The following is a 57,671-nucleotide window of genomic DNA, read 5'->3' as shown; positions in this document are numbered from 1 at the left end:
CGCCTTCATCAGGCGGCGGGCCATGGCGCCGCCCATCCGCCCCAGTCCAACCATTCCGATCCGCATGAAAACCTCCGGACGGCAAACGCCGGAGGACGCCATGCGGTTCAGCCCGCGTGCGCGGCGCGCTGCTTTTCCAGGGCGGCGAACAGCTTGTCGAAGGCGTCGACAAATTGCTTCACGCCATCGTCGAGCAAGTCGCGCGTGATGTCCTCAAGAGAAATGCCGCGGTCGCGCAGCTCCATGAGCACGGCCCTTTCCCGCCTGACCCCCGAAAACTCCTGCTGGATGGCGTTGCAAACGACTTCGCCGTGGTCGCGAAAGGCGTCCAGGGTTGCGGGCGGCATGGTGTTGACCGTATCCGGGCCGATCAAGGCGTCGACATAGAGCGTGTCCTTGTAATCAGGATTTTTCACGCCCGTGGAGGCCCAGAGCAGGCGCTGCGTCTGCGCCCCCGCGCGGGCCAGCGCATGCCAGCGCCGCCCCTCGAAAATGTCGAGGAAACGCCGGTAAGCCATGCGGGCGTTGACGATCGCCGCGTTGCCGCGCAGGCTTCCGGCCAAGGTTTTGTCGGCAAGCGCGTCGAGCTTCTTGTCCACGGCCGTGTCGATGCGGCTGACGAAAAAGCTGGCGACGCTGGCGACGCGCGAGACATCGCCGCCGCTTTCGCGCAAATCCTCGAGCCCGGCGATATAGGCGCGCGCCACCTGCTCGTAGACATCCACCGAAAACAGCAAGGTGACATTGACGTTCACGCCCGCCGCGATCAGGCGCCGGATCGCCGGCAGGCCGGCAGGCGTCGCCGGAACCTTGACCATCAGATTGGGACGGTCGACCGCCTTCCACAGCCGCTGCGCCTCCGCAACCGTCGCCTCGGTGTCATTGGCGAGATGGGGCGAGCATTCCAGGCTGACATAGCCGTCGCGCCCGCCGGTGTCGCTGTAGACGGGCGCGAGCACATCGGCGGCGGCGCGGATGTCGGCGAATGCGAGATGCTCGTAGATGTCGCCGGCCTCGCGATCGCCGCCGCGCAGGAATTCCTTTATGGCGTCGTCATATTCGTCGGATTGCCCGATGGCTTTTTCGAAAATGGAAGGGTTGGAGGTCACGCCCTTCACGCCATCCCGCGCGACCATTTCCGCAAGATCGCCGCGCGCGACAAAACTGCGCTTGAGATAATCGAGCCAGGGCGCCTGCCCGCACCCCTGCAATTCCTGCAGCGGGTTCACGCGCCGCGGCTGCGATGGGTTCAAGGGATTCATCGCGCTTTCTCCTGCTTTTTAGCGGCTTGCATCTGGCGCCGCGCGGCCTCCGCAACCGCCTCGCGTGTAAATCCGAACCTTAGCATGAGATCGGCGGCGGGCGCAGAGGCGCCGAAATCGCACATCGTGATTTTGGCGCCGGTCGCCCCGACATAGCGGTCCCAACCGAGCGGCGAAGCGGCCTCGACGCAGACCCGCGCAGTCACTTCCGGCGGCAAGACCTCGTCGCGATAGGCGCGGTCCTGCTGCTCGAACAGCTCCCACGAGGGCATGCTGACGACGCGGGCGGCGATGTTCTCGCGGGACAGGTCGTCAAAAGCTTGGAGGCAAAGATGGACCTCGCCGCCTGTGCCGATCAGGATCACCTCCGGCGTCGCGCCTGTTTCCGCCAGCACATAGGCGCCGCGCGCGACGCCCTCGGCGGAGGCGTAGCGTGTGCGGTCGAGCGTCGAGATTTTTTGCCGGCTCAGGATCAGGCACGTCGGCTGGGTCTGGCGCAGCGCCACCCGCCAGGCCGCCAAGACCTCGTTGGCGTCGGCCGGGCGAAGCGTGATCAATCCGGGGATGGCGCGCAACCCGGCCAATTGCTCGATGGGCTGGTGGGTCGGTCCGTCCTCGCCGAGTCCGATGGAATCGTGCGAAAAAATGTAGATCACCGGCAGGCCCATCAGCGCGCTCAGCCGGATCGCCGGCTTTGCATAGTCGGAGAAGATCAAGAAGGTCGAGCCGTAAACCCGCAGTTTTGACAGCGCGAGTCCATTGAGCGCCGCGCCCATGGCGTGTTCGCGAATGCCGAAATGCAGGTTGCGGCCGCCATAGGAGCCGGGTTCAAAATCGCCGGCGCCGTCAAAGCTCAGATTGCTTTTTGTGGACGGCGCGAGATCCGCCGCGCCGCCGACCAGCCAGGGGATTTTGCCGGCAATCGCGTTCAGAACCTTGCCGGAGGATTCGCGCGTGGCGAGGCCCTTCGCATCGGAGGCAAACGCGGGCAAATCGCTGTCCCACCCCTCGGGCAATGCGCCGGACAACATCCGGTCGAGCCGGGCCGCGAGATCAGGGTGCTTGTTGCGATAGGAGTCCATGCGCGCGAGCCACTCCTGGCGCAGGGCGCCGCCGCGCATCCCTTTGGCGAAATGCGCGCGAACGCCGTCGGGAACAAAAAATCTTTCGTCCTCCGGCCAGCCATAGGCGCGCTTGGCGAGCCGCACTTCCTCTTCGCCCAAAGGTTCGCCATGGGCGGCGCTGGTGTCCTGCTTGTGGGGGGCGCCGTAGCCGATATGGCTCTTCACCTGGATCAGCGTGGGCGCGTCCTGCGCCGCGCGAAACCGCGTGAGCGCGGCGGCGACGGCATGAAAATCGTTGGCGTCGGCGACGCGCTCGACGTTCCAGCCCAGACTGCGAAAACGCATGGCCACGTCGTCGCCGAAGGCGAGTTCGGTGTGGCCCTCGATGGTCACCTGGTTGTCGTCGTAGATCCAGCACAGATTGCTCAGGCGCAGATGGCCGGCAAGCGAGGCCGCCTCATTGCTCACCCCCTCCATCATGTCGCCGTCGCTGCACAGGGCGTAAATGTCGTAATCGAACAGGTTTAAGCCCGGCCGATTGAAACTCTGCGCCAGCCAGCGCTCGCCCATCGCCATGCCCACCGACATGCCGCAGCCCTGGCCCAGCGGCCCGGTGGTCGCCTCGACGCCGGTGGTGATGTGGTGCTCGGGATGGCCCGGACAGAGGCTGTCGAGCTGGCGAAAATTCTTGATGTCGTCGAGCGAGACGGCGGGTTCGTCGGCGCCGTGCTTTTTCACGCCGGCGAGATGCAGCGTCGCATAGAGCAGCATGGAGGCGTGGCCGGCCGAAAGCACGAACCTGTCGCGGTTCGGCCAGGCGGCGTCTTCGGGATCGAAGCGCAGCGCGTTGCGCCACAGCGCGTAAATGACCGGCGCCAGCGCCATCGGCGTTCCCGGATGGCCTGATTTCGCCCGCTCCACCGCATCCATCGACAGCGTGCGGATCGTGTCGATGCAGAGCTGGTCGAGATTGGGCGCGGTTCTCGCCTGCGCGCGGCGCGAAGCCGTCGGCCCGGCGCGGGCGGACGGGGCTTGCGGCGTCGCGCTGGGCGCGTGTTTGCGATTGGGCATGAGGATCTCCGCGTTTTCGCCCCCGGCTGCGCAACGCTTTGCCGGCGCCGGCGGTTTCGCTGATCGCGCGGCTTTTTCATCCCGGAGTTTCCATGCCCTCGGCCATTGAAGATTACGGATTGATCGGCGATTGCGAGACCGCGGCGCTGGTGGCGAAGGACGGCTCCATCGACTGGCTGTGCTGGCCGCGCTTCGATTCCGGCGCCTGTTTCGCCGCTTTGCTCGGCGACGCCGACAACGGCCGCTGGCGCCTCGCCCCCGCCGATCCCAAGCCGACGGTCACACGACGCTACCGGCCGGACACGCTGATCCTCGAAACCACTTTCGTCACCCAAGAGGGCGAGGCCACCCTGATCGACTTCTTTCCGCTGCGCGCCGGCGCGTCCTCGCTGGTGCGGCTGGTCCGGGGCGAGCGCGGCGCCGTGCGCATGCGCTGCGACCTCACCCTGCGCTTCGATCACGGCGCCGCAATTCCCTGGGTGCGCCGCACCGCCGACGGCGCCTGGCTGGCCGTGTCCGGACCCGATCAGGTGGCGCTGCACACAGCGGTGGCGCTGCGCGGCGAGGGCATGACGACGGTTGCGGAATTCACGGTTCACGCAGGCCACACCGCGCCCTTCGTCCTGAGCTACGCGCCCTCGCACCTGCCCGTTCCCGACCCGGTCGACGCGTTCCAGGCCTTGCGGGACACCGAAGCGTTCTGGCGCGACTGGGCCTCCGCCCACCACAAGCATGGCCATCCCGACGCCTGGCGCGACGCGCTCGCCCGGTCGCTGATCACGCTCAAGGCGCTGATCTACGCGCCGACCGGCGGCATTGTCGCGGCGCCGACCACCTCCCTGCCGGAAAAAATCGGCGGCCCGCGCAACTGGGACTATCGCATCTGCTGGCTGCGCGACGCCACGCTGGCCCTGCTCGCCTTCATGAACGCCGGCTATTACGAGGAGGCGCGCGAATGGCGCAAATGGCTTTTGCGCGCGGCGGCCGGCAGTCCCAGCCAGATGCAGATCATGTATGGGCTCGCCGGAGAAAAACGGCTCACCGAATGGGAGATTCCCTGGCTGAGCGGCTACGAAGGCTCCAAACCGGTGCGCATCGGCAATGCCGCCTCGGAACAATTGCAGATCGACGTCTATGGCGAGGTGATGGACGCGCTGCACCAGGCGCGCATCGGCTCCTTGCGCAATCCCGGGGAAGGCTGGGATTTTCAATGCGCGCTGGTGGAGCATTTGAGCAAAATCTGGGAGAGCCCGGACGAAGGCATTTGGGAGGTGCGCGGCGGGCGACAAAATTTCACCCATTCCAAGGTGATGGCCTGGGTGGCGATCGACCGCGCCATCCGCAGCGCCGAAAATTTCGGCTTGGACGGCCCGCTCGACCAATGGCGGGCGCTGCGCCAGCATATGCACCGCCAAGTCTGCGAAAAGGGTTTTGATCCCGAAATCGGCGCCTTCGTCCAGACCTATGGCTCGAAAAATCTCGACGCCAGCGCCCTGCTCATCCCGGCCGTCGGCTTTTTGCCGCCGGACGATCCCCGGGTGACCGGCACAATCGCCGCCATCGAGCGGCGGCTGATGCGCGACGGTTTTGTCATGCGCTACCACACGCACGAAACCGATGACGGCCTGCCGCCGGGCGAAGGCGCTTTTCTCGCCTGCAGCTTTTGGCTCGCCGACGCCTATGTGCTGACCGGCCGGCGCGCCGAGGCGAAAAAACTGTTCGAGCGACTGCTGGCGCTGCGCAACGATCTTGGCCTGCTCTCCGAGGAATACGACCCCGGGGCCAAGCGTTTTCTGGGGAATTTTCCCCAGGCCTTTTCCCATATCGCGCTGGTCAATACGGCGCACAACCTGCTCAGCCAGTCGCGCCCACGGCCGCATGGCGCGCGGCCGCCGCCGCATGGGCGGGCATAAGACCTTGCCCCTTGGCGCGCCAATGACTTTATATAGGTCAGCTCGAACTGGAGAAAACGATGAGCGAGGAATGGCAGTTTCAAATCCGCGCCACCCTGACGGACCGCGCGGCCGAATTGATTTGCGAAGGCGGCGCCGCGCCCGAACTCGAGCCGCTCGTCTCCGTCGCCGAACGGCATAACGCGCAGATCCGCAACCAGTACGAGGCCTTCGCCGAGTTCGTCGCGGAGGCCGAGGCCGCCGGCGAGACGCAGAGCCCGCTGTACAAATGGACCAAGGTCACCATCGAGGACCCGGTCAAGGTGGCCAAGCACAAGAAGATCGTCACTTTCTATGTGAACGGCGACGAGGTTTACGCGAAGGACGCCGCGGAGGCGCTCGAAGCCGATTTGAAACCGCTGGTGGGCGGACCGCTGGTCGCCAAAATCAACAAATACGACTCCAACCCGGCCAACAATCCGCAGCCGCCGGCGCATCTGATGTCGTGATGCGCGCTGCGCCCCCGAGAGCCTTTTCGAGCGAAAAAGCTCAGGCGCGGGGGCGCAGCCGCACCTTCATGCCCCCCGGCGACATGACGAAGCCGTAGACTTCCTTGACATCCTCCGGACGCCCGCGACGCTCGACCTCGAAATTCTTGTAGAGCAAGGCGAGAATCGTGTTCATCTCGATCAACGCCAGCGATCGTCCGGGACACATGCGCGGTCCCGAGCCGAACGGGATGAGCGCGCTGAGATCATGCGCCCCGGCTGGCGGCTCCAGCCAGCGCTGCGGCATGAAGGCGCCGGCGTCAGTGAAATGCGCGTCGGAGACGGCAGCCGGCCGGGAAAGAACGGTCACCAGGGTTCCGCGCGGAATTTCGATATCGCCGAGGCTGGTGTCGACATTCGCTTCGATGACGGAAACGGGCGCCACGGGTCGGAGCCGCATCGCCTCATTGGCGACGGCGCCGGCGACCGTCAAGCCATTGGCGGCATCGAGGTCGCCGGGCGTGGGCGCCCCGCCGAGCAGGCTGTCGGCCTCGTCCCTGAGGCGGCGCGCCCATTCCGGGTGATCCGCCAACAGGTGAATCGCCCAGGCGGCGGAATTGGCCGTCGTGTCCTCGCCAGCCAGGACCAGGCCGAACAGGTTCCAGATGATCACCTCGTCGGAAAAGCCGGCGCCGTTCTCGTCGGTCGCATTGACCATCGCATCCAGGAAGGTCGACGCCGCCGCGCCCTTTGCGGCGCGTTCCCGCGCGGCGGCGAGCGATTGGGACAGCCATTCAAGGGTTTCCGCCATGCAGCGGTCGAAGTGGCGGTCGCGCGGCAGCTTCACAAAGCGCCAGGTCGGGAAAAACGTCAGAATCCGCCGCGACCACGTGGGAAAAATCACCGCCAGACGCTTGTTGATGGGGTCGTCGTCCTGCTCGACCGTGTTGGCGTCATGGCCGAAGACAATCAGCGCGGCCACGTCGACGGTGAAGCGCTTGAGTTCGTCGAGAATGTCGAGGTCGCCGCCGTCCGAGGCGAGGCGTCGCCAGCGCCGAATGAGGCGCTCGGCGACGATTTTGATATGCGGATAGACTTGCCGCACCTGGCGTTGGGAGAGCGCCGCGACCGTCAGTTTCCTGTGAAGGCGCCAGGCGTCGCCTTCGGCGTTGAACACGAAGCGCAAGCCGGTCTCGGCCAGGACGCGGTCCATCTTGCTGTAACGCCGAAACGTCTCGGGGCGCTGGCGCAGCGCCTCGTGGATGAGGCCGGGATCGCTGATCGCGACGGCGCGGGCGCCCCCCATTCTGTACGTATACACGGACCCATAGCGGGCCGCCCAGCGCTCGAGAATAAGATGCGCCGAGGTGGGATCGAGTTGATGAATGTTGCCAAGGAAAGGCAGGGGCCTGGGACCCGGCAAGGCGCTCACCTTGCGCAGCGCCGGCTTGTTCTTGACGTCTTTCCTGAGGCTCGAAATGTCAGCATAAATGTCGCCGCGCCGTTCGACGACCGGACAGGACGACAGGCATTCCGGTCCGCCCACCCGATGGCCCGACGCGAGTTCGAAGCGCCAGCGGTGATTACGGCAGACGAGATGATCGCCTTCCAGTTCGCCTTCGCCGAGGAGAGCGCCAAGGTGCGGGCAGCGGCCATCAAAGGCGCGCCACCCGTTGGCGGTGCGAACCACCGCAAGGTCGACCCCCTCCGCCGACAGGGCGAACGGGCCCGGTCCCTCGAGATCGCCAACGCTTGCAATCCGCTTGAACGACGCAATGTCCATGGCTCACCTCCGTCGAGGGCGACCGTGATCGAAAGGACTGACAGGCCCCCGATGAGATAACATGTTCGAGGCGCAAGAGGCGCCATCAACGGCGAACGCTCGCGCCGACGGATTCGCCTCTCATTTTCCTAAGGCGCTGACGAAAATTTTCTTTTTTGCTCCGCAGACCCGCGGCTACGTCGTTCAAATCTTCTTGCGCCGGTCAATGCCCGGCCGGAGCAGCGGCGCCGAGCTTCACCTTTCGCAGCAGCAGGGCGAGCGGAATGGCGGAGAGCGAGATCAGCATCAGCGTCCAGAACACATCGATATAGGCGAGCAGCGACGCCTGCTGTTGCGCCTGGTCGGCGATATAGGCGAAGGCGCGCGCCTTCGCGTCCGCCGCGCCGGCATGGGTGGCGAAATAATGCGTCGCCTCCTGCACCGTCTGCTGATAGCCGATGTCGGAGGGAATGGTCTGTTCCGACAGCCGGCTGAGATGAAATTGCTGGCGATGCGCCAGCACGTTCGACGCCAGCGACACGCCGATGGAGCCGCCGGTGTTGCGCGCCGCATTGAGCAAAGCCGAGGCCATGTCGGTCTTGCCCGCGGGCACGCCGTCATAGGAGGCGGCGGTGATCGGGATGAAAATGAGCGGCAGGCCGATGCTGATCACCATGCGCCAATCGGCGAAGAACCAGAAATCCACATCGCCGGTCAGGCCCGACAGCCCGTACATCGACAAGGCGCAAACCGCCGCCCCCGTCGCGATCAGATATTTGGGTTGAACGCGCCGCGACAATTGCCCGACCATGAACATCATGCCCATGGCGACCACGCCGCCCGGCGACAGAGCGAGGCCGGCCCAGGTGGCGGTATAGCCGAAATCCTCCTGCACCATTTGCGGCATGAACTGCGTCGTCGCCAGCAGGATGGCGCCGGTCGCCATCATGACCACGAAACAGGAGCCGAATTGGCGGCTCGCCAGCATGCGCAGGTCGATCAGCGGGTCTTTCTGCTTGAGCTCCCAAGGGATCAGCGCGATGAAGGCGAGCGCCGAGAGCGCCGTGAAGGTCACGATGAAACGCGAGGCGAACCAGTCCTCGATCTGGCCGCGATCGAGGATGACTTCGAGCGAGCCCAGGAAACAGGCGACCAGCACGAAGCCGACCCAATCGAAACGGATTTTTGTCACCGGCGGCGTCTCGCGGATCAGCGCGTAGATCAGCCCCATGGACAGCAAACCGACGGGTCCGTTGATGAGAAAGCACCAGTGCCAGGACAGATTGTCGGAGAGCCAGCCGCCAAGCGTCGGCCCGACCACCGGCGCCACGACGACTGCGACGCCGAACAAGGCGAAGGCTTGGCCGCGCTTTTGCGGCGGAAAGCTGTCGGCGAGGATGGATTGCGCGACGGGCACCATGCCGCCGCCGGCAAACCCCTGCATCAGCCGGAACAGCAACAAAGATTGCAGATTCCAGGCGAAGCCGCACAGCACCGAGCTGACCGTGAACAGGCCGAGGCAGAACAGAAAAAAGCTCTTGCGGCCGAATCTCTGCGCGAAAAAGCTGGTGGCGGTGACGATGATGGCGTTGGAGACGAGATAAGTGGTGACCACCCAGGAGGATTCATCGGCGCTGACGCCGAGGCTGCCGGCGATATAGCGCAAGGCGACATTGGCGATGGTGGTGTCGAGCACTTCCATGAAGGCCGCGAGCGCCACGACAATGGCGATCAGCCACGGATTCACCCCTTCCGCGAGCACCGGCGCATTGGCGCGCTCGCTCATGACGAATGCGGTCCCCTTCCGCGCAAGCGCTCGTAAAGCGAGGGCGCGGGATCGACGCGCACGCTGGGCACGACCGACATGCCGGGGCCGAGCACGATGTCTTCGGGCGGATCGTCCAGCACGATCTTCACCGGCACGCGCTGCACGATCTTCACGTAATTGCCGGTGGCGTTCTGCGCCGGCAGCAGCGAAAAGGCCGTGCCGGAACCCGGCTGGATGCTGGCGACATGGCCGGTGAATTCCCGGTCCGGATAGGCGTCGACGCTGAGCATGACCTTTTGGCCGGGACGCATGGAATCGAGCTGGTTTTCCTTGAAATTGGCGGTGACCCAGATTTCATCGGGCACGAACATGGTGAGATTGGTTCCGGCGGCGGCGAATTCGCCGGGAAGCGCGGTGAGATTGACAATGCGCCCCGGTTCGGCGGCGGTGACGCGGGTGTAATCGAGATTGAGCCGCGCCTGATCCTCTTGCGCCTGGGCCTGCGCGAGACTGGCCTGGGCGCTCTGGCGCTGCGCCTTGAGCGCATCCACCTGGCGGCGCGCGACCTCGACGCCGGCCTGCGCGGTCTTCACCGCCGCCTCGCTCTGCGCGGATTGCGAGACATATTGCTGCTCGTTCTGCACGGTGCCGGCGCCGCGCTTGGCGAGCTCGGCATAGCGCTTCGACTGCTGCTGCGCGAAGGCGAGCGCGGCCTGCGCCTGCTCCACCTGCGCCACGCTGGCGGCGATTTGCGCCTGCTGCACGTCGATCTGGGCGTCGATATTGCCGATATTGGCCTGGGCCACCCCCACTTGCGCCTTGGCCTGGTCGAGGGCGGCGCGATAATCGCGGTCGTCGATGCGCGCGATCAACGCGCCTTTGGCCACCTTCTGATTGTCGGTGACGGGAACTTCGGCGACATAGCCCCCGACCTTGGGCGCCAGCGGAATGGCGCGCGAGGCGATGAAGGCGTCGTCCGTCGATTCGAAATGCGCGGATTGGTCCCACCAGAGCCCGCCCGCCCCGAAGGCGGCGGCGAGCGCCAATCCGGCCAGAGCGGAGAGGATCGGGCGCCGGCGGATCAGGCCGCGCGTGTCCTGGGGTTTTTCGCCCTTCGGCGGCGGGGAGGCTGGCGCCGCAGGGGCGAGCGACGGGCCGGGCGCTTCAGCTTTTTCCGTCAAGGCGTTCGGACCCGGCGCTTGCAAACCTGCGCCTTTGTCCTCGGCGAAATCCTGGTCCTTGAGCATAAGGCATTCCCATTCTCGACGCGCGGCCTGCGCGGCAATTCTCACGAATCATCGTTTGGTGGTCGTGAGATGGGGCCGCGCGGCGCGCACGTCCAGTTCAACTTGAGCGCTTTAAAGCCTAGGCGCGTTTGCTGGCGCGCCAATGGCCGGAACAGGCGCGCGTCGGCGAGGTCCAGGCGCCGGACCCTGCCGCGCCCGTCAGCTTGCCGCTCGCGGAGACGCGATGGACGCCCTGCGTAACCGTGAGTCTGACGCGACCTTGCGGGTCCACCGCCCCCGAGGTCTGCACGAACATGCCGCCATCCGCGATCCGGTCGGCGGCGACGCCGACATCCCAGGACAGCGAACGGTCGCAATCGCCCTTTTCCGTGACGAGCTGGACGGCCCATTTGCCGTCATAGGCGCCGCCGGCGAGGGCGGGCGAGGACAAGAGGACGGCGAGAGCGAAGGAGACAGACTTCATGCGGCAGGGAGCCTTTGGCGCTGAGAGACAGGGCAGAGAGAAAGGGGAGTCCGGCGCCAGGCGGGAGCTTCGGCAAAACGGGGGCTGCTGCTGGCGCGTGGTGAATAAAAGGTAAATGTGATCAAAAAAAGGTGTGCGTGGAACTTTTCACCACGTTGCGAATCTTATGCGTTCATCTGAATTTGTGGATTGCCATGCCCTCGCTGTTCTTACAAAAAAGTCGCGGTTTTAGCGAAAAGCATGCTTTGACCGTCACCGGCGCCGGCCCCAGCGCGATCGTGCTCGGCAATGGTTTTGGCACCAGGCAGGATTGCTGGGCGCCGCTGCTGCCGCTGCTCGAAGCCCGCCATCGCGTCGTGCGTTTCGACTGGGCGGTGGACGCCAAGCATTATGACACGGCCCGCTATTCCACGCTCGACGGCTATGTCGAGGACCTGCTCGCCGTGGTGCGGATCGGCGCGAAGGGACCGTGCGCGCTGATCGGCCATTCCATGAGTTCGATGATCGGCATGCTCGCCGCCAAGCGCGAGCCGGAGCTGTTCAGACACGTCGTGATGATCGCCCCAGCGCCCTGTTTCATTCGCGACGCCAACTACGACGCCGGCTTTACACAAGAAGAAATCGACGCGCTGTTCGAGTCGATCAGCGACGACTATCTCGCCTGGACCGCCGCCTTCGCGCCGATCGCCGTCGGTCCCTCGCATTCCGCCGCCATCGACGATTTTCGCGAGGAATTGCGGGCGTTGCGTCCGGATATCGCCCTGACCATGGCCCAACTCCTGTTTTCGATGGACCTGCGCCCCGAGCTTGACAGCTATACGACCCCGACCACCATCATCCAGCCGAGCGCCGATCCGGTCGTGCCCGTGGCCATCGGCGAATTTTTGGCGGCGCGCTGGCCGCAAGCCGAACTGGTGGTGATCGACAGCGCAGGCCACCTCCCCCATGTCACGGCGCCCGAAAAAGTCGCGGCGGTGCTGGCGCGCGTGCTCTAGTTTTTCAGGTCGCGTTTGGAACCGCCCTCGTCGCGCGCGGTTCAGCCGTTTCCTGCATTGCGAGGCCCGGCATGCCCACGCGCGTCATTCATCTCATCAATCCGAAAACCGACTCGCTGACGACGCGGCCGATCTATTTCAACCGGGCGCTTTATTCGCCGCTCGCCGGCCTACTTGCCGTCGCCGCCTGCATCCCGCGCGACCAATATGAAGTCGTGCTCACCGACGAAAACATCGAGACCGTGGATTTTGATCTGAAGGCGGACATGGTTGGGATTTCCGCCATGACCTCCTACGTCAACCGCGGCTACGAAATCGCCGACGCCTTCCGCGCCAAGGGCGTGCCGGTAGTGATGGGCGGCGTTCATCCGAGTTTCATGGCGCAGGAGGCGCTTCAACACTGCGACGCCGTGGTGGTGGGCGAGGCGGAGCTGGTGATGGACCGGCTGCTCGACGATTTGCGCGCCGGACGCCTGCGCGGCCTCTATCGCGCACAAAAACTGCATTCCATGGTCGGCATGGCCATGCCGCGCTACGACCTCCTCAAAAAACATCGCTATGTGAACAAGACCTTTGTGCAGACCTCGCGCGGCTGCCACACCGGCTGCACGTTCTGCGCGGAACCGCTGATGAATGGGCTGAAATTCCGCTACCGGCCCGTGAACGAGGTGATCGCCGAAATCGAGGCCTGCGGCTCCAAAAACATTTCCATCAACGACGCCGATTTCTTCGGCACGCCGGAACGCCCCAAGGAAGTGATGCGCGCCTTGCGCGGGCGCGGGATCAAATGGCAGGCCGGCGTCACCTCGAAACTCGCCGAGGATGAGCGCATGCTGGAGCTGGCGGCGGAAAGCGGCTGCACCATGCTCAGCATCGGCTTTGAGTCGATCTCGCGCGACACGCTGAAAAGCGTGCACAAGCTCGTCAACCAGCCCGACCATTTCGCGGCGCTGGTCAAGAAAATCCAGAGCTACGGCATTTCGGTGTTCGGCCTGTTCATGTTCGGCTTCGACGGCGACGATCCCCAGGTGTTCGGCGCGACGACCGGTTTTAACATCGGCGCCGGTTTCGACGCCTGCGCATTTTCGGCGCTGACCCCCTACCCCGGCACGCTCACCTGGTACGAGATGAGAAAGGCGAACCGGATTTTTTCCTACGACTGGACCATGTACGACCAGGGCCATGTGGTGTTTTCGCCGGCGCAGATGCGGCCGGACCAATTGCGCGCCGGGGTCGACGAGTCCTACAAGCAATTCTATTCCGCGAATTCGATTGCGCGCCGGTTTCCGTTCACGGGCAAGCGCAGCCGCGCGCAATGGCTTGTCTACAATCTGTTCATGCGCAAGGCGGCCCGCGCCGAAAACCTGGACCCGGCGCCGATGACGCCGGAACCCGAATGCGCGCCGAATCCACCGATCCTGCCGCTGAAGCGCGAATGGCGCGACGCCGTGCTGGAGGGTTTGCCCGAGCCGCTGCGCCAGTCGGCGGAGTAACCCGTAGCCCTCATGCTGAGGAGCGGCCGAAGGCCGCGTCTCGAAGCACGAGGGCGGTCGACGGATGCGTCAGGACCGAGCTTGTCCCGACCATCCACGCCGACCCGCGGGACCAGGTGACGAGCAGTGACGAGCGCCAAGCCCAACGCCCTGCCGTCATTGCGAGCGAAGCGAAGCAATCCAGGGATCAAGCAAGCGTCGCCTGACCCTCGCGAATGCCCAAAAAGCCATTTTGTGAAAAGTGAAAATGGCCCAAAACGCAAAAACTTGAAATCAGGCAAAATAATGTTCACTTTTTGTTTCACGTGAAACGCAGGGAATCACAGCTATGTAACTGTTTTAAAATGAATTTTTTCAGGCAGCCTCAAACGCCTCCCCACCGACGCCAAGCACAACCAAAAGGTTGTCCCCACGAAATTCGCGCGTTTTCTGCAAAAAATCGCATGTTTTTTCGCATTTTCGCGCGTTTTGAGCGGATTTTGCGCGGATAGATTTCAACCCAAGGTCGAAATTTCCGGAAAATCCGCTCTCAAGCCCCCCAAGGACGGCGCCAAAACAAAGCCAGCACGCTTGCCGACAAATGGCCGCTCTTACCCCATCGCCTTCAACCGCCGCCGTCCCGCGTGCAGCAGCGGTTCGGTATAGCCGTTGGGCTGTTTCGCTCCCTCAAGCACCAGAGCGCAGGCGGTTTGAAACGCGACGGAGGCGCCAAAATCCGGCGCCATCGGCCGATAATTCGGATCGCCCTTGTTCTGCTCGTCCACCACCTTGGCCATGCGCTGAAACGTCGCCAGAACCTGATCGCTGTCGCACACCCCATGCATCAGCCAGTTGGCCATATGTTGCGAGGAAATGCGCAGGGTCGCGCGGTCCTCCATCAGGCCGACATCATGAATGTCCGGCACCTTCGAACAGCCCACCCCCTGGTCGATCCAGCGCACGACATAGCCCAGAATCCCCTGGGCATTATTGTCCAACTCCTGCTGAATTTCCTCGCCCGACCAGTTGGGCCGGTCGGCGAGCGGAATGGTGAGCAGGTCGTCCAGCTTCGCCGGTTCTCTCGCCGAAATTTCTTCCTGGCGTGCGGCGACATTGACGCGGTGATAATGCGTGGCGTGCAGGGTGGCCGCCGTGGGCGACGGCACCCAGGCGGTGTTGGCGCCGGCATTGGGATGGCCGATCTTGGTTTTCAGCATGTCGGCCATCAGGTCGGGCATGGCCCACATGCCTTTTCCGACCTGCGCCTTGCCGCGAAAACCGGCGCGCAAACCGACGTCAACATTGTTGTTCTCGTAAGCCGCGATCCACTTCGTTCCCTTCATGTCGTTCTTGCGAATGAAGGGGCCGGCGACCATGGAGGTGTGCATCTCGTCGCCGGTGCGATCGAGAAAACCGGTGTTGATGAAGAAGACGCGATCCTTCGCGGCGCGAATGGCCTCTTTGAGATTGGTCGAGGTGCGGCGCTCCTCGTCCATAATGCCCATTTTGATCGTGTTGGCCGCGAGCCCGAGCTTTTCCTCGACAAAGGCGAACACGCTGTTCGCGAACGCCACCTCCTCCGGCCCATGCATCTTCGGCTTGACGATATAAATCGAGCCGGCGCGACTGTTGCGCAATGCGCCAGTCCCGCGAAGGTCGTGCAGCGCAATGGTCGAAGTCACCAGCGCATCGATCAATCCCTCGGGCGCCTCGTGGCCGTCGAGGGTCGCGAGGTCTGTGGTCATCAAATGACCGACATTGCGGATCAACAGCAGCGCGCGCCCCGGCAGCGTAAATTTCTGGCCGTCAGGCGCAAAATATTCGCGGTCGGGATGCAAGGTGCGCGTCTCAGTCCCGCCGCGTTTTTCAAAGGTCGCAGACAGCTCGCCCTTCATCAGGCCGAGCCAGTTGCGATAAACCAAAACCTTGTCGTCGGGATCGACGGCGGCGACGGAATCCTCGCAATCCTGGATGGTGGTGAGCGCCGCTTCGAGAATGACATCGCTAATCCCAGCGGGATCGTCGCGGCCGACCAAAGTGCTGCGGTCGATGACGATTTCCGCATGCAGGCCGTTATGCACCAAAAGAATGCGCGACGGATTTTGCGGATCGCCGACATAACCGGCGAAACGGTTGGCGTCGGCAAGCGTGGTCACGCCATCCCTCACATTGACGCGCAAAAAACCGTTTTCGACAGCAAAACCGCGCGCGTCTTTCCAGGCGTCGCCTTGCAGCGGCGCGATCACGTCCAAAAAGTCGCGCGCCCAATGCACCACGGCCGCGCCGCGCGCCGGGTCGTAGCCTTTGGCGTTCGGGTCGAGCGGGCTGATCGCATCGGTGCCGTAGAGCGCGTCATAAAGGCTGCCCCAGCGCGCATTGGCCGCGTTCAACGCATAGCGCGCGTTGCTGATGGGCACGACCAATTGCGGCCCCGCGACGCCAGAAATTTCGGGATCGACGTTGGCGGTCCCGACCTGGAAAGCCGGGCCTTCCGGCACGAGATAGCCGATCTCGTGCAAAAACGCCTTGTAGGCGGCGGCATCCAAATCCTTGCCGCGCCGCTGCGCATGCCATTGGTCGATCTGCGCCTGGAGCGCGTCGCGTTTTTCGAGCAAGCGGCGATTTTCGGGCGCGAAGCGGGTGAGCAGTTCTTCGAACGCGCTCCAAAATTCTTGGGGCGAGAGGCCGGTTCCCAACAACACTTCGTCTTCGACAAAACGTTTGAAGACCGGCGCGACCAAAACCTCTGTCATGTTTTCCCCGCTCATTGCGAAAATGTCGTTTAGCAAGCCTGCGCCGGCTCGACCAGAGCGGCCGGCCTCGGGCCGCCCGTCGCCCAATCCAGCAGTTCGACCGTGTGCACGACCGGAAGTTTTGTCCCGGAGGCGATCTGGGTGATGCAGCCGATATTGCCGGCGGCGATCACATCCGGCGCCAAAACCTCAAGGTTTCTCGCCTTTCGGTCCCGCAGTTTTTCGGCGATCTCCGGCTGCAACAAATTATAAGTTCCGGCCGAGCCGCAGCAGAGATGGCCCTCCGCCGGATCGAGCACGACAAACCCGGATTGCTTCAGCAAATCCCTCGGCAGGCGCGTGATTCTCTGCCCGTGTTGCAGCGAACAGGCGCTGTGATAGGCGACCCGCGTTCCGCTCGGCGTGACATTTTTCAGGCCGATCTCGGCGACGAATTCGGTAATGTCGCGCGCGAGCGCCGACACCGCATTCGCCTTGTCGCGCAGCTCGGGGTCGTCGCGGAACATAAAACCGTAATCCTTCACCGTCGTGCCGCACCCCGAGGCGTTGATGATGATCGCGTCGAGCCCGGCGCCCTCAATCTCGCGGCTCCAAGCCAGGATGTTTTTCCGTGCAAAGGAATAGCCGGCGTCCTGACCGAGATGATGGTTGAGCGCGCCGCAGCAGCCCGCGCTTTCCGGGATAACGACCTCGCAGCCATGCCGCGTCAGCAGCCGCAGCGTGGCGGCGTTGATCTCCGGCGACAGCACTTTTTGCGCGCAGCCGGTGAGCAGCGCCACGCGCCGAATTTTTGGCACAGGCGGCGTGATCACGCCGGGGCGGTCGCTGGAAAAATCGGAACTCGGCTGCGGCGCCATCGCAAGAACGTGGCTCAACTTTCCCGGCACGAGACGCGGGAATTTTTTCCCAATCGCGGCGCCCCTGAGCGCCAAACGAAACAACGCAGGGCGCGGCAGCGTGAGCCCAAGCATCCAGCGAAACAGCCGGTCAAACCAGGGGCGCTGATATGTCTTCTCAATATGATGACGGGCGTGATCGACCAGATGCATGTAGTTGACGCCCGACGGGCAGGTCGTCATGCACGACAGGCACGACAGGCAACGGTCGATGTGCTTGACCACCTGCTTGTCGGCGGGGCGGTCGTTCTCCAGCATGTCCTTGATGAGATAGATGCGCCCGCGCGGACTATCCAGCTCGTCGCCGAGCAGGACATAGGTCGGACAGGTCGCGGTGCAAAAGCCGCAATGGACGCAGGCGCGCAGGATCTGATCCGCCGTGGCGATGCCGGGGTCGGCGAGTTGCGTCAACGAAAAGCTGGTCTGCATGTCACACGCCCTTTCGCATGCGCCCCGGGTTGAACAGTCCAAGCGGATCGAAGTTTTGTTTCACCCGCGCCTCCAGCGCGGCGAGCGCGCGCGGAACGGGCTGGAACACGTCCACAGTTTCGCGCAAAAATTCCGGCGCAACCATCAGCGTGGCGTGGCCGTCCTGCAGGGCGGCGCGGACAAAGCCGGCGCCGGCGTCCGCGCCCGCTTCGGGAAGACTCAGCCAGACGAGGCCGCCGCCCCAATCATAAAACGCCTCAGCGCCAGGAAGGATTTGCTGGATGGTTTCGACAAGGCGCGGCGAAAAACTCGGCGTCGGACACAGACGCCAAACCACGCCCTCCGGCAGCAAGGCGCGCACCTCCGCGACCTCGTCCCAAAAACGCGCTGAAGCTTCCGCATCGAGCCGGTCGCCGGCGCCGAACAATTTTTCAATCTCGCCGACGCGAAACGCGACCGATGGCGCCGGCCCCTCGAGCCTCAGCGCCGTCACCGGACCATCGCCAACACGAGAGCGGCGCGCGGCGGCCTCCGGCAAATGCGCGGCGCCAAAAACGTCGTGCGGCGTGTTGAGCGCGCGCGCCATCACGTCCACCGCCTTGGCGTCGCTGAGGCCGTGCAGCAGCAATGTGCATTCGGTCTCGGGGCGCGGCATCACCTTTAAAGTGACTTCAGTCAGAATCGCCAGAGTGCCGAACGAACCGACCATCAGTTTGCTCAGATCAAAACCGGTGACGTTTTTCACCACCTTGCCGCCGGCCTTGAAAATCTCGCCGCGCCCGTTAACGGCGGAAAAACCGAGAATGAAATCGCGCGCGGCGCCGGCGCGCACGCGGCGCGGCCCCGAAAGATTGCAAGCCAGCGCGCCGCCAAGAGTCGGAACACCGGTCGGCGTCCCATGGCTCCCAAGCAGCTCGCGCCATTTCGGCGGCGCAAAAGCGAGCATCTGCCCCTTCTCGCGCAACACGTCTTCAAGCTCGGCCAGCGGCGTCGAAGGCCGCGCGGTCAACACCAGCTCCGGCGCCTCGTAATTCACAATCCCGGCGAGTTGCGACAGGTCGAGCGTCGCGTCGGCGCGCACCGGCCGGCCAAAACCGCGCTTGCTGCCGCCGGCAACAATTTCGAGCGCGCGTTTGTCGGCGGCTCCCGCCGCAACAATCTCCGCGACCTCCCGGGCGCTCGATGGACGAAAAGTCATCGGCTCACCCTCAAAAGCGCGGGAGATCGGGGAACGGCAGTTTTCCGCCACGCACATGCATGCGGCCGAGTTCGGCGCAACGACACAATTGCGGAAACACTTTGCCGGGATTGAGCAGGCTCTGCTCGTCAAACGCGCATTTCAGCCGCTGCTGCTGCTCCAGATCGACCGCGTCGAACATGGCGTTCATCAAGTCGCGCTTTTCCACGCCCACGCCATGCTCACCGGTGAGCACACCGCCGACCTCCACGCACAGAAGCAGAATGTCTCGACCAAACTCTTCCGCGCGCAAAAGCTCGCCCGGCTTGTTGGCGTCATAAAGGATCAGCGGATGCAGATTGCCGTCGCCGGCATGAAAAACATTGGCGACGCGCAACCCGTACTTTGCCTCCAACTGTTTCATGCGCAGCAGCACCGCGCCGATTTCCTTGCGCGGAATGGTGCCGTCCATGCACAGATAGTCGGGCGAGATGCGGCCCACGGCGGGAAAGGCCGCCTTGCGCCCCGCCCAGAACAGCAGCCGCTCCTCCTCGCTCTGGCTGGCGCGCACCGTGGTCGCGCCATGCGCGGCGGCGATCTTTTCCACCGCCGCGATGAGATGGTCGACCTCGGCGCCGCAACCGTCGAGTTCGACAATAAGCAGCGCTTCGGCGTCGAGCGGATAGCCGGCATGGACAAAAGCTTCCGCCGCCTCGATGGCGAGCCTGTCCATGATCTCCATGCCGCCGGGAATGATCCCAGCGCCAATCACGGCGGCGACGCAATCGCCGGCGCCCTGGACGGAGGGAAAGCCGATCAGCAGCGCGCGGGCGCCGGGCGGGGTCGGCAGCACGCGCACGGTAACTTCGGTGACCACCCCCAAAAGCCCTTCGGAGCCCACCAAAACCCCAAGCAAATCATAGCCGCCGGCATCGAAAAACTTGCCTCCGAGGCGGATCACCTCGCCGTCCATGGTGACGAATTCGACGCCGATGACATTGTTGGTGGTGAGCCCGTATTTCAGGCAATGCACGCCGCCGGAATTTTCGGCGACATTGCCGCCGATGGTGCAGGCGATCTGGCTCGACGGGTCCGGCGCATAATAAAGCCCCTGCCCCTGCACGGCGTGCGAAATCGCCAGATTGGTGACGCCGGGCTGCGCCACGACACAGCGGTTTGGCGCGTCGATGTCGAGGATGCGCTTGAACTTGCCCATGCCCAGCAGCACGCCGTCCTCAAGTGGCAGCGCGCCGCCGGACAGCGACGTCCCCGCCCCGCGCGGAACAACTTTGATTCCGTTCTCCTTGCAATAGCGCAGCACGGCGACGACCTGGCGCGTGTCCTCCGGCAAGACCACGACCATGGGCGTCTGCCGGTAGGCGGTGAGCGCGTCGCATTCATAGGCGCGGCGCTCGCGCTCCGTGTCGATCACGCCTTCGCCGGGCACAATTTCTTGAAGCGCCGCGACGATTTCCGCGCGACGGTCGAGCACCACCCGGTCTGGTTCGGGCATCACCAGCATGTATTCCCCCCGCCGCCGCTGTTTTGTTGTCGCGGCTGTTTGCGGCATCATAACCGATTTTCCGGTTACGATAAGCGTCTTGCGGGGGGATTTGTTCCGCCTGAGCTTGGTCGTTTCAGATGATTTCCGTGGACCGAAGTCAGGCGCTCAAGCCGACGGCCTCGAGCGCGGCGAACAAAGCAGCCTCGTCATTGTCCGAGGTGTCGCCGGAGGCGCCGGCCGCGCCGATCACCGCGCCGGTTGCGTCCTTGATCAGCACGCCGCCAGGAACCGGAATGACCCCTTCGGGCAGGATGGAGGGCAGCGCGCCAACAAAATAAGGCCGTTCGAGCGCCATGGCGTTGAGCGCGCGCGAGGAAACCCCCATGCTGACGGCGCCGTGGGCCTTGCCATAGGCGACCTTCCAGCGGGCGATGCTGGTCCCGTCCTCGCTTGCCGCCGCGCGCAAGGCGCCGCGCGCGTCCAGCACGACAAAGGCCATGGGCTTGAAATTTTTTTCGCGGGCGAACCCGAGCGCGGCGGCGACGATCCTTTGCGCGACATCGAGGGTCAGCATCTTTGTTTCCTCCTTCAATTCATTAGCCCTCATGCTGAGGAGGCCCGAAGGGCCGTCTCGAAGCACGAGGGCGGGCCAAGCGCGGTCGATCGCGCGCGCTCGTGGACAGCTCCTCAGGACCACTTTCAGGTCTCAAAGCGCAATCATCAAGATTCCCGGCAACAGAACATAGCTCAGCACGGTCGAAATCAAGACCATTCCGGCCACCTCCTCTTCATGGGCGCCATATTCGCGCGCGAAGAAATAATTGAACACAGCCACCGGCATGGCGCTTTCGATAATCAGCACGCCGCGCTCCGCGCCGGAAAAACCGAACAGAGCCGCCACAGCGAGGCCGCCGCAAAAGCCCAGGCCAATGCGCGCCAGCGAAAACGCCGTCTGGCGCGGCCAGGCGCGGGCGCCGAATTCAGCCAAGGCGCAACCGAGACCCAGCAGCATCAGCGGAATGGTGACGTCGCCGAGCAGTTTCAGGGTTTTCAAAATCCAGTCGGGAAAGGGAACTTCCGCCTGCGAGCAGGCGACCGCCGCCACCGCCGCGTACAGAAAAGGCGCGCGAAAAACCGAGCCGAGCGTGATATGTCCGCGCGCGATGGCCGGTCCAAAAGTGAACTGGCCGATCGAGGTGATGGCGAAATAGATCATCGCCAGCGCCAGCCCGCGTTCGCCGAAGGCGTAGAGGCAGATCGGCAGGCCCATATTGCCGATATTGGGAAAGATCAGCGAGGGCAGATAGACCCGCTGCTCATAGCCCAAAATTTTCAGCGCGGACACGGCGAAAGCCGTGAACAGCAGCAGGCACAGCAGCGTCGCCCCGCCCATGCGCGCGATATCGGGCAAGGCGAAATGGCTGTTGAGCAGCGTGACGAACACCAGAGCCGGCGCGCCGACCAGCGACACGAACTGGGTGACAAAACTCTGGCTGAACGGCAGCGCGCGCCGCCGCCACAGATAGCCGACCGCCGTGACGATGAACACCGGCGCGCTGACCTGAACGAGATCGAGAAGGGGCGGCAATCCAAACCTCTTTTTTCGCCGCCAGCCCTAACAGCTTTTCGAAGGCCTGAAAATCTCAACGAGGGATATTGACACGACGCGTTTAAGATATATCTTAGCGACATCGCAGATAGGAGAAACATGATGCGAATGTTCAGACATCACGGGGAAAATTGTGGCGGCGAGGGCCGCGGCGGCTGGATGGAGCGCTTCGGCCTCCTGCACGCCATGCGCGGCGGCGACGGCTTTCACGGCGGACGCGGTCCGTTCGGACGCGGCGGACCCGGCGGCGGCCGCCATGGCCACGGCGGCGGCCGCGGCAAAAGAATGTTCGAGGGCGGCGAGTTGCGAAACGTCATGCTGCTGCTGATCGAGCAGGAGCCGCGCCACGGCTATGACATCATCCGCGAGCTCGAAGCCCGCACCGGCGGCGCCTATGCCCCGAGCGCCGGCGTGATCTATCCCACGCTCACCCTGCTGGAGGAAACCGGGCTGGTCGCCGCCCAGGCCAGCGGCGCGAAAAAGCTCTATGCCATCACGGAAGACGGCAAGGCGGAGCTGGACAAGAACCGCGCCGAGGCGGAAGCGGCGCTGGCGCGGCTGGAAATGCTGCGCAAACGCGGCGAGGCCATGGACATGGGCCCGATCTTCCGCGCCATGACCAACCTCAAAACCGTGTTGCAGCAGAAGGCGCTCGACGCCGGAAACAAGACGCAATTGCTCGACGTCGCCGAAATCATCGACGAGGCCGCGCGCAAAATCGAGCGGCTGTGACCATGCTGTTTCGCCCAGCCCGCCACGCGATCGAAAGGGTGCGCTACGAGCCGAAGCGGCGGCTGCTCACCGTCGCCACGCGCGCGCAGCTGACCCCGTCCATGCTGCGGTTCACCTTCACCTCGCCCGATCTCGCGGATTTCCGCAGCCGCGCGCCGGACGACCATGTCAAACTGTTCCTGCCCGACCCGCATGGGCCGGGCGAGGTGATGCGCGACTACACCCCGCGCGCCTTTGACGAAGCGGCAAGATTTTGACCCTCGACTTCGCGCTTCATGACGCGGGGCCGGCGACGGCCTGGGCGCTCGCCGCCCAGCCCGGCGACAGGCTCGCCATCGGCGGCCCGCGCGGCTCGCTGGTGGTCGCCGACGATTTCGACGCCTATCTGCTGGTGGGCGACGAAACCGCTTTGCCCGCCATCGGCCGGCGCCTCGAATTTTTCTCCCGCGCAAGTGTTCCCGTCACCACTTTGGTGGTGGTGGACGGGCCCGAGCATGTCCAAACCTTCGACACCAAAGCGGACTGGACGCCGATCTGGGTGTTTCGCCGCGGCGCCCATGCCGACGACGCCACTTTGTTGCGGCGGGCGCTCGCCGCCTGGGCGACGCCGCAGGGCGACGCTTACGTCTGGATCGCCGCCGAGGCCGGGGTGGCGCGGCGCCTGCGCGATTACATGCTCGAAGACCGGGGCCATCCCAAAGCCTGGCTCAAGGCGTCCGGCTATTGGGTGCGCGGCCAAGCCGGGGCCCATGAAAAATTGGAAACCTGAAAACGGGACTCCTGAAAAACGGGACTCGCGCCCCTCCCGTTCAGCGGCCCGTCAGTTTGCCGGCCTAAACCCGCCGCATTGAAACTGGAGTGTGTGTGATGAAGATTTCCCGCGACTGGGCGACGTCCGTGACCATCGGCGGTTTCGGCCTGATGGCCGTCACCGGCGTGCTGTTGTTCTTCCATGCCGACAGCGGCCTCAACAAGCTCGCCCATGAATGGCTCGGCTGGATTTTTGTCGGCGGCGTCGCCCTGCACGCCGTCGTCAACTGGGGCGCGTTCAAGCGCTATTTCCTCTCGAGCCGCCCCGGCCGCGCCATGATCGCCCTGTTCGCCGTGGCGCTCGTCGCCTCTTTCGCGCCGCTCGGCGGCAAGTCCGGCGGCAAGCCGCCGATGCTCGCCATGAACGCGGTGCTCGAGGCGCCGCTGTCGGCCGTGGCGCCGCTCACCGGACGGCCCGTCGAGACGCTGGTGGCGCAGTTGAACGGCGCCGGCTTCGCCGTGTCGGGACCCGAGGCCAATCTCGCCAGCGTCGCCCCCGACCGCGCGGCGCAGGGCAAGGTCTTGGCGCTGCTGTTCAAGCGCGACTGAGCCGACGCCTCGCGCTGGGGAATATCATGACTTTCCGGCGCGCCTCCCTTCTCCCCTTGCGGGAGAAGGTGGCGCGCAAAAGCGCGCCGGATGAGGGGTTCGTCCATAGGGACGTGCAAGATTCCGTTATGTCGCCGCTTCGCCTAGGCTAAGGGCGAACCGGCGCGCTCCAGCATCCGCGCGAGCTTCGCCTGCAGCTTGTCGACGCTGATCGGCTTGTAGAGAAACTCGAAATCGGTGAGGTCGGTCTCATTCAGCCTCTGATTGCCGATTTCGCCGGTGAGCAGCAATTTGGGCGTGGCGCGCCCGAGGCGGCGCTCGATCTCGCGCGCCGCCTCCACGCCATTGAGGCCGGCGCCGAGCCGGTAATCGGTGACGATGGCGTCCACTTGCCTCCGCTGCGCAAGATCGATCGCCTCCTCGCCGCTGGCGGCGGCGAAGGTTTGATAGCCGCTCTCGCGCAAGATCGTCTCGATGGCGAGACGCAGGATCTGATTGTCCTCGATCACCAGCACCGCGCCGCTGCGCTGCTCCGCCGCATCGGCGATCGCGGGCTGTTGCGCCTCCGGCGCCACCACGGGAAGGGTGATGGAGAAGCGCGAACCGCGTCCCGGACGCGACGCCAGGGTGACATTCAGGTCGAGCAGATTCGAGATGCGGGCGACGATCGCCAGGCCCAGACCCAGGCCGCGCGAAAGATCGCGGCCGGGATTGTCGAGCTGGGTGAATTCCTTGAAAATATCCTGCCGCTTGTCCGCGGGAATGCCGACGCCGGTGTCGATCACGTCGATGCGGACCGCATCGCCCCGGCGCCGCATGGCCAGCAGCGCGCCGCCCGCTTTCGTGTAGCGCAAAGCGTTCTCGAGCAGGTTTCGCAGCACGCGCTCCAGCAAAGCGGGGTCAGTGCGCGCGAAAGAGTCGCGCGCGCGCACGCGGAGCTCCAGGCCGAGCGCTTCGGCCTTGGGCGCATATTCCGCCGCCAGGCGCTCGCACAGACCGCGCAGCGAGACGATCTCGGGCGAGGGCTCGATGCCGCCGGCGTCGAGCCGCGACACGTCGAGCACCGCGGTGAGCAGCACGTTGAGGCCGCCGAGCGCCTTGCTCATCAGGCTCAGAACCTGCGCGGCCCTGGCGGTCGGCTGAACCTGGCGCTCGACCAGCGGCATCAGCAGCATCAAGGATTGCACGGGCTGGCGCAGGTCGTGGCTGGCGGCGGCGAGGAACCGCGACTTGTCGAGATTGGCGCGCTCGGCTTCGGCCTTGGCGGCGGCCAGCGCGCTCTCGAATTGTTTTCGAATCGAAATGTCGCGCACGATCGCCCACATGGCGCAGGGCTCGCCACGCGCGTCGCGCATCAGAATGGTGCGCAGCTCCACCGGGAACACCGAACCGTCCTTGCGGATATATTCCTTTTCATAGACCTCGGAAAAGCCGCGCCCGATGATCTGGGTGCGGACGATCTCGTCCTCATAGACGCGCCAGCGCGCCGGGGTGATGTCCAGATAGGTGAGTTTGCGGAGTTCGTCCGGGGCATAGCCGAGCATTTCGGCAAAGACCGCGTTGAACTCGGTCAACAGACCGTCCATCGTCACCCTGCAATAGCCGTCGCGCAGGCCTTCATGCAGCATGCGATAACGTTCCTCGCTGTCGCGCAAAGCCAGCTCGGCGCGCTTGCGGGCGGTGATGTCCTGGACGATGCCGCTCAACACCAGCGGCCGCCCGGACTCGTCGAAACTCGCCTCGCCCCGGGTGAAGATCCAGATCTCGTCGCCGTCGCTCGGGCGGCGCAGGCGGAACTCCACCTCGTAGAGCCGGCCGCCGGAAATCGCCGCCTGGATCGCGGCGTGGACGACGCCGCGATCCTCGGGATGAACGAGCGCGAGAAATTCCTCATAACTGTGCGGAACCGGGGCAACGCCGTAAATCGCGTAATAGGTGGGGTTGAACGTGGTGCGGCCGCTGCTCAGCTCCCACCAGAACGTGCCGATCCCGGCGCGGGCCTGCGCCTGCGCGATGCGATGCTCGCCCTCCCGCAGCGCCTGTTCGGCGCGCGCGCGCTCCGTCCAGACCCAGGCGCGCTCCGCCGCCTCCTCGACCAGCGCGATCTCGGACGCGCTCCAGCGCCGCGCCGCGCGGCCATGCACGCACAACACCCAGGCGAGCCGGGCGTTGCTGACCATGGGAACGCTGATGAAGGCGCCGATCGCCAGCGCCCGGTAATGCGCCTGGACCGTCTTCGCCTCCAGGCGCGGGTCGGTGGCGACGTCATGGACGATGACGCTCCGGTCGGAGCGCAGGTCCTCGACCACCGGGCCGAAATCGGCGAGCCGATGCGCGCAGACAGCGGCGGGCGTGGCGGCGCCGTTCCATGCGCGCGTGACCGTCACCGTCTCGGAGGCGTCGACTTCGGCGAAGATCACCTGATCGGCGTTCAGCCGGCGGCCGATCTGTTGGGCGGCCAGCGCGATGATGTCGTCGGGATGGTCCAGCGTCTTGAAGGCGTCGGCGAGCGCCAGCAGGAATTCCTTGCGCGCCTCGCTCTCGCGCAACACCTCTTCCGCCTCCTTGCGCGCGGTGACGTCGGTCGCGGCGCCGAACCATTCCCGGATTTCGCCGCGTTCATCGAACAGCGGCGTCGCGCGCGACAACACCCAGCCGACGCCGCCGTCGGCGCGCAGCACGCGATGCTCCAGCTCGTAGAGGCTCTTGCGCCTGATGGCGTCGGCGATCGCCGCATTGACCCGCGGCCGTTCGTCAGCGGGAACGAAGGCGTCGCGCCAGGACTCGTCCGAGGTCTCGGCATGGGCGAAGACGCCCTCACCCTTCATGTAGCGCATCTCGCGCCAGTCCGCGCTCATCCGGTAGATGATGCTGGCCGAGGCTTCGGTGAGGGCGCGGAACCGCGCCTCGCTCTCGCGCAGCGCCTCTTCCGCCTGTTTGCGCTGGGTAATGTCGGTGGCGACGCAAGCGACGCCGACAATGGCGCCGGCCGCGTCACGGCGCGGCTCCACATAGAGGTCGTAGGTTTCGAGGGGACCGCCGGGCGCGGCGGTCTGGACTTCGGCGCGGACGGGACGACCGGAGGCCATGACGCCGCGCTTGATCTGTTCGAGCCGCGCCGCGCAGGCCGGCTCCATCAGGTCCGCATCCGTGCGCCCGAGCACGTCTTCGACGTGATAGCCGAGCTTGGGATTGAAGATGCGGGTATAATGCAGGTTCAGATCCTGCTCGAACATCACCACCGGGGAATTGTCGAGCGCAAAAGTGAGGCGCCGCTCGCTTTCGACGCGCGCCGCCCGCGCCGCGCGCCAGGATTCGATGTCGTCGAGCGGCGTGACCACCAGGGCGACGCCCTCCAGTCCGTCGAAGGACAGCGGCGCCCCGGTCATGGACGTCGGCAGCAGCTCGCCACCGGCCTTGACCAGCGCCGCCTCGCAGGCTTGCGGCCCCGCTGCGGCGGCGCGCAAGAAGACTTCGAACCGCCTCCTGTCCTCCCCCGAAACCCGTTCGGCCAGGCGCGCGCCGATCAGGGACTCGCCGCCCAGCGCCCGCGACAACGCGCCGTTGCAATAGAGCACGATCCCGTCGCCGAGAATCACGGCCGCCTGCGACATGCGCTCGATCAGCTGGCGGTAGGGTTCGCTGGCGTCGCGCAGGGTGTAGACGCGCGGCCCCTGCGCCGTCTCCACCACCAGGGCGTCGGCCTCGCCCATCACCAGCGCCTCCAGCGTCTCCACCGCTTCCGCGGCGGTGGCGGGGAGCGCGCCGTCTGGACGGGACGAGGCGATGCGCTTTTCGTTCATGGCCCCAGCCCCAGCCCGACGGCGAGCGGCCGCGCAGCGCTCATGTCGCCGACCAGCAACAGCCTGGGCGCCGGCTTCAGCCGCACCAGGGTCGGCAAGGCGACGATCTGGCATTGCCGGGCGAAATCCGGATCGCGGAAGGCGTCAATCACATCGAGCGCATAGCACCCGGGGGACAAAGCCTGCTCGCACAGCGTTCGCACGGCGGCGACGGCGCGCAGCGATCGCGGCGAGGCCCCGCTGACAAACAGCAGCAACTCATAGCGCTTGCCTTCCGGTTCCGCCGCCTGCACGAAAACCTCCTGTCAGGCCATGGGTTCGATGTCCAGCGCCACAACAACCCTCTCCTTGAGGGAAAGATCGCCGATGATCTTGGTGATCGGCGGCGGCAGCCGGCGCACCAGCGTCGGGATGGCGACGATCTGGTCGGCGCGCGCCCGCTCCGGCTCTTCCGTGAGATCGATCACCTCGAGTTCGTACCGGCCGGGGAGATAGTCCTCGCAGACCCGCTTCAGATTGGCCAAAGCGGCAAGCGAGCGCGGCGAGCCGCCGGCGATATAGAGCCGCAGGCGCCAGCGCTCGGCGTCGATCTCGTCGTTCATGTCCCCGCTCCCGCGCGCGCATCGAGCAATTTCAGCCCTTGCGAGGTCAGCGCGAAGCCGCGGACGGCGCTGGAATGGGCGATGCCGCGCGCCTTGAGGATGAACAGGCTGCGCCGGCGTTCGCCGTCTTGCTCGGTGACGCGCGTCTGAATCCAGGCGTCCATCAGCGAGGAGACGCCGGCCTGGTCGATCTCGCCGGAGACGCCGGCTTCGGCGGCGGTGAGCATCGCGGTGATTCCGCGGCTCTTGAGGAAGTCGACCAGGCGCAGCAGCATGATGCGCTCCTGGGCGAGGCCGCCGACGAAGCCGAGCGTGTAGATCGGATCGATCGCCACGACGGCGGGGGCAAAATCCTCGATGTCGCGATGCATGCGGGCGAGATGCGTTTCGACGCCTGAAAAGGTCGGACGCGTCGAGGCGATCCGCAGCAGGCCGGCGTCGATCCAGCGCTGAAGGTCGATGCCGACCGAGGCCATGTTGCGCACGATCTGGCGGGGGCTTTCCTCGAAGGCGAACAGAATGGCCTTTTCGCCGCGCGCGCAGGCGGCCTCGACGAAATGCGCGGCAAGCGTGGATTTCCCCGTCCCCGCCGCGCCCGAAACCAGAATGCTGGAGCCGCGCCAAAACCCCTTTCCGCCCAGCATCTCGTCCAGCGCCGCGACGCCGGTGGGCGTCCGTTCGTTTGGCGCCTCATGCGCCAGTACGAGCGAGGTGACGGGCAGGACGGAAATGCCGCTCGCGTCGATCAGGAAGGGATATTCGTCGGCGCCATGCGCGGCGCCGCGATATTTGACCACGCGCAGCCGGCGGGTCGCCACCTGTTCGACGACGCGATGGTCGAGCAGGATGACGCAATCCGACACATATTCCTCGAGGCCGTGGCGGGTCAGCGCGCCCTCGCCCCGCTCCCCGGTGATGACAGAGGTCACGCCCTGCTCCTTGAGCCAGGCGAACAGCCGGCGCAATTCCGCGCGCAGAATCGCGGTATTGGAAAAGCCGGAAAACAGGGTCTCGATCGTGTCGAGCACGACGCGCTTGGCGCCGACCGTCTTGATGGCGTAGCCGATGCGGATGAACAGGCCCTCGAGATCGTAATCGCCGGTTTCGGCGATCTCGCTGCGCTCGACGCGAATGCGGTCGACCGCAAGCTTGTTCTCGGCCTTGAGCTTTTCCAGATCGTAGCCGAGCGAAGCGGCGTTGACCGACAGTTCGCGCTCGGTCTCCTCGAAACAAATGAAAACGCCGGTTTCCCCGTAGCGCAGCGCGCCTTCCGCGAGAAAAGTAATCCCGAACAGGGTTTTACCGCTGCCGGCGCCGCCGCAGACCAGACAGCAGCGCCCCTGGGGCAGGCCGCCGCCGGTGATTTCGTCCAAACCTTCGACGCCGGAAGGCGTCTTGGCGAGCGCCTGCGAGGGAATTTTGGCGAGCGCCTGCGCCTGAGCGTCCACGGAAGCAACCCTTTCCGGCCGGATCGGCGCCGACCTCAAGTCGATGGGGTTTGTTTTCCCGATCATGTCCTAATGATGCGGGCGCGTCTCTTCCCCATTGGTCGCCTCGCCGTTTCGGCCCGGCGCCTTGGCGCCGAGCAGACCGATGGCGAGGCATTTGCGCACGAGTTCGGCGAGGCTGCCGCCACCCATTTTCTTCTTCACGGCGGCGCGGTGACTGTCGACGGTGCGCACGCTCAAGCCCATGTCATAGGCGATGAGCTTGTTGGGCAAGCCGCTGATCAGTTTGATGAGGACTTCCTTTTCGCGCGCGGTGAGCTTGGCGAGGTTTTCGCGCGTCGCGGCGAGATCGGGCGGCTCGGCCGCCTGCTCCACATGCGCGCAGGCGCCGCGAATGGCGGCGAGCAGCGCGGCCGCCGAGCAGGGCTTTTCGATAAAGTCGGCTGCGCCTCTCTTCATCGCCTCGACGGCGAGGCTCAGATTGGCGTGGCCGGTGATGACGACGACCGGCAGGGTGACGCCGCGCTGGCGCAAGCTGACGATGAGATCGATGCCGCTCACGCCCGGCAATTGCACGTCAGTGACGATACATCCCTGCGTATTGGCGTCGACGCGGGCGAGAAACTCCGCCGCGCTGGCGTATGTCTGTGGCTCGAAGCCCTCCCCGCGGAGCAGGATCCCGAGCGTTTCGCGAATGACCTCGTCGTCGTCGATCACATGGACAATCATATAGCGACAGCTCCACCACATCCCATTCAGAATAAAGCCTCGCGCTTATAATCTTGATCGATGCGCCAAGCGGCGTCCGACAATAATCGACCTGGCGCGAAAAAGCGTTCAGACGCCTCGATTCTGCCTTATCTGTTCCGTCATTAAGGCAAGAGAGACAACGAATCAATATGTAAAACAAACATTGACACGCTATAGCCAAGCTTTAGAGATAGGTTTGCTAAACTGAACCTTCAGAGAACCCCAATGTCGCGCAAGAAACATCCGTAACAGCCGCAGCCCGCCTTGAGCGAAACTTTTGCCCCCTCCACGCGTTTGACCGTCGCAGCCTTTGCCGCAATTTCACGAAAGAGTTGGAAGACATGACTTCGGACACGACGGAAACCTCGACGTTCCGGCCGGCCTGGCGCCTTGGAAGCGAGGCGGCCCCATCGACCGGCGAGACCACGGTGCATATCATCGACGATGAAGCCGATGTCCGCCACGCCATGGAGCTTCTGCTGGAAGGCGCGGGGTTCAGGACGCGCAGCTACAGTTCCGCGAACGCCTTCTTCGACTCCGGCGAAAGCGGCAAGGGCTGCGTGGTCACCGACCTGCGCATGCCCGACGCGAGCGGCATCGAAGTGCTGACCCGGCTGCAGCAAAGCGGCGCCGGCCTGCCGGTGGTGGTCGTTTCCGGCCACCGCGACGTCGCGCTCGCCGTCCACGCCATGAAGAAAGGCGCGATCGACTTCATCGAAAAGCCGTTTTCGGCCGAGCGGTTGATTGACGCCGTGGCCGCCGCCGTCAAGCGGGCCGAGCGCAGCCACGGCGATCCGCCGCCGCCCAATCTCGCCATGCTCAGCCGCCGGGAGCAGGAGGTCTTGAACGGCGTTCTCGCCGGCAAGTCCAACCGCATCATCGGCCAGGAGCTCGAAATCAGCGAGCGGACCGTCGAGTCGCATCGCGCCTCGATCATGCGCAAGACCGGCGCGCGCAACCTCGCCGAACTCGTGCGTCTGGCCGCGGCGCACGGATAGGCGGCAAGGCCGTTTTCCTTATACGCAATAATTAAGTAGCCCTCACCCTGAGGAGCCCGCCTTGGCGGGCGTCTCGAAGGGCGGGGGCGGGCCACGGGTTTTTCAACAGCCTTGCTGGAGCGGGATGTTTCAAGCGGTCCAGCGCCGCAGCCGCGCGGGCGGGGCCGCCTTCTGCCCGGTCAGCACGCGCGCCGAGGCGACGCCGACGAGGATCACCACCTCGCCCTGGTCATTCTTGACAAAAATGCTGCCGGAGGCGTGTTCGCCGGCGTCGCGGGCCATGTCGCCGATCACGCCCCAGGCGGCGGAAAGGTCGGCGCAGATCTGCGCGCTCCTGTGGTTGATGGAGCCGTCGGGTTTACGCAAAAAGAACTGATAGCACGCCATCGGCGATCCATACGCGAGCGAATTTGGAACAGTTTTGGGCGAGCCGGCGCGCCGCCTCAGGCGGGGCGCCAGAACCCCGGAGGCCCGAACTTGAGCGAGGGCGGGCCCAGGCGATTGCCGGCCCGTTCGTCGGATGGCCGCATCTTTCTCTCCCCCGGCGTCGCGGCGGCCTATCTGCCCTCCCCGACGATCGAGCGGAACCCTAACGAAGCCCTCCAGCAGAGACAATGCGAGGATATGCCTCGGCATTTCTACGCGTACCTCACGTCACCGGCGGCAAAAACGCAAGGACAAGGGCCCAAAAATGAACATCGCTCTCATTGTCGGGTTCGCGCTAAAGGAGTAATAAGACCTGTGGATTTGAATGATGGGACTTTGATCAACACAATGGCGGCGCGACGACGCCGCATGAATGGTTTGTATCGCCATGCTGCGCGAAATTGAGCCGAGTCAATTGGAACGCCGCCAGAAGCTGGACCTTCAGGCGTCGTCCGCCCACGACCTTATGCTTGCGTTGATGGATGTCGCCAACGCGCAGAAAACCGCCGCCGGGCTCGAAGCCGACAGGCTGGCGGAATGCCCGACCTGCCAAACCTGCGGACATAACGAGCGCAAATGCGTCCGCGGCCTCTACGTCAAGGGCCTGCGGCCCGACGACGAGTCCGAGCTTTTACGCCTGCGCGGGCAAGGCTGCCACGTTCAGGTGGTCGACGCCCAGTGGCTCGAGGCGGTGGCGCCCGACCTGCTCGGCGTGCTCCGGCGCGCCGTCGCAGCCGAGTAAGATCGGGCGGCGCCCCCGCTGACCTGAACCAAACGCCAGCCGCACGGGAGCCAGCTTTGATCTCGCGCGTTTCTCAGAGGTTTTGCCGCCTCGGAGGAATGCGTGTTGAAATTGGCCTCGTTGGCGGCGTCGTTGGCCGCCTTGTCTCTGGCGGGGTGCGACCGGCCCTCGCCCCCTGCCCCGCCCCCGCCCGCGCCGCAGGTGTCGGTCGGCGCGCCGGTGAAAAAACCCGTCTCCGACTATGACGAATTCGTCGGCCGGTTCATCGCCGTCGATTTCGTCGAAATCCGCGCGCGCGTCTCCGGCTACCTCCAGGAGATCGATTTCAAGGACGGCCAGATCGTCAACAAGGGCGATCCGCTGTTCAAGATCGACCCCCGCCCCTATCAGATCGCCGTCGATCAGGCCCGGGGCGCGCTGAACGAGGCCAAGGCCCGCCAGGCTTTCGCCAAGACCGATCTGGAGCGCGGCAAGGATCTTGTGCGCGGCTCGACCATTACCCAGCAGACCTTTGACCAGCGCGTGCAGACCAACCGCTCCGCCGAAGCCGCGACCACGGCCCAGGAGGCGGCGGTGCGCCAGGCCGAGCTCGACGTCGACTATACCGACCTCAGGGCGCCGATTTCGGGGCGGATCGGCGACCGCCGCGTCTCCGTCGGCAATCTCGTCACCGGCGGCGCCGGCGGGGCGACCACCCTGCTCGCCACCATCGCCAGCATCGATCCGATCCGGCTGGAGTTCACCGTCGATGAAGGCGCCTATCTGCGCTATCTCCAGGTGTCCAACGCCACCGGCGCGGCCTCCGAACGGGGACTGCGTCTGCCGGTCAGGCTGAAATTGCTCGACGAGACCAGCTATTCGCACGAGGGCCGGATCGATTTCGTCGACAATGTCATCGACCGCAACACCGGCACGATCCGCATGCGCGCCACGGTCGACAATCCCGACGGCAAACTCACGCCGGGCATGTTTGCGCGTGTCAAAGTGCAGGCGTCGCCGGCCACGGAAAAACTGCTCGTCCCCGACGCCGCCGTGGGCACGGAGCAGGCGCGCAAATTCGTCTATGTCGTCGACAAGGACGATGTGGCGCGGATCAAATATGTCACGCTCGGACAGATCGTCGACGGCCTGCGCGTGATCGAATCCGGGCTCGCCGATGACGACCGCGTCGTCACCGACGGCCTCATGCGGGTGAAGGCGGGGGCAAAAGTCGCGCCGCAAGTCGCGTCCGTCGACACGCCGGCCCCGGCGGCGAACTGATGGAATTCTCGAAATTCTTCATCGACCGGCCGATCTTCGCCTGCGTCGTCTCCATCGTCATCGTCATTTTCGGCGCGGTGTCCTATGCGCGGCTGCCGGTCGCGCAATATCCGGAAATCGCGCCGCCGGTGGTGAACGTCACCGGGCAATATCCGGGCGCGAGCGCGCAAGTGGTGGCGGAGACGGTGGCGGCGCCGCTGGAGCAGCAGATCAACGGCGTCGAGCACATGCTCTACATCTCGTCCAATTCGACGAGCGACGGCCGCTTCACCATCGCCATCACCTTCGACCTCGGCACGAATCTCGACACCGCGCAGGTGCAGGTGCAGAACCGCGTCTCCATCGCCCAGCCGCGCCTGCCCCAGGACGTGCGCAACATCGGCGTGACCGTCGCCAAGGCCTCGCCCGACCTGATGATGGTGGTGCATCTGCTGTCGCCGGACACATCCTATCCGGACCTGTTCATTTCCAATTACGCCAGCATCAATGTCGTCGACGTGCTCAGCCGCGTCGAGGGCGTCGGCTCGATCACCGTATTCGGCGGGCGCGATTATTCCATGCGCGTCTGGCTCGATCCGGAGCGGCTGCAATCGCTCGACCTCACCTCCGGCGATGTGGTCGCGGCCTTGCAGCGCCAGAACGTGCAGGTGGCGGCGGGCGTGCTCGGTCAGCCGCCGATGCCGCATCCCGGCGCCTTCCAGATTTCCGTGCAGACGCGCGGACGGCTGATCCAGCCGCAGGAATTCGGCGAGATCGTCATCAAGAACAACGGCCCGGCGCTGGTGAAACTGAAGGATGTGGCGCGGGTGGAGCTCGCCGCGCTCGACTATGGCGTGAATTCCTATCTCGACAAGACGCCCGCGGTCGGCCTCGGCGTGTTCCAGCTGCCCGGCTCCAACGCGCTGGCGACCGCCGCGCGCGTGCGGCAGTCGATGGCGGAGCTGTCGAAAAACTTTCCGCCGGGGCTGGAATATCGGATCATCTACGATCCCACCGAATTCATCCAGCAGTCCCAGGATGCGGTGATCCAGACGATTTTCGAGGCCATCGTCCTGGTGGTGCTGGTGGTCGTGCTGTTCCTGCAAAGCTGGCGCGCGGCGATCATCCCGATCGTCGCCATTCCCGTTTCGCTGGTCGGCACATTCTTCATCATGAGCGTGTTCGGCTTTTCCCTGAACAATCTGTCCATGTTCGGGCTGGTGCTGGCGATCGGCATTGTCGTCGACGACGCCATTGTCGTGGTCGAAAATGTCGAGCGCAACATCCACGACGGCCTGTCGCCGCGCGATGCGGCGCGGCGCACCATGGACGAGGTCGGGGCCGCGCTGGTGGCCATCGCTTTGGTGCTGTCAGCCGTGTTCGTGCCCACCGGATTCATCCCCGGCATCTCAGGCCAATTCTATCGGCAGTTCGCGCTGACCATCGCCGGCGCCACGCTCATTTCGCTGATCGTCTCGCTCACCCTGTCGCCCGCTCTGTGCGCGCTGCTGCTGCGGCCCAAACAGGCCGCCAAGGGCCTCATCTCGCGCGGCGTCCAAAAATTCTTCGCCGCCTTCAACTGGGGTTTCAACGGCCTTGCGCAGGGCTATGGCGCTTTGGTCAAGCGGGTGGTGCGCGCCGCCCTGATCACGGCGCTGGTCTATCTCGGCATTGTCGCCTTCGGCCTCAACGAATTCCGCCGCACGCCCACCGGCTTCATTCCGCAGATCGACGCCGGCTATCTCATCACCGTCACGCAATTGCCGCCGGCCGCCTCGCTCGAGCGCACCAGCGCGGTCAACGCCCGCGCGGTCGAACTGGCGCTGGAGACCCCCGGCGTCGCCCATGCGGTGAATCTCGTCGGCTTTTCCGGCGCGACGCGCACCAACGCCCCCAATGCCGGCGCCGTTTTCGTCACCCTAAAACCGTTCGAGGAGCGGGCGAGCGACAAAAACCTGTCGGCCAATGCGATCCGCGCCACGCTGATCAAGAAATTCTCGACCCTCCGCGACGGTCAGGTTTTTGTCGTGCCGCCGCCCTCGGTGCGCGGCATCGGCAGCGCCGGCGGGTTTCGCATGATGATCCAGGATCGCGGCGCTTCGGGTCCCGCGGCCCTGCAGCAGGCGGTGTCGGCGATGATGGCCAAGGCGGCGCAGACGCCGGGCGTGCAACAGGTGTTCTCGCTGTTCGAAAACGCCACGCCGCAAATCTATCTCGACATCGACCGCGACCGCGCGCAGATTCTCGGGGTCAACATTTCCGACGTGTTCGCCGCGCTGCAAACCTATCTGGGCTCGGCCTATGTCAACGATTTCAACCTGCTCGGACGCACGTTCCGCGTCACCGCCCAGGCCGATGCGCAATATCGCAACGACTGGAGCGACATTCCCAAAATCCGGGTGCGCAACGCCGAGGGCGCGGCCGTGCCGCTGGGCTCGTTCACCAATGTGCGCGACATCGCCGGCCCCTCGCGCGTGCCGCGCTACAATCTGTTTCCGGCGGCCGAACTCGACGGCGTCGCCGCGCCCGGTTTTTCGCAAGGCCAGGCGCTGGAGATCATGCAGAAGCTGGCCGCCGAAACGCTGCCGCCCGGCTTTTCCACGGAATGGACCGAACTCGCGTTTCAGCAGGTTCGCGCCGGCAACGCCGCCATTTTCGCCTTCCTGCTCGGCGTCGCCTTCGTCTTCCTGGTGCTCGCCGCCCAGTTCGAAAGCCTGACCCTGCCGCTCGCCGTCATCCTGATCGTGCCCATGAGCCTGGTGGCGGCGATTTCCGGCGTGATTTTTCGCGGCATGGACAACAATATTCTGACCCAGGTCGGTTTTGTCGTGCTGATCGGGCTGGCGGCGAAAAACGCCATTCTCATCGTCGAATTCGCCGCGCAACTCGAAGCGCAGGGCAAGTCGCGCTTCGAGGCGGCGGCGGAGGCGGCGCAATTGCGCATGCGCCCGATCGTCATGACCTCACTCGCTTTCATTCTGGGCGTGCTGCCGCTGATGCTGGCGACGGGCGCCGGCGCCGAACTGCGGCAGGCCCTGGGCACTGCGGTGTTTTTCGGCATGCTGGGCGTAACCGTGTTCGGCCTGATTTTCACGCCCGCCTTCTATGTTCTATGCCGGGCGCGAAAACCTTCGTCGGCGCGGCAAAGCGAAGCGCGCCTGTAAGGCTGGTGAAATACGCCGCATTTGGCGAAGTCCGCTCACGGCTATTTGAAGACGTGGGAGCCGTGCTGCGGTGCAAAACGGTCGATCGCCGGCTGACTTTCCGGTCTGCACAAGACCCTAATGATAAAAATCATTCTAATTCCGTTAGATACAAATAAGTCGCCGGCAAGACCCCGGGAACACCTTGCTTTTTTCTTCCCTGGAGATAACGTTATGACGTAAGGTGCGCCACAAATTTTTGCGCACAACTTGAACTCATTTGAAATTTTTAGGAATCGCGTCGGTTCTCGGGAGCCCCGCAATGCCCATCTCGTTCAAGCAAAGTTTCAAAACCGAATTGCTCCGCCCGGATGACTTGCTTCATTTGCAGGTGGACGGCGACAATGTCCACGTCATTGTCGAAGATCATCATCCGTACCTTGCCGTGGAGGATCGCAATCGCGCCGCGTTCCTCCGCTTCACTTTCGCGCCACAGACCATCGCGGAATCCGCATTTTTCGAAGCGGCCCTGGCGCCGGGAGGCGCGACGCCCATCCCGGCGGAGAACGATCCGCGCCGGAAAGATCCCGATCAGTTCAACACGGCGATCGAGCCGCTGCCGACGCCCGGAACGCCCTCGAGCAAGGCCACGGCGCCCAGCGTCGCACAGCTTGGTCATTCCAGCCGGCTCGTTTTCGTCGTGCCGCCCGAGGCCCGGATTCCGTTTTCCCTTGAAGGTTTGCTCGCGTGGTCAAAGCTTGAGTTGAGCGTCTCCGGCATCGCGGCGATCGGAGACGATCCGACCGCCGAGGCGATCGCAAGCGCGCCGGCCATCCACGAGCCCGCCGCGCATGAGACGGCGATCGAACTGCCCTACCACCTGGTGATTTCTCCCACGCGCGAGGTGGCGTGGCTGCATCGCGCGCAGCCGTTCACCTCTCGGGGGCGCACCGAGCTTTGGCACACAAGGCTGGCGCTGAAAACCGGCGGCGTCGTCTGCGAACTCTCATCGGCCGCGCAAGCGCCGCTTCGCGCGATCTGGTCGCCGGATTACGACCCCAGCGGCACGCTGCCGCCGGTGCGTGACGATCCGCAATTGGGCCGGACCGCGATGAACTGCAACGACCGGCATCAAATCGTCGTCCTGACGTCGGCGTTCCAGGGCTACGAGGTCGATCGGCTCGTGCATCTGTGGGGGGCGCGCTACATCACCGTGACGCGCCCTTATGCGCCGACGCCTTTTCATGCCGAACGGCTGATGCTTTCGGCGCTGGGAGGCTGGCTGCATTCGCGCGGGAGTTGGAGCCCGCCGCATGGCGCGCAAGCCGCCATCGCCAAGCCTCCCAACTTCGGCCAGGTTTTCAAGAACGTCAGCATTCTCCAAAAGCTCCCGAGAGCGGACGTGAAGGTGAGCGCGCCCGCCGCTCAACCGGCGACGCTCACATACGAGTCGCTTACGTTTCCAAAACTGGAGCGCCCGAAGCTCGACCTTTCGCAATGGGCGCACGTCGCCACACAGGGCCGCGACCACTACGTCAAAATCGTTTACGAGGGCGAGCTCTGGCCGTTCCGCCATCCGGCCGCGCTGATCAAAATTACTGAACGGAAGTTCAAGCAGGTCGCGGGCGTCGTCGGCGCTTACTTGATTCAGCGGATGTTCATCATCGTGCGCAAGCCGGTGATGGAATTCGCGGCGACCGATCGCGGCAATCCGCTGAAGTCCGTGCGGCTGACGACATTGGTGACGCCGGAGATCGCGCAGCCGAGCTATCTGATTCCGAACAGCAACACGTTCTGGGTGGAGGTCGCGACAGGCGCGACGACGCGGGACTATTTCCAATTCCACGCTGTGGCGACGGATGTGGAAGGCGAAACCATCGACTTCACCATGCCGCTGATGTTCGTCTCGATCAGCAACATCGGCAATGCGACCAAAGAGAAGGCGGTCGTCGACGCTTACAACCGTCAGAAATTCCGGTCGGCACGGGTCTGCGCCATTCCGGGCCAGAAGCTGTTCTTCGCGCCCAGAATTCCTGCGAAGCCCGGAAATCCTGCGAAGCCCAGCGATGCGACGCAACTGGTCACCGACGCATTGCACTTTTTCATGGACCGCGCGCGCGTCCAGCCGGTGCTGCTGAAAGCGGCGGTAAAATTGCCGCAAGTGCAGGCGCTGCTCGGCGCCAACCAGCAGACCAACCTGCGCCTGTTCCCGGACTACGTCGCCAAAGGCCTCGACGATCCCGCCAACAAGACCGGGGTTTTCGCGCAAATCGTGGACGAGGCTTACGAAGAGCCCGCTCTCGACGAACCCAAGGCTAACCTCCCCGTCCAGATCGCCGCCGAGAAGGCCGGGGGAATGGCGACGCCGAACCTCGCGGTCACCACGCTCTCGCGCGCGCTCGGGCCGCTCGCGGGCAAAGCCCAGGATGCGGTGAAAGACGTTTTCGATCCGACCCAATTCTTTCCGAAGGGCTCGGCGATGCTGTTCGGCAGCTTCGATCTGCTCGAGCTGTTTCTGCCGACGCCAACGCCCGTCGCCATGACGCTGGGCGAGAACGCGCCCAGGATGCGCACGGAAGTGGAGGATGCGCCCGGAGGCGAGAAAGTCAGCATCACCAAGCTCGACTGGAAACCCAAATTCCTCGAACCCGGCGGCAAGCTCGACCTCAAGATCGCAGCGATCGAAAAGAACACCGGCGGCGTGAGCGTCCTCGACATCAAGGGAAGGATCACGAAGCACATCAAACCCGAAAACCTCGACGCGCCCTCCGGCGACGACGCCACATCGGAGTTTTCCGGATCGCTGAACGCCTTCACCGTCAGCGTTCTCACCTCGGTCTTCATCAAGTTCGCGAGCTTCAGCTTCAAGAAGACGAGCAACGCCAAGACCGAAGTCGTGGTGCAACTCGATCCGGAGAAGCCGCTGGCGTTCGGCGGCGACCTGGTCTTCATCGAGGAAATCCGCAAGGCCATTCCGCCGGGTCTGTTCGGCGACGGTCCCTCGCTGGACCTCATCTCCTCCCCCCTGGGAATCCGAGCGGGGTTTTCCTTTGCCTTGCCGCCGCTCACGGTCGGCGTCTTCACCTTGAAGGATGTCAAGCTCGGCGCCGCCTTGACCCTGCCGTTCCTCGACGGAAAGCCCGTTTTCGACTTCAACATTTCCGAGCGCGCGCATCCGTTCGTGCTCGCCGTCGCCATTTTCGGCGGCGGCGGTTTCTTCCATCTCCAGCTCGATACGGCTGGAATGCGGGCGCTGGAGGTCGCGCTGGAATTCGGCGCGACGGCGGCGCTCGACATCGGCGTCGCCAGCGGCGAAGTCCACATCATGGCGGGTATTTATTTCTCGCTCCAGCGCAAGGAGAACTCCAACGATCTCGCCGCGATCCTCACCGGCTATCTGCGCATGGGCGGATCGCTCGATGTGCTGTGCATCATCAGCATTTCCGTGGAGTTCAACCTGAGCTTCACCTACGACGGCTTGCGCCACAAGGCCTATGGCCGCGCGACCTTGACGGTTTCGGTTCACGTCCTGTTTTTCAGCGTATCGGTCGAGCTGACGGTCGAGCGCGCCTTCGGCGGCAGCGGCGACCCGCATTTCATCGATTTCTTTCCCGATGCGGACCCTTGGAAGGACTACGCGCTGGCCTTTGCGTGAGGATGTCTCATGTCGATCGAACACACCATTCTCTTCACGGTGACGCCCCGCGCCATCAGCGTCAACACGGCGGCCAAGCCGGTTTCCATCTTTGTCTCGCCGCGGCTCGACGGCGGCGACAAGCTGGGCGATTTTCCCGACTGGGTGCGCTGGACGCGTCAGTTGCGCGACAGAGGGCTCGCGTTCGAACTCCATTGCGGCGGGCATACGCGGGTGTTTCCAATCAACCGGAACGACTTGCGACCCGAGCTCTGGGAGCAACTCTTCAATCGGGAGACCTATGTCCGTTCGCATGGAAGTTTCGACGACTACAGCGATCGCAAGATGATTTCATTCTCGATGCGCGACGCCTTGAGCGCATTGAAATCGGTCTATCAGAACGCGAGCGTGGACCTTGCCTTGCCGGACCGCGGATATGTGAACCGGCGCGGGCTGGAGTCTCTCGTCAATGGATTGCAGGTGCACTGGAGCGGCCGTGAAGCGGACAGGCTGCGCGAGGGCGTTCGCGCGCGCTATCTATGGCCGGAGCGCCACGCGCGCGCGGCGGGCCCGCTGGATTCCGAGGGCCTGCTCATCGAGCCGCCGAGCAAGCTGGGCGCGGTGGCCGTTCCGTTCTCCGTCTTTCACCACATGCCGACGCCCGCTTACCAGGACGGCGTCGTGTTGCCGGACAAAGACAAGCTGCTCGACTTCCATCAGGCGCTCACCGCGCTGAACGCCTATCCCGCGCTGCTGCGCGCCCTTGGTCTGGTGTTCGACCTCGATCTGCCCGACGATTTCGTCGCGGCGACGCCGATCAACACCCCCGGCCGCATCGCGGTGCGCGACGCTAAACCCGGCTGGCCCTGGGCGATCAAGCCGAAGACGCATCCGCTCGAGACGGCTTACATGAAGATCGCGCTTGGCAAGGACGAACTGTTTCTGGCCGCCCCGCGCACAATGGTCGAGCCGGGCCACCCCTCGACGGTGATCGGCCTGCTCACTCTCGATCCCGCGCATTTCGGTCTGGCGCAGGTCGACGTCGACGGCGGGATGCACAAGGCGATCATGCTCGCGGAAACGCTCCACCCTTCGGGCGATCACAATCTCGATTCATCCGCGGGACCGCAGGAGCCGCAATACCCCGAGACCTTCGATCCGGAAGCGACGCTGCCGTCGCTGCGATCCGGCGGCCTCTCTCTGTTCGCGGACGATCGCGCGCTGCAATTGCTGCAATCGATCAAGGAAGCGCGGGACATCAACGACGCCTTGGCCAACAAGACCCAGCCTCGCCCGTTCTACGCCGAGGATCTCGTGCGCGGCTATCGGCTCGATGTCTGGGAGTCCCGCGCGCAGGCGTGGCGCTCCCTGCATTTGCGCAACGCCCGCTACACGGTCGGAGATATCGCGTTCAAGCCGGAAAAGCCCGAAGACCAATGGGTGGATGAAGGCTTTGTCGAACTCGCGGCGACGCAGACCGCGCCCGGCGCCAAACCCGACGACAAGGATCTCTACTTGCACGAAGCCATCGCGCGTTGGGCGGGTTGGAGCTTGAGCGCGCCTCGGCCGGGCCAGCACCTGAGCCGGTATGCGAACGCGAAAGACGCCATCCCCCGGCCCGGCGAGGGCGACACATTCGCCGAGAACCAGCCGGAGACGCCGTTCCGCGTCCAAGCCGAATACCAGGTCGCGAAACAATCGCTGCCCGCCTTGCGCTTCGGCGCGCGCTACCGCTTTCGCGTCCGGGCCGTCGATCTTGCCGGCAACGGCCTCGGCCACGACGACAAGCTCGCCGACCTCCTCAGCGCGAATTTCGCGCTCCCGCGCGACCCCGAAGGATTCGCCTATCTGCGCTTCGAGCCGGTCCCCGCGCCCCTGATCGTGATTCGCGACGAAGCTGCGGTGACCGAGCCCGGCTCCGCCGTCGATCGGATCGTCATTCGCACGTTCAACGATTCGATCGACAAGGACGCGATCGCCGCGGAGCTCGCCAATGGCGAGCGTCACATCCTGCCGCCGCGCGCCGCGATCGAGATGGGCGAACGCCACGGCGCTTTCGATGACGCCAGCCGCAAGCTGAAGTCCGACCCCCAGACATGGAAACTGATCGCCGCGCGCGACAGCGGCGAACTCCAGAAAAAAAAGATCATCATCAAGGGGCGCCCCGAGCCCGTTCCGGACGACGGGTCCAACGAATATCCCGTCGAACCCGGCGACAGCGTCGATCCGCTGCCGTTTTTCCCCGACCCGCTGTCGCGCGGCGCGGCCTTGCGCAATCTGCCGGGGACGCCCTCGGGGGCGATCGGCAAGGCCGTTCCCGACGCCGGCGCGCCGGGGTCCGTTCATTACACCTTGCTCAGCGATCCCAATCCGCGACCGGGTTCGGCGACCATGATCAGCTTCGGCGATAGCGGCGACTGGGAGCAGACGCGCGGTTTCCGACTGGCGCTCGGCGAGCCGTCGCCTGGCGAGACCGACGCGCCGCCCCACTGGGATCCCCAGGCGCGCGCGCTCACGGTCAAGTTGCCCAAGGGGACGACCCGTGTGGTTCCGCTCACCAGCTATATGACGCCGGAGGATCTGAAACTCATGGGCGTCTGGCAATGGCTGCGCCAGCACATCGACGCCCGGCTCAGCCAGGATGCTCCGCAACGGGCGCAACTGTGGCCGGGCTCCAGCATCGACCGGATCGCCCACGTGCTCCAGCTGGCCGTGGAGGGCGGCCATTGGATGCTCACGCCGCCGCATCTGCTCGTGTTGGTTCATGCCGTTCAGCAACCGCTCGGGCGGCCGGAATTCACGGCCGCAGCAGTCCACCATGAGATGGGCCACGATCCGGTCCCGCTGCAAACCGCTCCTGGACGGGGCCGCGCCGATCCGACCGAACTTGCGGCCATCACGGCGTGGCGCAGGCCCAATTCCAACGAAGCCTATCTCTTGGGCGCGCTGAAAATTCATGGCGCCAGCACCGCGCGCGTCGACCTGCTGGCGACATGGGACGATCCTGTGGACGACGCTCTGAAATGGTCCATGAAGCATCACTCGGCGCCCGTCGAGGAAGTGCCGTTGCCGACGCTGAGCGACGATTACCTGACTGCGCCGGGCCCCCAAGACCCCGAACCGCGCTACGTCGGCCGTTACGACCCCCAGCGCGACCAGATCCTTTTCGTGCGCGCCGGGGACAACACAACCTGGGAAGATTTCAGCTGTCGACATGCTGCGCCTCGCCACGTGTTCAACGACACGAAACGCCATGTCGTCTCCTATACCGCGACGGCCTCGTCGCGCTTCCGGGACTATTTTGATTCCAAGCTGAAGGCGTCGGCGTTCACCCGCACGAGCGAGCCGGTGGTCGTCGATGTGCCGGCCTCGGCGCGGCCGCTGGCGCCCGACGTGGCCTATGTCCTGCCAACCTTCGGATGGGAGCGTCAGACCGAAACGAACCTGAAGCGGAGCGTGCGCTTCGGCGGCGGACTGCGCGTTTACCTGCACCGGCCCTGGTTCTCGTCCGGCGCAGGCGAACTGCTTGGCGTGGCGCTCTGGAGCGACAAGAACGGCGCGCTTGACCAGCAGGCGCGCGTCGCGCTCGCGCCATATTTCACGCAATGGGGAATGGATCCGATCTGGCGGACCGAGGGCTTGGCCAAGGCGCCCGGCGTCGATCACTTCGCTGACGCGGACGAGTCCGACCGCGACGTGACGCTCGCAGAAGCGTCCGCGCGACAGAACGATGGTCGCCCCGGGCGCATCTGCGTCGTGGGGTTCGCGCCGCAATATGACGAAGAACGCCAGCTCTGGTACGCCGACCTCACATTCAATCTGCCCGGCAACACCTACATGCCGTTTGTGCGTCTCGCTCTGGTGCGCTATCAGCCGCACGCCCTCGCCGACGCAAAAGTCAGCCGGGTCGTCCTGGCCGATTTCGCGCAGCTGACGCCCGATCGGTCCGTGATGGTCACCGCCGATCCGCACCATCCGCGCACGATCCGCGTGGTCGTCAGCGGCGTAGCGCCGCAGGGACCAGCTCCCGTCATTCGGGCTGAACCAATGCCCCAGGCGGTCAGCGCGCGTCCGACGCGCATCCGCGTGCGCTTGCAGCAGCATGATCCCGCGATCGACAGCGATCTCGCCTGGAATGAGGTCCCCTCCCATGTGGCGACGATTGTCCCCGAAAAGGACGGACCCGTCGTCTCCGACGCCAATCTGTCGATCTGGGCTGGCGTGGCGCAATTCGTGACCACGCCCCGCGCCGGCGAATTCCGTCTTCTGATCGAAGAACACGAATTCATCTCGGCCAACTACAGCGAAGCCGAACATGGCGTCGCCCAGCAACCGGGCCGCCTGGTCTACGCCGAAATCATCGCGTTGGATCGGGCGCTTCTGAGTCCTTGAGGCGGCGCTTAGCGCCCGTTCGCACATTCATCATGATGATGCATAATCACCGAACTCACTGATTTTCGCTCACGGCCAAACGGGGCTACGGGCGCGAAAGCAGACCGGTTAAAGCGCCTGCTATCCCCCCCATTTCGTCACCATCTGGGCATGGGAGTTTGCCTCCAATGAATCACGGAGCAGAGGCGAGATGGCAGGTGGGACTTGGGACGAAGATTTGTTCACCGGCAGGTGGGAGATTTTTAGGGGCGCACCTAACCATGGATGGATTGACTGGTATGGAGGTGCCCCGCCATTCACCACCGGCGAAGTTGATGTTCGCCTGCGCTCGGGGCGCCTGATTCTCTACAGGGGTGTGGTGGGCATAGGTGGGAGAAAGAACCCAGGTGGTAATTGGGTACACCTTGGTGAGCGGACGGATATCATCGCGTATCGCCCTCACCCAAAACCGGTTTATCCTGGCGACCCAAGCGAGACTATCCCGTTCTAACAAACCCGCCCTTGAGAACGTCCGAATGCCTCAGCAGCCGTTCCAATTTCATGCGGGCGGCGCGGATGATCTATGGCATCGCCCAAGCCCCTGGTCACACGAACCTGAAATCGGCGCTGGCGTTGGCTTCCAGCGTCGCCTTTGTGACGCCGGTGAAGGTGAGCGTCTCGTTCGCGTTCAAGGCGATCTGGGCGCCTGCCCCGGTGTCGGTCAGCGCGGCGTCCACCAGGGACCAGTTGGCGAACAGCGACTGGTCGAACACGACCACGCCATGGTTGCGTCCGGAAGCCTGGAAGTTGGTGATCACATCCTTGCCGAACGGCGACAGGAAGGCGAATGTATTGGCGCCGCCGCCGCCGGTGAGCGCGTCATTGCCGGAGCCCGCCTGGATCAGGCCGCCGCCCTGGCCGCCGATCAGGGTTTCATCCCCGCCGCCGCCAATGATATTGGCGAAATTGAAGACGAAATTTGTCCCGATCTGCGCGCCGGTCGCCTTGTTCTGCGCCAGATTGACCGTCGCGCCGCCCGTGGTCTGTGAGAGGTCGAGCGTGTCGGAGCCGCCGCCGCCGACAATGAGGTGGAACTGGCCCGCCGCATTGGTGAGCGTCACCGTGTCGTCGCCCCCGAGGGTGGAGACCACGATATTGCCGGCGCCGACCACGATATGGTCATTGCCGCTCGTGCCGGTGAGCACGAATTGTCCCGCCTTGCCGATGATCTGGTTGTCCAGCGTAAGGGTCGTCACCGCGCTGACGCCGACATTGGCGGCGACATCGGTATCCCTAGCCGTGATGGCGTGCGCGCCGGTTCCCGACAAGGTCACCGTCTCTCTCCACAGCCCGTTCGCGCCCACGGTCACGGTTGCGCCGAGCTTGGTCGTTCCGTCGTAGAGCTGGACGAGAGTTCCGGCCTCGCCGGCGCCGTTTATGGTCTGCGTGGCGTTGGCGACCGCGCCCGAAGGCGTGGCGATGCGCACCGCCGGCGCGATCGTGTCATAGGTGAAGGCGATCGACGCCTTGCCCGTTCCGCCGCCATTGGTTTCGCTGGCGACGATTGTATGCGCGCCCTGCGACAGGCCCGCCGGCGTGAAGCTCCAGGCGCCCGTCGCATCGGCGGCGGCGGTCAGGGTCGCCGCGACGCCGTCGATGGTGAAGGAGACGGTGGCGTTGGCGTCGCCGCCGCCGGTCAGCGCATCCGTGTTGGTGATCGCCTTGCCGTTGCTGGAATCCTTTTGCAGGGCGATGCTGACCTTTGGCGGCGGCGGCTCGACATTGTCCGCGGCGAGCGTGGTCGTTGTCGCGTTGCCGGCGGCGTCGGTCGTCACCGTTGAAAATGTGTGGACGCCAAAGGCCAGGTTGCTCGCCGTGAAGGTCCAGACGCCCTGGGCGAGCGACGCCGCGCCGAGGTCGGTCTTTACGCCGTTGAACAGGTCGAAGACTTCGACGGATTTGATCGCATTCGCGCCCACCGCCTCGGCGACAGCCGTCTCGGTGATGGTGTTGCTCCTGTTCTGGGTCAGGCCCGAGGCGCTTTCCGAAGCGGTGACCGTCGGCGCCTTGGTGGCGACGTCGACTTCGGCGAGCGCCGTGGTCGTGACATTGCCGACCGTGTCGGTGGTCACCGTCTTCAGGAGATGCGCGCCATCGGCCAGCACGCCCGTGGTGTAAGTCCATTTGCCGCTGGCGAAGGTCGCGGGCCCCAAAGCCTTGCTCCCGTCATAGACCACGACCGATTTTACCGCATTGGCGCCCACGGCCTCGGCTGTCGCGGTTGCGGTGATCGTGTCGATGGTCTTGTTGGTGAGGCCGGAGAGGCTCTGCGTGGCGGTGACCGTCGGCGCCTTGGTGGCCACGTCGACTTCGGCGAGGGCCGTGGTCGTGACATTGCCGGCGAGGTCGGTGGTCACCGTCTTCAGGAGATGCGCGCCATCGGCGAGCACGCCGGTGGTGTAAGTCCATTTGCCGCTGGCCAAGGTGGCGGTCCCCAGCGCCTTGCCGCCGTCATAAACCACGACCGATTTGATGGCGTTGGCGCCCACGGCCTCGGCGGTCGCGGTTGCGGTGATCGTGTCGATGGTCTTGTTGGTGAGGCCCGACACGCTTTCCGACGCCGTCACCGTCGGCGCCTTGGTGGCGACGTCGACTTCGGCGAGCGTCGTGATGGTGAAATTGCCGGCCGCGTCGGTGGTCACCGTGTCGAACGTGTAGACGCCGTCGGCGAGCCCCGACGCGGTATAGGACCAGGCTCCGGTCGCTGCATTGAGCGTCGCCGGGCCCAGAGGCGTCGCGCCGTTCAACACTTCCACCAGCAAAATGCTGTCGCCCGGCACGGCTTCCGCCGTCGCGGTCCCGGTGATGGTCACACTCGTCTTGTTGGTCGGGCCGGAGACGCTTTCGGACGCCGTCACCTTGGGCGGCTGGGTCGCGACATCCAGTTCCGCCAGGGCTGAAGTCGTGGCGTTGCCGGCGCTGTCGGTGGTCACAGTGGTGAAGTGATGAGCGCCATCGCTCAGGTTCTGCGCGGTGAACGACCACACGCCAGCGCCAAAAGTCGCTGCGCCGAGATCCGTCTTGCCATCGAAGACCTCGACGCCGGCGATGGTCAGTCCCGCCGCCGCGGTCGCCGTCTCGGTGATCGTGTCGCTGGTCAGATTGGTGAGGCCGAACAGCGTTTCCTGGGCGGAAACGGTGGGAGGCTGGCCATGGGCCTGGGCGACCGTGACGCTGTCGGTGGCGGCCTTGGCGGGGTTGCCATAAGCGTCGGTCGGCTGCGAGGTGGTCAGCGTCGCCGTTCCGTCAGCAAGGGTTTTGGCGTCGGCGGCCGGAACCGAAGCCGTCCAGGCGCCGCCGGCGCCCACCGTCGCGGTGTAGACCTTGGAGAAAGTCCCGTCGGTCAAGGTGACGGTGAAGGTGGCGCCGGAGGCGAGCCCGGTCGAGGTTCCGGCAATGGTCACGCCGGCCGCCGCATTGGCGGCGTTGATGATATTGTTGCCGTCCACCGGAGAAATCGTCAGGGTCGGAAGCGTCTCGCGGACCGTGACGCTGTCGGTCGCGGCCTTGGCGGGATTTCCGTAAGCGTCGGTCGGCTGCGAGGTGGTCAGCGTCGCCGTTCCGTCCGCAAGGGTTTTAGCGTCGGCGGCAGGAACGGTCGCCGTCCAGGCGCCGCCGGCGCCCACCGTCGCGGTATAGGCCTTGGAGAAAGTCCCGTCGGTCAAGGTGACGGTGAAGGTGGCGCCCGAGGCGAGGCCTGTGGAGGTCCCCGCAATCGTCACTCCCGCCGCCGCATTGGCGGCGTTGATGATGTTGTTGCCGTCCACCGGCGAAATCGTCAGCGTCGGCAGGGTCTCGTCGACGGTCACGCTGCCCGTCGCCGCCTTGGCCGGATTGCCGTAAGCGTCGGTCGGCTGCGAGGTGGTCAGCGTCGCCGTTCCGTCAGCAAGTGTTTTGGCGTCGGCGGCCGGAACCGAAGCCGTCCAGGCGCCGCCGGCGCCCACCGTCGCGGTATAGGCCTTGGAAAAGGTCCCATCGGTCAAGGTGACGGTGAAGGTGGAGCCGGAGGCGAGCCCGGTCGAGGTTCCGGCAATGGTCACCCCCGCCGCCGCATTGGCGGCGTTGATGATATTGTTGCCGTCAACCGGCGAAATCGTCAGGGTCGGCAGCGTCTCATGGACGGTGACGCTGTCGGTCGCCGCCTTGGCGGGGTTGCCATAGGCGTCGGTCGGCTGCGAGGTGGTCAGCGTCGCCGTTCCGTCCGCAAGGGTTTTGGCGTCGGCGGCGGGAACGGTCGCGGTCCAGGCGCCGCCGGCGCCCACCGTCGCGGTATAGGCCTTGGAGAAAGTCCCGTCGGTCAAGGTGACGGTGAAGGTGGCGCCGGAGGCGAGGCCGCTGGACGTTCCCGCAATCGTCACCCCCGCCGCCGCATTGGCGGCGTTGATGACATTGTTGCCGTCCACCGGAGAAATCGTCAGGGTCGGCAGGAGTCCCTGAACCGCAACCGTGTCGGCGGCGATATTCGACGGATTTCCGAAGCCGTCAAAAGCCTGGGCGCTGATCTGGGCGTTGCCATTGGCCAGGGCCTTGGCGTTGGCCGGTGGAATGGTCGCGCTCCAGGCGCCCCCCGACCCGACCGTGGCGCTGTAATTGGTGACGACGCCATTGTCCGTGACCGTAACGGAAAAGGTCGCGCCGGAGGCGAGGCCGGTGGAGGTTCCCGCAATCGTCACCCCCGCCGCCGCATTGGCGGCGTTGATGATATTGTTGCCGTCGACCGGAGAAATCGTCAGGGTCGGCAGGGTCTCGTGGACCGTGACGCCGCCCGTCGCCGCCTTGGCCGGATTGCCATAGGCGTCGATCGGCTGCGAGGTGGTCAGCGTCGCCGTTCCGTCCGCAAGGGTTTTGGCGTCGGCGGCCGGAACCGTCGTGGTCCAGGCGCCGCCCGGTCCCACCGTCGCCGTATAAGCTTTGGAAAACGTCCCGTCGGTCAGCGTGACGCCAAAAGTCGCGCCGGAGGCGAGACCCGTTGAGGTCCCCGCAATCGTCACTCCCGCCGCCGCATTGGCGGCGTTGATGATATTGTTGCCGTCCACCGGCGAAATCGCCAGGGTCGGCAGGGTCTGGTGGACGACCACGCTCTGCGACGCCTGCGCCGAGGCGCTGGCGATCGCCGTCACCGAGGCGGAGCCATCCGGCAGCGTGATCGCATCGGCGGCGGGAATGGTCGCGCTCCAGGTCTTGCCGTCCGCATTGACCGTCGCCGTGTAGGTTTTGCTGAAGGCGCCGTCGACCACCTTGACCGAGAATGTGGCGCCCGACGCGAGCCCGGCGATGCTCCCGCCGAGCGGCACGCCCGCCTGCGCCTGCGCCTTGTTGATGATGTTGTTGCCTTCGACCGCATTCACCGTGACCGTCGTCGTCGGCGGGGTCACGACCAGCAGGGTCCCGCCATTGCCGTCGCTCTGCGCGGCAAATCCGGCGCCGCCGGGAAAACCGGTGAGCGCGTAGCTGTAGGCGATGTTGTTGGAATCCTTGAAGCTGAGCGTGTTGCCGCCGGTCACCGTCGGCGAGACCACCGTGAGGCCGGCGAGGTCGATGGCGTCGCCCACCGCCAGATTGGCGAGCGTTCCCGTAAAGGCCGAGGGATTGTCGAGCTTCAGCGTCGCATTGGCGCCGGCGAACGTGACGGTTTCGGCGTCGGACGAACCGAATTCCAGCGTGGAGCCGGCGCCCAGGGTGAAGCCGCCCGCGCCGGTGATCGCGCCGCGAATGTCGAGCAGCGCCCCGCCCGGACCGACGGCGATGGTCCCGGTGTTGACGGCGGCGCCGTCGATGAAGGATTTGCCGTTGACGGTGAGCGCGCCCGCCACCGTGAGGCCGGCGCCGATCGACAGGTCCGTTCCGCTGCCGGTGGTCAGGGCGTCCTTCGCGCCGATGTTCAGCGAATCGATGGTCGCGTCGGCCGAGAGCGTCACGGCCGCATTTGCCGCGGTTGAGATCGTGACGGCGGAATAGAAATCCGGCGCGCCGTTCGACCAGCTCGCCGCCGTCCCCCAGTCGCCCGAACCTGCGGTCCAATTGTCCGCCGTCGAGGCGGGCGCTGCGACGATCTTCTCCTGAATGAGGCCGGCGCTGTTTTGATATTCGATGCCGAGCAGCAGTCCGTTGCCGAGATTGAAGGTCGTTCCGTCCGCCTGGGCGCCGAGGGCGCTAAAAATGCCGTTGAGCTGGCCGGAGGCGAAGGTGAAAAGGTTGAAGGTCTGGCCCGCGGCGAAGGTGAGCGTGTTCGCCGGCGTGTTGAGCGTTCCGCCGTTGAGGGTCACGCCGCCGGTCGCCGCGACGGCCGCGTGATGGGCGGCGTCGGTTCCCTGCAGTTCGAGCGTGAGTTCGCCGCCATTGGTCTGGGTGTAAGACCCGGCGCTGATCAGCGAGTCGAAATAGGCGTTGAGAGCGCCGCTGTTCACCACGGCGCCGGTCGCCGTCAGCGACGCCCGCCCCGCGCCGCTGTTGAGCGTGATCGCGCCGGAATTGACGACATTCCCCTTGACGGTCAGCGAATCCGCCTGGCTGACGTTGCTGCCGCCGACGGAGACGCCGCCGTCGTTATAGGAGCCGAACGAACTGTTGACCAGATTGCCGCCGATGGTGACCTGGCTTCCGCCAACGCCGCCATAGGCGTCGACCTTCAGCCGCGCCGCGCCGCCGTTCAGCGTCAGTCCGGTCGTGGTTGTGATGCTGGCGCCGTCGCGCAGATCGAGGCCGCTGTTCGCGTCGATCCCGGACAGCGCATTGAACAGGCTGTTGCTGTTGGTGGCGCCGACCTCGGCAAAAGCGTTGGCGCCGTCGATGGTGAGCCAGCCGCCATTGCCGGCGCCGTCGCCGAGTTGCGTCACGCCTCCGGAGCCATATTGCAGGACCGCGCCGCCGGCATTGCCGACAATGCTGTATGTGCCCGTCAGCTTCGCGGCCGCCGCGCCGGTCACGCTCAGTTGCGCTGTCGCGCCGGTTGCGCCGCCCGTCAATGTGACAAGGGCGGCGGTGTTGGTGAGCGTCCCTTTCACCGTGAGCGAATCGGCATGGCTCATGCCGCTATTGCCGACGGACACGCCGCCGTCATTGTAGGAGCCGAACGAGCTGTTGACGAGATTGCCGCCAACAATGACCTGGCTGCCGCCGGACCCGCCATAGGCGTCGATCTTCAGCCGCGCGCTGCCGCCGTTCAGCGTCAGCCCGGTCGTGGTGGTCACGCTGGCGCCGTCGCGCAGATCGAGGCCGCTGTTCGCGTCGATGCTCGACAGCGCATTGAACAGGCTGTTGCTGCTGGTGGCGCCGACTTCGGCAAAAGCATTGGCGCCGTCGAGCAAGAGCCAGGCGCCGTTGCCGGCGCCGTCGCCGAGTTGCGTCACGGCGCCGGAGCCATATTGCAGGACCGCGCCGCCGGCGTTGCCGACGATGTTGTAGGTCCCGGTCAGTTTCGAGGCCGCCGCGCCGGTCACGGTCGCTTGCGCCGTCGCGCCGATGGCGTTGCCGCCCGTCAGTGTCACGAGAGCGCCGGTGTTGGTGAGCGTGCCCTTCACCGTCAGCGTGTCGGCATGCGTCATGCTGCTGTTGCCGAGGGACACGCCGCCGTCGCTATAATAACCGATCGACGTGTTGACCAGATTGCCGCCAACAGTGACCTGGCTGCCGCCGGACCCGCCATAGGAATCGATCTTCAGCCGCGCCGTTCCGCCGTTCACTGTGAGCCCGGTCGTGGTGGTCACGCCGGCGCCATTGCGCAGATCGAGCCCGCCATTGTTGGCGAGGGTCGCGAGCGTGGCGAGCAGGCTGTTGCTGTTGGTGGCGCCGACCTCGGCATAGGCGTTGGCGCCGTCGAGAGAGAGCCAGCCGCCATTGCTGGCGCCGTCGCCGATCTGGGTCACGGCCCCCGAGCCATATTGGAGGGCGGCGCCGCCGGCATTGGCGACAAGATTGTAAGTCCCCGTCAGCGTCGCGGCCGCAGCGCCGGTCACGGTCAGTTGCGCCGTCGCGCCGATGGCGTTGCCGCCCGCCAGCGTCACGAGCGCGCCGGTGTTGGTGAGCGTTCCCTTCACCGTCAGCGTGTCGGCATGGCTCATGCTGTTATTGCCGACGGACACGCCGCCGTCGCTATAATAACCGAGCGACGTGTTGACCAGATTGCCCCCGATCGTCGCCTGGCTGCCGCCGGACCCGCCATAGGAATCGATCTTCAGCCGCGCCGTTCCGCCGTTCACTGTCAGCCCGGTCGTGGTGGTCACGCCGGCGCCATTGCGCAGATCGAGCCCGCCATTGTTGGCGAGGGTCGCGAGCGTATTGAGCAGACTGTTGCTGTTGCTGGCGCCCACCTCGGCATAGGCGTTGGCGCCGTCGAGAGTGAGCCAGCCGCTGTTGCTGGCGCCGTCGCCGATCTGCGTCACCGCGCCCGAGCCATATTGCAGGACCGCGCCGCCGGCGTTGGCGACGATATTGTACTGGCCCGTCAGCGTCGCCGCAGCCGCGCCGGTCACGGTCAGTTGCGCCGTCGCCCCGGCGACATTGCCGCCCGCCAGCGTCACGAGCGCGCCGGTGTTGGTGAGCGTTCCCTTCACCGTCAGAGAGTCGGCATGGCTCATGCTGTTATTGCCGACGGACACGCCGCCGTCGTTATACCAGCCCCAGGACGTGTTGATGAGGTTGCCGCCAATGGTGACCTGGCTGCCGCCGGACCCGCCATAGGCGTCGATCTTCAACCGCGCATTACCGCCGCTGACCGCAAGCCCGGTCGTGGTGGTCACGCTGGCGCCGTCGCGCAGATCGAGCCCGCCATTGTTGGCGAGGGTCGCGAGCGTGGCGAGCAGACTGTTGCTGTTGCTGGCGCCGACCTCGGCAAAGGCGTTGGCGCCATCGAGAGCGAGCCAGCCGCCATTGCTGGCGCCGTCGCCGATCTGCGTGACGGCCCCCGAGCCATATTGCAGAATCGCGCCCCCGGCATTGCCGACGATATTGAAGGTTCCGGTCAGCGTCGCGGCCGCCGCGCCGGTCACGGTCAGTTTCGCCGTCGCCCCGGCCACATTGCCGCCCGTCACCGTCACGAGGCCGCCGGTGTTGGTGAGCGTTCCCTGAACCGTGAGCGCGTCGGCCTGCCCCATGCTGTTATTGCCGACGGACACGCCGCCGTCCGAATAAACGCCAGAGGAGGCGTTGACGAGATTGCCGCCGATCGTGACCTGGCTGCCGCCCGGCCCGCCGTAGGAATCGACCTTCAGCCGCCCGTTGCCGCCACTGACGGTGAGACCCGCCGAAGTGGTCAGCCGCCCGCCGTTGCGAAGGTCGATCACGCCGCCGCCCGACAGCAGGGTCGCGCCCGTCACGTTCAAGACGCCGCCGCCCAGGATCGACAGCGCCGAAGAGACGGTCAGCGACGAGATGGTTCCGACATTGCTGGTGATCTGGGGATCGCCGGCGCTGATCGTCACGGCGGTGGTGGGATCGGGAATGGCGCCGTCCGACCAGTCGGCCGCCGTGGTCCAATTGTCCGAATTGCCGTTCCAGGACGCCGAGGGATTGCTCACGCCAACCATGACGATCCTCCGTAAAGCCGGCCAACAGGGCCATGACATCGCGCCCGCGCGCCCGGAGCGCGCAGGCCGAGACTTTGCGTAGAAATCTGACGCGCCACGTCATTTTCTGACGCAAGACTGTCCAATTGAAGTAATGGAGCCAAAACGAACCTGTCTCGAGACCGCGCCACCCTCGAGATCTCCGGCGCGTCCGCGTCATCGCGGGTGGGAGCAGGATTTCAGCGGACGTTGCGTCACGAAATTTTCTCAGGTTTCCGCCATGTAACCGCGGCGCCATCTCCAAGTAAATTCGCCCAGATGACCTAGGGCTTCAGGCCTAGGTCTCGCAATCGTGAGGACAGCGGACTTGTGCGCGGCCGCTGGTCGCGTCATAGGTATTACATGAAATTACTTGTCGTCGACGATCACGCCATCGTTCGGGAGGGGCTTGCGGCGCTGCTGCAGTCCCTGTGCCCCGATGCGTCGGTGCTGGTGGCCAGCGACGCAAGCGAAGGCCTGGCTCTGCTCGAAACCCACGCCGATGTGGATGTCGTCGTGCTGGACTTCACCATGCCCGGCCTGAGCGGCCCGGCGGCCATCAAGGCGTTCGGCCGCCAGTGTCCGGCGCTTCCGGTGCTCGTGCTTTCGTCCTCGGAAGCGCCCTCGGACGTGCAGAAGGCCCTGGGCGCCGGAGCGTTGGGCTATGTGCCGAAATCGGCAAGCCGGAAAACGCTCGTTTCCGCCATCCGCCTCGTGCTTTCAGGCGAACTCTACGTGCCGCCGCTGATGGTCGACGCCATCGAGACCTCCGCGCAAGCCGCGCGCCCGGCGGTTCCGGACGCGGCCCGGCTCACCGAGCGCCAGATCGAGGTTCTGGCGCTGCTCAGCCAGGGCCAATCCAACAAGGCCATAGCCGCGCGCCTGAACCTTTCGGAAAAGACCGTCAAGATCCATGTGTCCGCGGTGTTCCGGGCGCTGAATGTCGTCAACCGCACCCAGGCCGCGACAGCCGGACGCGAGGCCGGCCTGATCTAGAGCATTTTCGAGCGAAGCGGAGGCCGGTTCCGTGAAGGACGACGGGAGGGGGCTCGGGTCAGACGGCGCCAGCCGCACGTCCGGCGCCGCCATCGACCGTGTGCGCGCCCAGCAGATCGAGTCCCTTTTCAAGAATGTGGCGCCGGGCGTCATCGGCGCCGGCCTCGCCTGCATCATGGTTGAAGCTGCGCTGTCCCAATTGGGCGTGCTCGACGCGACCGTCGGCGCCGCATGGTTCGTCCTGATCGCCGCATGCGTGCTTGCGCATCTCGGCCTGCTCTTGCTCTATCGCCGCAGGCCAACGCCCGGCCGATGGCGGCCATGGGCGACGGCGTTCACGCTGGTCGCCTTCGTCGAGGGCTGCGCCTGGGGCTGGGCCTCGGTCTCCGTCGAACAAAGCCAGCGCGCCGACGTGCATATGTTGGTGGTCTGCGTCACGCTGGTCACCGCAACCGCCGCCGTGCCGGCGTTCGGGTCCTACCTGCCCGCCGCGCTCGCCTTTTTTCTCCCGGCCAGCCTCCCCTTCGCCATCGCCTCCTGGAGTTCGAAGGAGCCGGTGATCGCGCAAGCCGCGATCCTCATGCCGAACTACATCATCACCCTGCTGGCGCTCGGGCTGCAGACCGCCAGGATTTTCAAGGAGCACGTGGAATTGCGGCTGAAGGCCGCGGAACTCGCCGCTCATCTGCAAACGCAGATCGAAATCGCCGAACAGGCCAATCACGCCAAATCGAGCTTCCTCGCCGCGGCGAGCCACGACCTGCGCCAGCCGGTTCACGCGATCGGCATGCTGGTCGGCGCGCTGCGCGCCACACGCTTGCCGGACGACGCCGTGCGGCTGACGGAAAAGATCGAAACGTCGGTCGCAGCCCTCGACGCGCTGTTCGGCGCGCTGCTCGATATTTCCAAACTCGACGCGGGCGTGGTCGAGGCGCGCATGCAAAATGTCGCGCTGCAACCGCTGCTCGACCGCATCTGCGACGACCTGGAGGCGGAGGCGCGCGCGAAATCCATCGCGATCAGGCGGGCGCCGACCTCCTCAAACGTCAGCACCGATCCGATCCTGATGGAGCGCATCCTGCGCAATTTCATCGCCAATGCGGTGCGCCACACCCGGAAAGGCCGCATCCTCGTCGGCTGCCGCCGGATCAAGGACAGCGTTCGCGTCGAAATCTGGGACACAGGCGTCGGCATCGCGCCGGCGAACCAGGACAAGATTTTCGATGAATATTTTCAGGTCGACAATTCCGAACGCGACCGCCAGAAGGGCCTCGGTCTCGGCCTGGCCATTGTGCGGCGCCTGTCGCGCCTGCTGGATTGCCCGGTGTCCTGCCGGTCGAGCCTTGGCCGAGGCTCCTGTTTCACCGTCGTCCTCCCGCTCGCCAGAGGCCCCGTCCCGGTGGAGCCGGCCGGCAAGGAACCGCCTGCGAAAAGCCGTGGCGTGATCGCGGTCATCGACGACGAGGCCTCCATCCGCGACGCAATGGGGGCGCTGCTTACGAGCTGGGGCTACAGCGTGATCGTCGGCGGCTCGGGCGACGAGATCATCGCCCAATTCTCGACCTGTCCGCTGCGGCCCGACCTGATCATTTCCGATTATCGCCTGCGCAATGACGAAACGGGCATCGACGTGGTGGCGCGGCTGCATTCGGAATTCAACGAGTCCATTCCGGCAATGCTGATCACCGGAGACACCGCGCAGGACCGGCTCGCCGAGGCGAAGGCGAGCGGCCTCGCCTTGCTGCACAAGCCCGTGGCCAACAGCCGGCTGCGCGCCGCGATCGTGCGCCTGATGGCGCGGCCAGACTGACGCCGCGCAGGAGATATTTGGTGGAATGGTGGGAGAGGTAGGACTCGAACCTACGAAGGCATAGCCAGGGGATTTACAGTCCCCCCCCTTTGCCGCTCGGGACACTCTCCCATCGTGGTGTAACTTACTGTTTCACCTGGGTTTTGTGCCTTGGTTCACCTGTT

At 65.1% G+C, this 57,671-nt stretch carries 34 protein-coding genes, 1 tRNA gene and 1 pseudogene (1 of these 36 running past the window's edge); 15 read left to right on the top strand and 21 right to left on the bottom strand.

Features of this window, described 5'->3' with window-relative positions; translation table 11 throughout:
- The 3 genes in view from gnd to tkt are tightly spaced (at most 41 nt apart) and all read right to left on the bottom strand, a layout consistent with a single transcriptional unit that may run on beyond the window.
- On the bottom strand, nt 1-66 hold the beginning of the coding sequence (gene gnd / locus M2320_RS18385) for a phosphogluconate dehydrogenase (NAD(+)-dependent, decarboxylating) (protein ID WP_264598518.1). It extends 957 nt beyond the left edge of the window; only the first 66 of its 1,023 coding nucleotides appear in the window; it begins with the start codon at nt 64-66; its stop codon lies off the left edge, out of view.
- Nucleotides 67-107: 41 nt separating this feature from the next.
- On the bottom strand, nt 108-1,262 hold the full coding sequence (tal, locus tag M2320_RS18380; RefSeq protein WP_264598517.1) for a transaldolase: 1,155 nt from the start codon (nt 1,260-1,262) through the stop codon (nt 108-110).
- The gene (tkt, locus tag M2320_RS18375) at nt 1,259-3,397 is read right to left on the bottom strand and encodes a transketolase (RefSeq protein ID WP_264598516.1); all 2,139 of its coding nucleotides are present in this window, start codon (nt 3,395-3,397) and stop codon (nt 1,259-1,261) included. Before tkt ends, tal begins: the two co-directional genes overlap by 4 nt.
- A 92-nt stretch (nt 3,398-3,489) precedes the next feature.
- On the opposite strand from tkt, the gene M2320_RS18370 reads away from it, so the two are divergent.
- Together M2320_RS18370 and M2320_RS18365 are read left to right on the top strand one after the other, a co-directional pair.
- Nucleotides 3,490-5,310: a glycoside hydrolase family 15 protein gene (locus M2320_RS18370; RefSeq protein ID WP_264598515.1), complete on the top strand. Its 1,821-nt coding sequence runs from the start codon at nt 3,490-3,492 to the stop codon at nt 5,308-5,310.
- Between the two features lie 59 nt (nt 5,311-5,369).
- Complete coding sequence (locus M2320_RS18365) at nt 5,370-5,798, top strand: hypothetical protein (protein WP_264598514.1); 429 nt, start codon at nt 5,370-5,372, stop codon at nt 5,796-5,798.
- Between the two features lie 40 nt (nt 5,799-5,838).
- On the opposite strand, the gene M2320_RS18360 is transcribed toward M2320_RS18365, so the two are convergent.
- The 4 genes from M2320_RS18360 to M2320_RS18345 all read right to left on the bottom strand — a co-directional run bounded on the left by M2320_RS18360 (nt 5,839) and on the right by M2320_RS18345 (nt 11,017).
- A complete protein-coding gene (locus tag M2320_RS18360) occupies nt 5,839-7,560 on the bottom strand; it encodes a cytochrome P450 (RefSeq protein ID WP_264598513.1) in 1,722 nt (573 codons plus the stop codon).
- 202 nt (nt 7,561-7,762) lie between these two features.
- Nucleotides 7,763-9,325 (bottom strand): DHA2 family efflux MFS transporter permease subunit, encoded by a 1,563-nt coding sequence (locus tag M2320_RS18355; protein WP_264598512.1) that lies wholly within the window; start codon nt 9,323-9,325, stop codon nt 7,763-7,765.
- Nucleotides 9,322-10,554 (bottom strand): HlyD family secretion protein, encoded by a 1,233-nt coding sequence (locus tag M2320_RS18350; RefSeq protein ID WP_264598511.1) that lies wholly within the window; start codon nt 10,552-10,554, stop codon nt 9,322-9,324. Before M2320_RS18350 ends, M2320_RS18355 begins: the two co-directional genes overlap by 4 nt.
- 118 nt (nt 10,555-10,672) lie before the next feature.
- Complete coding sequence (locus tag M2320_RS18345) at nt 10,673-11,017, bottom strand: hypothetical protein (protein WP_264598510.1); 345 nt, start codon at nt 11,015-11,017, stop codon at nt 10,673-10,675.
- Nucleotides 11,018-11,211: 194 nt separating this feature from the next.
- Here M2320_RS18345 and M2320_RS18340 point away from each other — a divergent pair, with 194 nt between their 5' ends.
- Together M2320_RS18340 and M2320_RS18335 are read left to right on the top strand one after the other, a co-directional pair.
- Nucleotides 11,212-12,012 carry an alpha/beta fold hydrolase gene (locus M2320_RS18340; protein ID WP_264598509.1) on the top strand — a complete coding sequence of 267 codons (801 nt, stop codon included), beginning with the start codon at nt 11,212-11,214 and terminating at the stop codon, nt 12,010-12,012.
- A gap of 71 nt (nt 12,013-12,083) precedes the next feature.
- Nucleotides 12,084-13,505, top strand: a complete 1,422-nt coding sequence (locus M2320_RS18335) for a B12-binding domain-containing radical SAM protein (protein WP_264598508.1) — start codon at nt 12,084-12,086, stop codon at nt 13,503-13,505.
- A gap of 590 nt (nt 13,506-14,095) precedes the next feature.
- On the opposite strand, the gene M2320_RS18330 is transcribed toward M2320_RS18335, so the two are convergent.
- From M2320_RS18330 to M2320_RS18305, 6 genes are all read right to left on the bottom strand, one after another.
- On the bottom strand, nt 14,096-16,237 hold the full coding sequence (locus M2320_RS18330; RefSeq protein WP_264598507.1) for a malate synthase G: 2,142 nt from the start codon (nt 16,235-16,237) through the stop codon (nt 14,096-14,098).
- Nucleotides 16,238-16,266: 29 nt separating this feature from the next.
- A complete protein-coding gene (glcF, locus tag M2320_RS18325) occupies nt 16,267-17,562 on the bottom strand; it encodes a glycolate oxidase subunit GlcF (RefSeq protein WP_264598506.1) in 1,296 nt (431 codons plus the stop codon).
- A 1-nt stretch (nt 17,563) separates the two neighbouring features.
- Nucleotides 17,564-18,760: a glycolate oxidase subunit GlcE gene (gene glcE, locus M2320_RS18320; RefSeq protein ID WP_264598505.1), complete on the bottom strand. Its 1,197-nt coding sequence runs from the start codon at nt 18,758-18,760 to the stop codon at nt 17,564-17,566.
- A 10-nt stretch (nt 18,761-18,770) separates the two neighbouring features.
- Nucleotides 18,771-20,261 carry an FAD-linked oxidase C-terminal domain-containing protein gene (locus M2320_RS18315; RefSeq protein WP_264598504.1) on the bottom strand — a complete coding sequence of 497 codons (1,491 nt, stop codon included), beginning with the start codon at nt 20,259-20,261 and terminating at the stop codon, nt 18,771-18,773.
- 139 nt (nt 20,262-20,400) lie between these two features.
- A complete protein-coding gene (locus M2320_RS18310) occupies nt 20,401-20,817 on the bottom strand; it encodes a GlcG/HbpS family heme-binding protein (protein WP_264598503.1) in 417 nt (138 codons plus the stop codon).
- A 132-nt stretch (nt 20,818-20,949) separates the two neighbouring features.
- Nucleotides 20,950-21,831 (bottom strand): AEC family transporter, encoded by an 882-nt coding sequence (locus M2320_RS18305; RefSeq protein WP_264598502.1) that lies wholly within the window; start codon nt 21,829-21,831, stop codon nt 20,950-20,952.
- A 123-nt stretch (nt 21,832-21,954) separates the two neighbouring features.
- Here M2320_RS18305 and M2320_RS18300 point away from each other — a divergent pair, with 123 nt between their 5' ends.
- The 3 genes and pseudogenes from M2320_RS18300 (at nt 21,955) to M2320_RS18290 (ending at nt 23,943) form a co-directional block, all read left to right on the top strand.
- A complete protein-coding gene (locus tag M2320_RS18300) occupies nt 21,955-22,584 on the top strand; it encodes a PadR family transcriptional regulator (protein WP_264598501.1) in 630 nt (209 codons plus the stop codon).
- Nucleotides 22,585-22,586: 2 nt separating this feature from the next.
- A pseudogene (locus M2320_RS18295) lies at nt 22,587-23,353 on the top strand (siderophore-interacting protein).
- A gap of 98 nt (nt 23,354-23,451) precedes the next feature.
- The gene (locus M2320_RS18290) at nt 23,452-23,943 is read left to right on the top strand and encodes a DUF4405 domain-containing protein (RefSeq protein WP_264598500.1); all 492 of its coding nucleotides are present in this window, start codon (nt 23,452-23,454) and stop codon (nt 23,941-23,943) included.
- A gap of 143 nt (nt 23,944-24,086) precedes the next feature.
- On the opposite strand, the gene M2320_RS18285 is transcribed toward M2320_RS18290, so the two are convergent.
- The 5 genes from M2320_RS18285 to M2320_RS18265 all read right to left on the bottom strand — a co-directional run bounded on the left by M2320_RS18285 (nt 24,087) and on the right by M2320_RS18265 (nt 30,525).
- Nucleotides 24,087-27,746, bottom strand: coding sequence for a PAS domain S-box protein (locus M2320_RS18285; protein ID WP_264598499.1), 3,660 nt, complete (start codon nt 27,744-27,746; stop codon nt 24,087-24,089).
- Nucleotides 27,743-28,039: a circadian clock KaiB family protein gene (locus tag M2320_RS18280; protein WP_264598498.1), complete on the bottom strand. Its 297-nt coding sequence runs from the start codon at nt 28,037-28,039 to the stop codon at nt 27,743-27,745. The genes M2320_RS18285 and M2320_RS18280 overlap by 4 nt, the downstream gene beginning before the upstream one ends.
- 12 nt (nt 28,040-28,051) lie before the next feature.
- The gene (locus tag M2320_RS18275; protein ID WP_264598497.1) at nt 28,052-28,348 is read right to left on the bottom strand and encodes a circadian clock KaiB family protein; all 297 of its coding nucleotides are present in this window, start codon (nt 28,346-28,348) and stop codon (nt 28,052-28,054) included.
- Nucleotides 28,345-29,796 carry a circadian clock protein KaiC gene (gene kaiC / locus M2320_RS18270; protein ID WP_264598496.1) on the bottom strand — a complete coding sequence of 484 codons (1,452 nt, stop codon included), beginning with the start codon at nt 29,794-29,796 and terminating at the stop codon, nt 28,345-28,347. Before kaiC ends, M2320_RS18275 begins: the two co-directional genes overlap by 4 nt.
- A 69-nt stretch (nt 29,797-29,865) precedes the next feature.
- Nucleotides 29,866-30,525, bottom strand: coding sequence for a response regulator transcription factor (locus tag M2320_RS18265; protein ID WP_264598495.1), 660 nt, complete (start codon nt 30,523-30,525; stop codon nt 29,866-29,868).
- Between the two features lie 362 nt (nt 30,526-30,887).
- Between M2320_RS18265 and M2320_RS23260 the strand changes: the two genes are divergently transcribed.
- A complete protein-coding gene (locus M2320_RS23260) occupies nt 30,888-31,544 on the top strand; it encodes a response regulator transcription factor (protein WP_319801450.1) in 657 nt (218 codons plus the stop codon).
- A gap of 129 nt (nt 31,545-31,673) precedes the next feature.
- On the opposite strand, the gene M2320_RS18250 is transcribed toward M2320_RS23260, so the two are convergent.
- Nucleotides 31,674-31,931 carry a hypothetical protein gene (locus tag M2320_RS18250; RefSeq protein WP_184429322.1) on the bottom strand — a complete coding sequence of 86 codons (258 nt, stop codon included), beginning with the start codon at nt 31,929-31,931 and terminating at the stop codon, nt 31,674-31,676.
- 412 nt (nt 31,932-32,343) lie between these two features.
- Between M2320_RS18250 and M2320_RS18245 the strand changes: the two genes are divergently transcribed.
- From M2320_RS18245 to M2320_RS18225, 5 genes are all read left to right on the top strand, one after another.
- The gene (locus M2320_RS18245; protein WP_264598494.1) at nt 32,344-32,712 is read left to right on the top strand and encodes a hypothetical protein; all 369 of its coding nucleotides are present in this window, start codon (nt 32,344-32,346) and stop codon (nt 32,710-32,712) included.
- Between the two features lie 102 nt (nt 32,713-32,814).
- Nucleotides 32,815-33,972 carry an efflux RND transporter periplasmic adaptor subunit gene (locus M2320_RS18240; RefSeq protein WP_264598493.1) on the top strand — a complete coding sequence of 386 codons (1,158 nt, stop codon included), beginning with the start codon at nt 32,815-32,817 and terminating at the stop codon, nt 33,970-33,972.
- Nucleotides 33,972-37,115, top strand: coding sequence for an efflux RND transporter permease subunit (locus M2320_RS18235; protein ID WP_264598492.1), 3,144 nt, complete (start codon nt 33,972-33,974; stop codon nt 37,113-37,115). The genes M2320_RS18240 and M2320_RS18235 overlap by 1 nt, the downstream gene beginning before the upstream one ends.
- A gap of 301 nt (nt 37,116-37,416) precedes the next feature.
- A complete protein-coding gene (locus tag M2320_RS18230) occupies nt 37,417-40,749 on the top strand; it encodes a hypothetical protein (RefSeq protein ID WP_264598491.1) in 3,333 nt (1,110 codons plus the stop codon).
- 9 nt (nt 40,750-40,758) lie between these two features.
- The gene (locus tag M2320_RS18225; RefSeq protein WP_264598490.1) at nt 40,759-45,120 is read left to right on the top strand and encodes a hypothetical protein; all 4,362 of its coding nucleotides are present in this window, start codon (nt 40,759-40,761) and stop codon (nt 45,118-45,120) included.
- Nucleotides 45,121-45,704: 584 nt separating this feature from the next.
- On the opposite strand, the gene M2320_RS18220 is transcribed toward M2320_RS18225, so the two are convergent.
- The gene (locus tag M2320_RS18220) at nt 45,705-54,683 is read right to left on the bottom strand and encodes a beta strand repeat-containing protein (protein WP_264598489.1); all 8,979 of its coding nucleotides are present in this window, start codon (nt 54,681-54,683) and stop codon (nt 45,705-45,707) included.
- 381 nt (nt 54,684-55,064) lie between these two features.
- On the opposite strand from M2320_RS18220, the gene M2320_RS18215 reads away from it, so the two are divergent.
- Nucleotides 55,065-55,697, top strand: coding sequence for a response regulator transcription factor (locus M2320_RS18215; RefSeq protein WP_264598488.1), 633 nt, complete (start codon nt 55,065-55,067; stop codon nt 55,695-55,697).
- 31 nt (nt 55,698-55,728) lie between these two features.
- A complete protein-coding gene (locus M2320_RS18210; RefSeq protein ID WP_264598487.1) occupies nt 55,729-57,507 on the top strand; it encodes an ATP-binding response regulator in 1,779 nt (592 codons plus the stop codon).
- Between the two features lie 26 nt (nt 57,508-57,533).
- Here M2320_RS18210 and M2320_RS18205 read toward each other — a convergent pair.
- Nucleotides 57,534-57,618: transfer RNA gene (locus M2320_RS18205), tRNA-Tyr, on the bottom strand.
- Nucleotides 57,619-57,671 lie beyond the last annotated feature (53 nt).

Source organism: Rhodoblastus acidophilus, from assembly GCF_025961575.1.
Classification (GTDB): domain Bacteria; phylum Pseudomonadota; class Alphaproteobacteria; order Rhizobiales; family Beijerinckiaceae; genus Rhodoblastus; species Rhodoblastus acidophilus_C.
Note: the sequence above shows the minus strand (reverse complement) of the source record. Positions and strands in the feature narration are given on the sequence as shown.

What these genes read in the sequence shown, in the direction of transcription:
- M2320_RS18290 (WP_264598500.1), top strand. Translation starts at nt 23,452, where the DNA reads ATGAAGATTTCCCGCGACTGGGCGACGTCCGTGACCATCGGCGGTTTC.
- M2320_RS18230 (WP_264598491.1), top strand. Translation starts at nt 37,417, where the DNA reads ATGCCCATCTCGTTCAAGCAAAGTTTCAAAACCGAATTGCTCCGCCCG.
- M2320_RS18275 (WP_264598497.1), bottom strand. Translation starts at nt 28,348, where the DNA reads ATGAACGACGAGATCGACGCCGAGCGCTGGCGCCTGCGGCTCTATATC.
- glcE (WP_264598505.1), bottom strand. Translation starts at nt 18,760, where the DNA reads ATGACTTTTCGTCCATCGAGCGCCCGGGAGGTCGCGGAGATTGTTGCG.
- M2320_RS18335 (WP_264598508.1), top strand. Translation starts at nt 12,084, where the DNA reads ATGCCCACGCGCGTCATTCATCTCATCAATCCGAAAACCGACTCGCTG.
- M2320_RS18220 (WP_264598489.1), bottom strand. Translation starts at nt 54,683, where the DNA reads ATGGTTGGCGTGAGCAATCCCTCGGCGTCCTGGAACGGCAATTCGGAC.
- M2320_RS18245 (WP_264598494.1), top strand. Translation starts at nt 32,344, where the DNA reads ATGGTTTGTATCGCCATGCTGCGCGAAATTGAGCCGAGTCAATTGGAA.
- M2320_RS18350 (WP_264598511.1), bottom strand. Translation starts at nt 10,554, where the DNA reads ATGCTCAAGGACCAGGATTTCGCCGAGGACAAAGGCGCAGGTTTGCAA.
- M2320_RS18310 (WP_264598503.1), bottom strand. Translation starts at nt 20,817, where the DNA reads ATGCTGACCCTCGATGTCGCGCAAAGGATCGTCGCCGCCGCGCTCGGG.
- M2320_RS18285 (WP_264598499.1), bottom strand. Translation starts at nt 27,746, where the DNA reads ATGAACGAAAAGCGCATCGCCTCGTCCCGTCCAGACGGCGCGCTCCCC.
- M2320_RS18330 (WP_264598507.1), bottom strand. Translation starts at nt 16,237, where the DNA reads ATGACAGAGGTTTTGGTCGCGCCGGTCTTCAAACGTTTTGTCGAAGAC.
- M2320_RS18365 (WP_264598514.1), top strand. Translation starts at nt 5,370, where the DNA reads ATGAGCGAGGAATGGCAGTTTCAAATCCGCGCCACCCTGACGGACCGC.
- M2320_RS18315 (WP_264598504.1), bottom strand. Translation starts at nt 20,261, where the DNA reads ATGCTGGTGATGCCCGAACCAGACCGGGTGGTGCTCGACCGTCGCGCG.
- M2320_RS18215 (WP_264598488.1), top strand. Translation starts at nt 55,065, where the DNA reads ATGAAATTACTTGTCGTCGACGATCACGCCATCGTTCGGGAGGGGCTT.
- M2320_RS18300 (WP_264598501.1), top strand. Translation starts at nt 21,955, where the DNA reads ATGCGAATGTTCAGACATCACGGGGAAAATTGTGGCGGCGAGGGCCGC.
- M2320_RS18250 (WP_184429322.1), bottom strand. Translation starts at nt 31,931, where the DNA reads ATGGCGTGCTATCAGTTCTTTTTGCGTAAACCCGACGGCTCCATCAAC.
- glcF (WP_264598506.1), bottom strand. Translation starts at nt 17,562, where the DNA reads ATGCAGACCAGCTTTTCGTTGACGCAACTCGCCGACCCCGGCATCGCC.
- tal (WP_264598517.1), bottom strand. Translation starts at nt 1,262, where the DNA reads ATGAATCCCTTGAACCCATCGCAGCCGCGGCGCGTGAACCCGCTGCAG.
- M2320_RS18225 (WP_264598490.1), top strand. Translation starts at nt 40,759, where the DNA reads ATGTCGATCGAACACACCATTCTCTTCACGGTGACGCCCCGCGCCATC.
- M2320_RS18355 (WP_264598512.1), bottom strand. Translation starts at nt 9,325, where the DNA reads ATGAGCGAGCGCGCCAATGCGCCGGTGCTCGCGGAAGGGGTGAATCCG.
- M2320_RS18345 (WP_264598510.1), bottom strand. Translation starts at nt 11,017, where the DNA reads ATGAAGTCTGTCTCCTTCGCTCTCGCCGTCCTCTTGTCCTCGCCCGCC.
- M2320_RS23260 (WP_319801450.1), top strand. Translation starts at nt 30,888, where the DNA reads ATGACTTCGGACACGACGGAAACCTCGACGTTCCGGCCGGCCTGGCGC.
- tkt (WP_264598516.1), bottom strand. Translation starts at nt 3,397, where the DNA reads ATGCCCAATCGCAAACACGCGCCCAGCGCGACGCCGCAAGCCCCGTCC.
- M2320_RS18235 (WP_264598492.1), top strand. Translation starts at nt 33,972, where the DNA reads ATGGAATTCTCGAAATTCTTCATCGACCGGCCGATCTTCGCCTGCGTC.
- M2320_RS18340 (WP_264598509.1), top strand. Translation starts at nt 11,212, where the DNA reads ATGCCCTCGCTGTTCTTACAAAAAAGTCGCGGTTTTAGCGAAAAGCAT.
- M2320_RS18370 (WP_264598515.1), top strand. Translation starts at nt 3,490, where the DNA reads ATGCCCTCGGCCATTGAAGATTACGGATTGATCGGCGATTGCGAGACC.
- M2320_RS18360 (WP_264598513.1), bottom strand. Translation starts at nt 7,560, where the DNA reads ATGGACATTGCGTCGTTCAAGCGGATTGCAAGCGTTGGCGATCTCGAG.
- M2320_RS18265 (WP_264598495.1), bottom strand. Translation starts at nt 30,525, where the DNA reads ATGATTGTCCATGTGATCGACGACGACGAGGTCATTCGCGAAACGCTC.